This is a genomic window from Pseudomonas sp. UBA4617, assembly GCF_002386445.1.
In the GTDB taxonomy this organism is placed as follows: Bacteria; Pseudomonadota; Gammaproteobacteria; order Pseudomonadales; family Pseudomonadaceae; genus Aquipseudomonas.
On the sequence record NZ_DGIR01000039.1, the window covers coordinates 53,190 to 109,172 of the forward strand.

Below are 55,983 nucleotides of genomic sequence, written 5' to 3' on the forward strand. Positions count from 1 at the left end.
GTTGCAACCGCTGGACAAGGTGCGTATCGAGGTGTCAGGTAAGCATCCGGATGCACAAACGCACACAGTGACTCAGGGCGGGGAACAGCGTTTCAAGATTGACCATGCCGTGATCAAGGCAAATGAGAATGACAGCATAGGGGTAATGTATGTCGTGCTGCCAGGCGGCAATCCGCCTGAGAAGCGCTCGGGTACTGTCGAATACGATGTGCAAATGGCGCCGAGTATCGTCAGTGTGCAGGACAGTCTGGGTGATGTAGCGAACAACGGCTTCACGTTCGACTCCAGTGTGACGGTCACTGGCAAGGCGAGTATCGGGCAGCGGGTTGAACTGTTCGACGGTACCACGCCAAAGGTCCAGGCACCGGTTGACAGCAGCGGCATTTGGACCGCTGTGGTGTCTGCCCTGGCGGTCGGCCAACACTTGGTCAAGGCTGTGGCCTTGTACGGCAGCAAGCTGGAGTCGGGGGGGCATGGCTTTGAAGTGCGTCAAGGTGCCACGCCGGTCATCAGCCGTGTGGTCGATAGCAAGGGCCAGCCGATTGGCAATGGTGGCCGCACCTATGAGACCGGGCTCACACTCGATGGTACTGCTCAAACCGGGCTGCAAGTGCAGATCCTGGACAATGGCACGCCCAGGACCACGGTAGCCGCGCCGGGAGGTAACTGGCAGGCACCGCTTTCGGCACTTGCCACCGGCCGTCACGCCTTCACGGCGAAAGGCCTCTACGGTAACCAGCCGGTGTCCGGCGAGTGGATCGTCACAGTCGAGAACAGGCCGCCGTTGGTGATCGATACCAGCACCATGGTGCTCGACGGCAGAGTGTTCGTGCGCGGGGATGATGGCCAGGGGCCCAGTACGCCACCCGCCAACGCAGCGCGGCAGCGCGTGGCCAGTGGCGGTGTACCACCCTATAGCTACAGCTCGAGCAACACTGGCGTGGCGAGCGTCGATGCCAGCGGTACCGTAAGGTCGCGTGCCAATGGCAGTGCTGTCATCACCGTGCGCGACCAGGCGCAGCAAGCGGTGAGTTACAACGTGACAGTACAGAATGTCGTTCGCATGTACCTCATGGGCTCTTCCCAGTACATTGTCGGGTGGGATCAGCGCATTTTCATGAGCGACTTGCGGGAAGTGTTCAATCAGTACAGGGCAGGCGGTGGGCTTGGCCAGCTTGGCTGGCCGGGCGGGACGTACTGGTCCCGGGATCAGCGCCAGTACGGGCTGCGTCAGCAAGCTCAGCACAAGGACATGGACGGCGGCGGAGAGGGATGGTCCGCACAGATCGGGCCTTCGTTCCCAGGGATCAGGTTAGGGTAAAGGCATGCCTTGATGTGAAGTAACGGCATTGCAGGCTTGGCCTGCAATGCCGTTTTGCTTCAGGTATGAATATCTGCCGTCTGTTTTTACCTGGCATTTCTGCCAGTAGCGTCGGTTTATGGCGCGACGTTCAATGTTGCGTACTTCATCCTCACTCGGAAAGGAGCTGCGCAATGTTGGACACTGATCAAAGGGCAGGCAAAACCACTGCTCTGGCTTCGGGCGCAGGGCCCTTGCTGCTCGACGAACTCTCCATTCCCGGCGCCACCGGCCCGGTGCCCAGCGGTGAGTGGGGAATCAACCTTGCCGCTGCTCATGAAAACTTCCCCAGGCAAGGCCTGCAGTTATATGTCCCGGCATGGCCGCAAATGGGCCGCGGTGACAGGGTCCGGGCCATGGCCGGCAGTGACGAAGTCGACAGCGTGACCATTACCGAGGAACTGGTGGACCAGCGCCAGACGCTCTTCGTTCCGCCAGGCCACTTGCAGACTGGCGCTGCTGAACTCAGCTATCGGGTCAAGCGCCTGGGCCAGGTAGAGGAGCCCTCGGCGGTAACCAAGATCTACGTCAAGCTCGAGCGCCCCGGTGGCCAGGACCAGGATGGCTCCAACCCCGGCCATTCCGAACTCAAATTCACCCTGCCGGACGACGTCGGCAACGATGGGGTGGACGCGGAGCGCGCCAGGCAGGGGGTGGAAGTGACCATCCTGCCGTATCCGTTCATGGCCGAGCACGACAAGATCCGCCTGAGCTGGGGCGGAGTGTTCGTTGAGCACCTCGTGAAACTGGAAGAGGTGGGCAATGCCATCCCGATCCTGGTTGAGGAAGCGGTCATTCTGTGGTTGACAACCGCTCCGAGGATTGGAGCGCCGAGCAGCGGGTGGTTGTCGACACCGGTAACGCGCGCCTTGCCCCCGCTATCGTGAAAGAAGCCAAGAACAACGTTCTCGATCTGGAGCTTCTGGGAGAGGCCAATGCAACGTTGCAGGTGGTGGCGTTTGCTGAGCCGTTCGCGGTGGACGACAGCATCGTTGCCAACCTGTTCGGTGAGACCGAGGATGGGCGTCCCGTGAACATCTCCTATCCGCCCCAGGTCGTCGAGAGCGTGCCGGGGGTGGTCGAAATCCCGATTGCCAATGCAGATGTGCGCCAACTGGCCAAGACCCGGGCGAAATTCAGCTATGAGCTGGTCAAGTCGGAGGCGGCGCGCCAGAGCATGGGTGCGCTGGCTTATCAGCAGCAGCGGGCCGAAGGTGCCTACAAGTCCAGAGGGCAGTTCGTCTCTATTGCGGGTGAAGCGGTGCGCCTCCCTGCGCCGAAGGCAGTGGATGCCCAGCAGGGAATGCTGGACCCGACACTGCCAGAAACCACCATCGACGTGCCCTGGGACGACAGCATGCAGGCGGGCGATGTGATTACCTTGGTCTGGGAGGGCGAAAAGCCGGACCTTACGCCCTATTTCCCGGAAATCCCCCCCCACGACATCAGCAACGGCGAGGCAGGCCGCAAGGAGCCGATTCCGTTTACGGTCGATGGCAAGCACCTGAAGGCGATCGAGGGCGGCAAGCTGGTGCTGCACTACACCCTGGAGCGGGACGGTCAGTCGCCGCGCAGGTCGGAGCGCACGATCACCTTCAGCGTCGGCGAGCCACGGGCCGAGCTGGCCAGGCCAAGTGTGAACCATGCAGAGGAACAGGGGGATGGCAGCTGGGTGCTCGATCCCGAAAAGGTACCGGTCGGTGGTACCAGGCTGGTGGTGCAGCGCTATGCGCGCATCGCCATAGGCGATGTTCTGTACTTCAGTTGGAAGGGCAAGGATGAGGGTGCTTCGCTGGAGGATTCGATCAATATTACCGCTTCCAACATTGGTCGCGAGCAGTTCGAGCTGACCGTCAGCAAGGCACTGGTCATCGCCAATAATAGTCACGATGTAGTGGCGTCTTATTGGGTCGAGCGGGCGGATGGGGGCGGGGTGAGTACTTCCGAGCCGTTGAATTTATGGGTGGGCGCGCCTGTGCCGCTCATCACCTCGGTGGAGGATGCCGTAGATGGGCCGATTGCGGATCAAGGGAGCACCTATGAGACGACGGTGACCCTGTCGGGGCGCGCTACGCCAAATGAAGAGGTACAGATTATTGATGGAACCGTTGAGCGCAAGCCCGTACCGGTCGATGGCAAAGGGGCCTGGACAACCGACCTGGACGACTTGGTCATCGGTAGTCATGCCATCAAGGCCAAGGCTTTGTATGGTAACCATGGCGAGTCTGAGGTATGGACGTTCAGCGTGCTTGAACACAGGGTCCCGACCATCGAAACGGTAACAGACGTCTACGGGAAGGTGGAAAATGGCGGCACCACATTTGCCACTGAAATCACGATAGCAGGGACGGCGACGCCGAATCGGCAGGTGACGCTGAATGATAACGGTGAGCCCGCTGATAGCCCGCAAACCAACACGGCAGGAAAGTGGAGCACTACGCTCAAGGACCTCGATGCTGGCAGGCATGAACTGAAAGCCGTTGCGCAGTATGGGGATGGCCCTGACTCCACGCCCTTTACCTTTACCGTGGAGACAGCGACCAAGCCCGTCATTACAGGTGTGACCGACAGCAACGGTACGCCGGTTGAAAACGGTGGGGAGAGCTACCTTGCCGACCTGACGCTCGAGGGCACGGCGCATGCGGACCAGCAGGTGCAACTGCTGGTTGACAGCAAACCAGGCGATACCGTGACGGCAACGGCGGGGCGGTGGACATTGCCAGTGAGGGGGTTGAGCAAGGCGTCGCATGAGCTGGTGGTGAAGGGCCTGTATGGTGGGCAGCCGCAATCCGAGCCCTGGCGAGTGAATATCGTGGAGGTGCCGGCGCTGGAGATAGACACTTCGACGATGCAGCTCAGCACTGAGCGCGGGATGTTTGTCTATTACAACGGTACCGAGCTGTTCCGACCAGGCGAAGCGCCCAGCGGCTCTTATGCAACTCGCCAGGCTACCGGAGGTGTGCCACCGCTGACGTATCGCTCCAGCGCGCCGGACATTGCCCGAGTTGACCAGAACAGTGGTTTGGTCGAATCCTTTGGTAATGGTCGTGCGACCATTACCGTGGAAGATGCGTTGCGCCAGACGGCTGCTTATGAGGTAGTCGTCAGCAATGTCATTCAGTTTGTGCTGCTGCCGGAGGGGACCTTTACGGAAGGGCAGGAGTTGAGGTTTGACTCCAACTTTTTCTGGAAAGTACTTACATTCGGCGGGGATAGACTTGAATCACTCGGCCTGCGCAAACGCTACTGGAGCGGATCGGTGGGGAAGCTTCCAGGCAAGGCGATTGCGATTGACTTCAGTGTGGTCCCCGAAATACTTGATCACTTGCCTGTCGCTACCCGGTTGCCGGCGCTCGGTCCACGCTGACTAGCTGTATCAACCTGCATGAATGCGGTGGCATCCTCACCGTATTCGTGCAGGTTCCTGACCGGTTTCGCTCAATCGTAGATCACCCGCTTCTTCCAGGTCTCTTCGTCATCGGTCTTGAGCCCCTGGGTCAGTTCGTTCTGCTCGTTCTCCGCCGGCTCCATCTTTTCCAGCACCTGGGCATTGGCCCGGGCCAGCAGTTTCTCCAGGTAGGTCAGCTGCTCTTCATAGGCCTTCGGCTCCGGCTGCTTGCGCAGGTACTGCACGCCGCGCTCGAAGGCCAGGCGGGCCTGACCCGGCTGGCCGTTCTGCAGCGCCTGCTGACCCAGGTTGTTGAAGAACTCGATATGCAGCAGTACCAGAATATGGCGAATCTCCCTGACCCAGTGCTTGGCCTCGGGGGTGGGCAGGAAGCCCTCCTGGGCGGCGCGGGTCACCTGGCTGTGCAGTGCCTCCAGCAGAAAGCGCACGTCCTTGGCCTTGACCTCGGTCTGGATCGGGCCGGGCGGGTTGCTTACCGGGATCTTGGCGCCCAGGGCAATCAGCCCCTCAAGTTCGGCAATGCGTGCCTTGAGTTCGGCGTTGTGCTTGTCCAGCGCCAGCTGGCGCTGGTTGAGGTTGAGCTCCAGGCGAGTCAACAGCAGCTTCAGCGCCGGGGTCATGAACTGGCCGGGGAAGGTCTCGGTGATTTCGCCACAGCGGCGCAGGCGGTCGGCCAGCTCGATCTTCAGCCGGGCGCGCTCGAGCTTGTTGTTCTCGACCACATTGTTGAGGTAGCCGATCACGATCAGCAACGCGATACCCGCCACGATGAGCAGGGTGATCAGAAGTGGGGTCACCGTTAATGCCTCGTTGAAGATGAATCACACCCTTGAGTGTAGTAAGTTCGCCTGGGGACGAACAGCCACCGTGTACCTGTGCCAACCTCTTTACAGGCAGGCCTCCCTTATATCGGCCGCGGCTTCCGGATCTGCACCCCGCGTCCGGAAGTCGTTGATTTAAATAAATTTCTACAAAGGGGTTGACGCCCCTACGAAGCATCCATAGAATGCGCGCCACTTGCAGCGTAAAGCACACAGCGAAACGCGGCAGGCAGTGAAAGCAGGCAGCGATGCCAGCAGCGTGTCCCCTTCGTCTAGTGGCCTAGGACACCGCCCTTTCACGGCGGTAACAGGGGTTCGAGTCCCCTAGGGGACGCCAAATTGCGGGAATAGCTCAGTTGGTAGAGCACGACCTTGCCAAGGTCGGGGTCGCGAGTTCGAGTCTCGTTTCCCGCTCCAGTTTATCCGGCAGCGCCTTGCGGCGAGGCAGGAAAAGAAAATCCAGGCTGAATCGTGAGGTTCATGTTCTGGTGCACTGAAAAGTGTTGTGTGTCCCCTTCGTCTAGTGGCCTAGGACACCGCCCTTTCACGGCGGTAACAGGGGTTCGAGTCCCCTAGGGGACGCCAAATGCGGGAATAGCTCAGTTGGTAGAGCACGACCTTGCCAAGGTCGGGGTCGCGAGTTCGAGTCTCGTTTCCCGCTCCAGTTTAAATACTGTGGCGTTCGTACGGTGCAGTGGTGGTGGAGGTCGTAAAGGCGCTCACGCCGATAAGCGGTAAAGCTTAAAATTGCGGGAATAGCTCAGTTGGTAGAGCACGACCTTGCCAAGGTCGGGGTCGCGAGTTCGAGTCTCGTTTCCCGCTCCAATTCAGAAAACGCCACCTCTTTTGAGGTGGCGTTTTTTTGTCTCTCGAAAAATGCTGCGGCTAAACAGGCCGCGCATGTTTCATCGCAGCCTGTGCGTTGCGGTCAGTGTGTGCTGGCGGGGCCTTGTTGGGCGCCCAGCAGCTGCTTTTCCAGGTTCCAGTCGAACGGCTCGCCGGCCTGCTCGGCTTCGTAGCGGCGTTCTTCCAGTTGCTGGTACAGCTCCAGTTCTTCGTCAGGCATGAAGTGCAGGCAGTCACCGGCAAAGAACCACAGCAGGTCGCGGGGTACCAGGTGGGCGATCTGCGGGTAGCGCTGGATCACCTGGCAGATCAGGTCTTGGCCCAGGTACTGGCTTTGCAGCGGGTCTTGCGGCAGCAGGGTCAGCAGTTCGTCGAAGCGCTCGAGGAACAGGGCGTGGCTTTCCTCCGGTACCTGATCCGCTTCACCCAGGGCGACCAGGATGGTGCGCAGGTGGTTCAGCAGTTGCAGGTGGTATTCCAGATGGGGGTTGGCCATGGTGGCGGTCCTCGGTGTGGTCGAAACGGGCGCGGAGTATACGCGGGATGGGGAAGGGGCCGCAAAGCAGCCCTTCCCGGCAGTGCAGATCAGCGAACCTTGCCCGGTTCCGCCAGCAACTGGGCCTTGTCGAAGGCATCGACATCGATCACTGCGCGGCGTGCCTGTTCCGCTGCGTGCAGGCGTTGCCCTTCGCCTGGCTGCAGCACAGCGCTGTCGACCGCTGCGTCGATGGCCGACTGGCCGGGTGCGGGTTGCACTCGGCCTTCCTTGATTGCCTGATGCAGCGCCTTGTACAGCGGGGCGGTCTCGTCCAGCAGGTCGCTGGCGCGTTGCAGCGCCGCCACCGGGTCGCCGTCGGCCTGTGGTCTGAAGCAACCGGCAAGCAACTCCTCCAGTGCCGGGTCGCCTTTGTTGCGGCCGATCAATGCTGCAACCTCGGCATCCAGCTCGTCGCTCGGCCCGGTATGGCGGCGACCGAAGGGGAACACCAGTACCCGCAATGCACAACCGACAAAGCGGTTTGGGAGGTTGTCGAGCAGGCGGTCCAGGGCCTTTTCCGCCTGGCCCAGGCTTTCTTCCATGGCCCAGCGCAGCAGCGGCTGCATGTGCTCCGGCGAGCCCAGGTCGTGGTAACGTTTGAGCGCGGCGCTGGACAGGTACAGGTAGCTGAGTACATCCCCCAGCCGCGCGCTCAGGCGCTCACGGCGCTTGAGTGCACCGCCCAGCAGCATCATCGACAAGTCCGCCAGCAGTGCAAAAGCTGCAGCCTGGCGGTTCAAGGCGCGGAAGTAGCCTTGGCTCAGGGTGTCCCCAGGCACGCTTTCCAGGCGGCCCAGCCCCAGGTTGAGTACCAGCGTGCTGGCCGCATTGCCGGCAGCGAACATGATGTGTTGCATCAGCAGGTCGTCGAACTCGCGCAATGCCTGGCCGCGGTCCTCACGCCCGGCCAGGGCCATTTCCCTGAGCACGAACGGGTGGCAGCGGATGGCACCCTGGCCAAAGATCATCAGGTTACGCGAAAGGATATTGGCACCCTCTACCGTGATGAAGATCGGCGCACCTTGCCAGTTGCGACCCAGGTAGTTGTTGGGGCCCATGATGATGCCCTTGCCGCCGTGCACGTCCATGGCGTGCTGGATGCATTCGCGACCGCGCTCGGTCAGGTGATACTTGAGGATCGCCGACAGCACCGAGGGCTTCTCGCCCAGGTCGACCGCCTTGGCGGTCAGCAGGCGCGCGCTGTCCATCAGCCAGGCGTTGCCACCGATGCGCGCCAGCGATTCCTGAATGCCCTCGAAGGCCGCCAGCGGCACATTGAATTGTTCGCGGATGTTGGCGTACTGGCCGGTGACCAGGCTGGTGTACTTGGCCGCGCCGGTGCCCACCGCGGGCAGGGAGATGGAGCGGCCGACCGACAGGCAGTTCATCAGCATCATCCAGCCCTTGCCGAGCATGGCCTGGCCGCCGATGAGGAAGCTCAGCGGCACGAACACATCCTTGCCGCTGTTGGGGCCGTTCATGAATGCGGCGCCCAGTGGCAGGTGACGCTTGCCGATGTCCACGCCGGGCGTGTCGGTCGGGATCAGCGCCAGGCTGATGCCAAGTTCTTCCTGTTCACCGAGCAGGTGGTCCGGGTCGTAGGCCTTGAAGGCCAGGCCCAGCAGGGTAGCGACCGGGCCGAGGGTGATGTAGCGCTTTTCCCAGTTCAGGCGCAGGCCGAGCACTTCCTCACCCTGCCATTGGCCCTTGCACACCACGCCGCTGTCGGGCATGGCGCCAGCGTCAGAGCCGGCCAGCGGGCCGGTCAGGGCGAAGCAGGGGATTTCCTCGCCGCGGGCCAGGCGCGGCAGATAGTGGTTGCGTTGCTCGTCGGTACCGTAGTGCAGCAGCAATTCGGCCGGGCCGAGAGAGTTGGGCACCATCACCGTGGACGCCAGGTCACCGCTGCGGGTCGCCAGTTTCATCGCCACCTGTGAGTGGACGTAGGCCGAGAAACCTCTGCCGCCATATTCCTTGGGGATGATCAGGGCGAAGAAGCCATGCTGCTTGATATGCGCCCAGGCTTCGGGCGGCAGGTCCATGTCCTGACCAATCTGCCAGTCGCTGACCATGGCGCACAGTTGTTCCGTCGGGCCGTCGATGAAGGCCTGTTCTTCTTCGGTCAGCTGTGGTGCCGGGTAGGCAAGCAGGGTGTGCCAGTCGGGGCGGCCGCTGAACAGCTCGCCGTCCCACCACACGGTGCCGGCGTCGATCGCCTCGCGCTCGGTCTGCGACATGGGCGGCAGGGTGTGCTGGAACCAGTCGAACACCGGGCCGGTGAAGACCTTGCGGCGCCATTCTGGCAGCGCCACCAGGGCAATTTTCAACGCCAGCACTATCCACAGCAGGGTCAGCAGCCAGCCGGGGGCACTGCTGAAAATGCCCATCAGCAGCACGTAGGCGGCCATGCTGCCAAGAATCTGCAAGGGCGCCAGGCGCCGGTGCGTAAGGTATGCCGCGCCGACCACCAGTACCACCAACCACAACAGCAACATAATCGGTCCTCCTTGGAACCAGGGGCTTGAGCCGTCCCGGTTAGCTTAGACGCAACGCTGTGGACGACAGGGTCAGAACAGTGACAAGGGTGGGACGTCGGGAGTTTCAGTGCGCCTTGTGCGATGCCGTTGATTGGGTCGGTACAGGCGACGAAAGTCTGGAGTAGACTGTGCCACCTCCGCATTTCATAAGGACGTTGCCATGCTGAAGATCTGGGGCCGCAAGAATTCGAGCAATGTGCGCAAGGCGCTGTGGATCGCCCACGAGCTGGGCCTGGCATTCGAATCAATCGACGCCGGTGGCGCTTTCGGCGTGGTCAATGAGCCGCATTACCGGGCGCGCAACCCCAACGGCCTGGTGCCAATGCTCGAAGACGGTGACCTGACCCTGTGGGAATCCAATGCCATCGTCCGCTACCTGTGCGCCGAGTACGGCGCGGAGCAGGGCTGGTATCTCCAGGACCCACGCCAGCGCGCCCTGGCCGACAAGTGGATGGACTGGGCCACCTCGTCCTTCGCCGGCCCGTTCCGCCCGTTGTTCTGGGGCCTGCTGCGCACCCCCGAAGACCAGCGTGACTGGGTGGCGATCAATGCCGCGCACAAGCAATGCGCCACGTTGCTGGCCATCGCCGACGAAACCCTGGCCAGGCAGCCGTACCTGTCCGGCGAGCGCATCGGCATGGGCGACATCCCACTGGGCAGCTTCATCTATGCCTGGTTCGAAATGCCCATCGAACGCCCGGCCATGCGCCACCTGCAAGCCTGGTACGAGCGCCTCAAGGAACGCCCGGCCTACCAGGCGGCGGTGATGACAGCGCTGACCTGATCGAACACCACGCATGCCTCGATAGTCATTATCAATAGATGTGACTGTACTTGTGCGGCCGGGCCAAGCACCATTGGCCGCACTCACTGCGCCAGTGACTTTGCCTGGCGTGTCCTGCACCTTTTTTCTGGTAAGTGACCCGCTATGAGTTCTGCCCTGTCGATCCGACAGTTGACCAAGACCTACGGCAACGGCTTCCAGGCCCTCAAGGGCATCGATCTGGATGTTGCCGAAGGCGACTTCTTCGCCTTGCTCGGCCCCAACGGCGCCGGCAAATCCACCACCATCGGCATCCTCTCGACCCTGGTCAACAAGACCAGCGGCACGGTCAACGTATTCGGCCATGACCTCGACCGCGAACCGGCCGCGCTCAAGCGCTGCCTGGGCGTGGTGCCGCAAGAGTTCAACTTCAACCAGTTCGAGAAGACCTTCGACATCGTCGTGACCCAGGCCGGGTACTACGGCATCCCGCCCAAGCTGGCCAAGGAGCGCGCCGAACAGTACCTGACTCAGCTGGGCCTGTGGGACAAGCGCGACGTGCAGTCGCGTTCGCTGTCCGGCGGCATGAAGCGCCGGCTGATGATCGCCCGTGCACTGATCCACGAACCGCGCCTGCTGATTCTCGACGAGCCCACCGCCGGCGTGGATATCGAACTGCGCCGCTCGATGTGGAGCTTCCTCACCGAGCTGAACCAGAAAGGCATCACCATCATCCTCACCACCCACTACCTGGAAGAGGCCGAGCAGCTGTGCCGCAACATCGGCATCATCGACCACGGCACCATCGTCGAGAACACCAGCATGCGCCAGCTGTTGGGCAAGCTGCATGTCGAAACCTTCGTCCTCGACCTCAAGCACGACCTGGCCACGGCGCCAGCGCTGCAGGGTTACCCGTGCCGCCTGCTGACCCCGCATACCCTGGAAGTGCAAGTGGACAAGGACATCGGCATCACCGCCTTGTTCGGCCAGCTGGCGCTGCAGAACATCGAGGTCCAGAGCCTGCGTAACAAGACCAACCGACTCGAGGAGCTGTTCGTGTCCCTGGTGGAAAAAAACCTGTCGAAGGTGGCGGTATGAGTGTCGAGCTGCGCACCAACTGGGTCGCCCTGAATACCATCGTCTACCGCGAAGTGCGGCGCTTCCTGCGCATCTGGCCGCAGACCCTGCTGCCGCCAGCGATCACCATGGTCCTGTACTTCGTCATCTTCGGTAACCTGATCGGTCGGCAGATCGGCGACATGGGGGGCTTCAGCTACATGGAGTACATCGTGCCGGGGCTGATCATGATGTCGGTGATCACCAACTCCTACGGCAACGTGGTGTCGAGCTTCTTCGGCAGCAAGTTCCAGCGCTCGATCGAAGAGCTGATGGTATCGCCGGTATCGCCGCACACCATCCTCATCGGTTATGTGCTGGGTGGGGTGCTGCGGGGCCTGGCGGTAGGGGTGATCGTGACCTTCCTGTCGCTGTTCTTCACTCACCTGCAGGTACACCACCTGGGCGTGACCGTGGTCGTGGTACTGCTGACCGCTACCATCTTCTCGCTGCTGGGCTTCGTCAACGCGGTGTTCGCACGCAACTTCGACGACATCTCGATCATCCCCACCTTCGTGCTGACGCCGCTGACCTACCTGGGCGGGGTGTTCTATTCGATCAACCTGCTGCCGCCGTTCTGGCAGACCGTGTCGCTGGCCAACCCGGTGCTGCACATGGTCAACTCGTTCCGCTACGGCATCCTAGGGGTGTCGGATATCAGCATTGGCACGGCGATTACCTTCATGCTGGTCGCCACTGCGCTGCTCTACCTGCTGTGCGTTCGCCTGCTGGTCAGCGGCCGCGGCATGCGTGCGTGAACAGCGGAGTTTGCGCCGGCGCCATTGCCGGCCAATCCACCAGCGCCAGTACAGCAGGGTGGTGAAGTAGCCGGCGATGCCGAGCACCACCCCGCACACCACCGACCCCAGCAGGAATGGCTGCCACAGGGTGGCCAACTGGTCGGTGATCCAGTCGAAGGTCAGCGCGTCGGGCAGCGTACGTGGCGGAACCTGCATCAGCCAGGCGCCGGTCATGTAGGTGACGAAGAACACCGGTGGCATGGTCAGGGGGTTGGTCAGCCAGACCAGGCTCACCGCGATCGGCAGGTTGCCACGTACCGGAATCGCCAGCGCGGCCGCCAGTAGCATCTGCATGGGAATGGGGATAAGGGCGGCGAACAGGCCGACCCCCATGGCGCGGGCTACCGAGTGCCGGTTCAGGTGCCAGAGGTTCGGGTCGTGCAGCAGCTTGCCAAAAAAGCGTAAGGACTTGTGTTCGCGAATGCTGGTCGGATCCGGCATGTAGCGTTTGAAAAGTCGGCGCGGCATGTAGGCTCCCGGAGCGTTGATCCGGTCAGTATGCCCTGATTCCCGATCAGCCTCTTTTAGAGTTTGTGACAATTGTTGAGCAAGCGCTGTCGGCAAATGAGCTATGCCTCAGAAGGTGATTGCGCTTCTGGAGCCCTACCTCATGCGCACAGGGATGTTTGCGCTCGCGCTCGGGCTGTTGTGCCTGGGCTTTCTACCCATGTTGCCGTCGGTCGGGTGGCTGGTGCTGCTCGCGCTTGGCGGTGGCGTCTGCCTGTTCACCCGCCTGTGGCCGCTGGGCTGTTTCCTGCTGGGCCTGTGCTGGGCCTGTGGCTCCGCCCAGGCGGCCCTGGCTGATCGCCTGGCAGCCGGCCTGGATGGCCGTACCTTGTGGCTGGAGGGCCGCGTGGTCGGGCTGCCGACGCGCACGGCGCAAGGGGTGCGCTTCGAGCTGCAAGGTGCCCGCTCGCGACGGGCCGAACTGCCGCAGCGCCTGCAATTGAGCTGGTTCGACGGGCCAGCGCTGCGCGCGGGCGAGCAATGGCGGCTGGCGGTGACCTTGCAGCGCCCGGCCGGGCTGCTCAACCCACATGGGCCGGACCTGGAGGCCCGGTTGCTGGCGCGGCGGGTCGGGGCCAGCGGTACGGTCAAGGCCGGGCAACGGCTGGCACCGGTTGACGGTGGCTGGCGTGACACCCTGCGCCAGCGCCTGCTGGCGGTCGAGGCTCACGGCCGCCAGGCAGCGCTGGCAGCCTTGGTGCTCGGCGACGGCTCCGGCCTGCCCCGGCAGGACTGGCAGACATTGCAGGCCACCGGCACGGTGCACCTGCTGGTGATTTCCGGCCAGCACATCGGCCTGGTTGCCGGCTTGCTGTATGGCCTTGTCGCCGGGCTGGCGCGCTGCGGACTGTGGCCGGCCCGGCTGCCCTGGCTGCCTTGGGCGTGTGGCCTGGCCATGGCCGCGGCACTGGCTTACGGCTGGCTCGCCGGTGCCGGCGTACCGGTGCAGCGTGCCTGCCTGATGCTGGCCGTGGTGCTGCTCTGGCGTTTGCGCTTTCGCCACCTTGGCGCCACCTTGCCGTTGCTGCTGGCGCTGGTGGCCGTGCTGCTGGTTGAACCGTTGGCCGCGCTGTTGCCCGGTTTCTGGCTGTCGTTTGCGGCTGTGGCCACGCTGGTCTATTGCTTCAGCGCGCGGCTGGGCGGCTGGCGCCCCTGGCAGGCCTGGACGCGCGCCCAATGGGTGATTGCCATTGGTTTGCTCCCGGTGCTGCTGGCCACCGGCTTGCCGGTGAGCCTGAGTGCGCCGCTGGCCAATCTTGTGGCAGTGCCGTGGGTCAGCCTGGCAGTGTTGCCGCTGGCGTTGCTGGGAACGTTGCTGCTGCCGCTGGGTGGGGTAGGGGAGCAACTGTTGTGGCTGGCGGGCGGCTTGCTCGACGGGCTGTTCCGGCTGCTGACGCTGGCGGCGCAGCAGCGCCCTGCGTGGCAGCCGCCAGCTCCGCCGCTGTGGGCCTGGCTGCTGGTCTGCCTGGGCACGTGGCTGTTGCTGTTGCCCCGAGGTGTGCCGCTGCGTGGCCTGGGTGGGGTCATGCTGCTGGCACTGTGGGTGCCGAGGGCGACAGTACCGCTCGGGCAGGTCGAAATCTGGCAACTGGATGTCGGCCAGGGCCTGGCGGTGCTGTTGCGCACCCGGCATCACAACCTGCTGTACGACGCCGGTCCGGCCAGGGGCGAAACCGACCTGGGCGAACGGGTGGTGCTGCCTACCCTGCGTAAGCTCGGGGTGGGTAGCCTTGACCTGATGTTGATCAGTCACGCCCATGCCGACCATGCTGGCGGCGCAGCGGCGATACAACGTGGCATGCCGGTGCGGCGGACGATCGGTGGCGAAGCGCTTGAAAATGTTCCGTTGCAGCCTTGTAGCAGCGGCGAACAATGGGCCTGGGATGGCGTGCGTTTCTCGCTGTGGCGCTGGGCTGACGGGAAAAGCAGCAACGACCGATCCTGCGTGTTGCTGGTCGAGGCGCAGGGCGAGCGCCTGCTGCTGGCGGGTGACATGGAGGCCGCTGCCGAGCAGGCCTGGTTGGCGGCCACCGACACCCCCCGTATCGATTGGCTGCAGGCGCCGCACCATGGCAGCCGGAGTTCCTCCACCGAGGCCTTCATCCGGGCCACGGCACCGCGCGGGGTGCTGGTTTCGCGAGGACGTAACAACAGCTTCGGGCACCCGCATGCGCAGGTGGTCGAGCGTTATCGGCGGCATGGGGTGATGATGCATGACACGGCCGAGCATGGCGCGTTGCGGTTGGTATTGGGAAGGCAGGGGAAGGTTGAGAGCGTAAGAGAGCAGCGGCGGTTTTGGCGGGTTCCGGCACAGTGAGGTGCAGGGGTTTGCAGGTGCTTGCCTTTACATTTTCAGCGCTTGTCCGAGCCGATACCGAACCCCAGGCATACCCTTTTTGCCCTCCAACAATTCCCTGACCTTCGGCAGATGAGCCTCCGGCGCGCCTATGGTAGAGTGGCGGCCTTTTTCCGAGGGGGCGTTTACTGTGTGGGAATTGGTCAAGTCCGGTGGTTGGATGATGCTGCCGATCATTCTGAGTTCCATCGCCGCCATGGCTATCGTCGTCGAGCGCCTGTGGACCTTGCGTGCCAGCCGCGTCACCCCGCCGCACCTGCTGGGCCAGGTCTGGATGTGGATCAAGGACAAGCAACTGACCAGTGACAAGCTCAAGGCCCTGCGCGCCGATTCGCCGTTGGGCGAAATCCTCGCCGCCGGCCTGGCCAACTCGCGCCACGGCCGCGAAATCATGAAGGAATGCATCGAGGAGGCCGCCTCGCGCGTCATCCACGAGCTGGAACGCTACATCAGTACCCTTGGCACGATTGCCGCCATGGCCCCGCTGCTGGGCCTGCTAGGCACCGTGCTGGGCATGATCGACATCTTCAGCGCCTTTATCGGCTCGCAGATGACCGCCAACGCGGCAGTGCTGGCAGGCGGTATCTCCAAGGCCCTGGTCACCACCGCGGCTGGCCTGATGGTCGGTATCCCGGCGGTGTTCTTCCACCGCTTCCTGCTGCGCCGCATCGATGAGCTGGTGGTGGGCATGGAACAGGAAGCGATCAAGCTGGTGGAAGTGCTGCAGGGCGACCGTGAAGTGGAAGTGGCCGGAGGCAAGGCGTGAAGTTCCGGCGCAATCGCCAGCGGGAGAACGTCGACATCAACCTGGCGTCGCTGATCGACGTGGTGTTCGTGCTGCTGCTGTTCTTCGTGGTCACCACCACCTTCACCCGCGAGACCCAGCTGCGCGTGGAGCTGCCCGAGGCCACCAGCGCCGAGCCGACCCCTGCCGAGCAGGGCAAGCTGGTGGAAATCACCATCAGCGCCGACGGCGTGTATTCGGTGAACAACCACCTGTTGCCCAAGAGCGACCTGGCCACCCTGAGCGAAGCGATCGAGCGTGAATCAGGCGGCGACAACAAGCTGCCGCTGGCCATCAGCGCCGATGGCAAGACCCCGCACCAGGCTGTAGTCACCGCGATGGATGCCGCCGGCAAGCTCGGCTTCAGCCAGTTGCGCATGACCACGGTCGAGGCGGCCCAAGGCACGCCCTGATGGCTTTCACCGACCGCTTGCTCGCGGCCTGGTACGCCGGGCACCCGGCCCTGGCGCTGCTGCGCCCGCTGGAGGCGCTGTACCGTTGCGTGGTGATCCGCAAGCGGGCGCGTTTCGTACGTGGCAAAAGCGCCAGCTACCGGGCCCCGGTGCCAGTCATCGTGGTGGGTAACATCACTGTGGGCGGTACCGGCAAGACACCGATGATCCTCTGGCTGATCGAGCACTGCCGCCGACAGGGACTCAAGGTCGGCGTGGTCAGCCGTGGCTATGGCGCCAAGCCGCCGCAGCTGCCATGGCGCGTGCAGGCCGACCAGCCCGCCGAACACGCCGGCGACGAACCGCTGCTGATCGTGCAGCGCAGCGGCGTGCCGCTGATGATCGACCCCGACCGCTCCCGGGCGGTGCAGGCCTTGCTGGCCAGCGAGCCCCTCGACCTGATCCTGTGTGACGACGGCATGCAGCACTATCGCCTGGCCCGCGACCTCGAACTGGTGTTGATCGACGCCGCCCGTGGCCTGGGCAATGGCCGCTGCCTGCCGGCGGGGCCGTTGCGCGAGCCGGCCGAGCGCCTGCGTGACGCAGATGCGGTGCTGTTCAACGGCAGCAGCGAAGACCGCGCCGATGGCTTTGGCTTCTGCCTGCAACCCTCCGCCCTGGTCAACTTGCGCAGTGGCGAACGCCGCGGGCTTGACCATTTCCCCGCGGGCCAGCGCCTGCATGCGGTGGCCGGCATCGGCAACCCGCAACGTTTCTTCAATACCCTGCTGGGGCTAAACTGGCAGCCGGTGCCGCATCCCTTTGCCGACCATGCGCGGTTCAGTGTCGAAAGCCTCGCCTTCGCCCCGCCGCTGCCACTGGTCATGACCGAGAAGGACGCGGTGAAATGCCGGGCCTTCGCCGCCGACGACTGGTGGTACCTGGCCGTCGAGGCACAGCCTACGGCGGCTTTCGGCACCTGGTTCGACAACCAGTTGCAACGCTTGCTGCGCAAGCCCTGAGCCCGTTTTCAATGTTCGGCCACCTGGCCTGAAGGAAACCTCCAATGGACACCAAACTGCTCGATATCCTGGCCTGCCCGATCACCAAGGGCCCGCTCAAGCTCAGCGCCGACAAGACCGAGCTGATCAGCAAGGGTGCCGGCCTGGCCTACCCGATCCGCGACGGCATTCCGGTCATGCTGGAAAGCGAGGCACGCACCCTGACCGACGACGAGCGTCTGGACAAATGAGCCTGAACTTCACCGTGGTGATTCCTGCCCGCCTGCGCTCCACGCGCCTGCCAGGCAAGCCGTTGCTGCCAATCGCCGGCAAGCCGATGGTCCAGCATGTGTGGGAACAGGCGCGCAAGAGCAGCGCCGGCCGCGTGGTCATTGCCACTGACGATGCCAGCATCGTCGAGGCCTGCCGGGCCTTTGGCGCCGAGGTGCTGCTGACCCGAGCCGACCACGAGTCGGGCACCGACCGCCTGGCCGAAGTGGCCGCGCACCTGGGCTTGCCGGCCGATGCCATCGTGGTGAACGTGCAGGGCGACGAGCCACTGATTCCGCCAGTGATCATCGACCAGGTGGCAGCCAACCTGGCCGCCCATCCGCAGGCCGGCATCGCTACCTTGGCCGAGCCGATCCATGAGCCGGAAACCGTGTTCAACCCCAATGCAGTCAAGGTGGTCAGTGACAAGCATGGCCTGGCCCTGACCTTCAGTCGCGCGCCGCTGCCCTGGGCGCGCGACGCGTTCGCCAGCGACCGTAACCAGCTGCCGACGGGCGTGCCTTACCGCCGCCACATCGGCATGTACGCCTACCGTGTCGGCTTCCTGCAGGACTTCGTCAGCTGGGGGCCGTGCTGGCTCGAGCAGGCTGAATCGCTGGAACAGCTGCGCGCCCTGTGGCACGGCGTACGCATTCACGTCGAGGACGCCATCGAGGCGCCTGCCGTAGGCGTGGATACCCCGCAAGACCTGGAGCGCGTACGGCGCTTGCTGGAGGCCTGATGCGCGTTCTGTTCGTCTGCCTGGGCAACATTTGCCGTTCGCCCACGGCCGAAGCCGTGCTGCGCCATCAATTGCAGGCTGCCGGGCTCGCCGACAAGGTACAGGTGGCTTCCGCCGGCACCGGTGACTGGCATGTCGGCAAGGCGCCTGACAGCCGTACCTGCAAGGCGGCGCTCGCGCGCGGCTATGACCTGTCGCAGCAGCGCGCCCAGCAGGTCAAGGCCGCGCATTTTGCCGAGTATGACCTGATCCTCGCCATGGACGAGAGCAACCTCAGCCATCTGCGCGCCCTGCGCCCGCACACGGCAACAGGCGAGCTTGACCTGTTCCTGCGCCGCTATGGCGCAGCGCTGGATGAAGTGCCAGACCCGTACTATGGCGGCGCCGAAGGCTTCGAGCAGGTGCTCGACCTGGTCGAGGCGGCGTGCCAGGCGCTGGTGCTGGAAATCAAGGGGCGGCTATGACACTGCAGTGGCAGGAGCAGGTATCGCTCAAGCCTTACAACACCTTCGGCATCGATGTGAAAGCGCGCTATTTCAGCCCGGCACATGACGACCAGGAAGTGCGTCAGGCATTGAGCCAGGCGCAGCAGCACGGCTTGCCGCTGCTGGTGATTGGCGGTGGCAGCAATCTGTTGCTGACCAAAGATATCGACGCCTGGGTATTGCACATGGCCAGTCGTGGCCGGCGTGTGCTCAGTGACGATGGCGAACGGGTCGTGGTCGAGGCCGAGGCTGGTGAGCCCTGGCATCCGTTCGTGCAATGGACCCTGGCGCAGGGCTATTGCGGGCTGGAGAACCTCAGCCTGATCCCTGGCACGGTTGGCGCCGCGCCGATGCAGAACGTCGGCGCCTACGGGGTGGAAATCAAGGATGTGTTTGTCGGCCTGACCGCCCTGGACCGCGAGACCGGCGCGCTGCGTGACTTCGGCCTGGCGGAATGTGCGTTCGGGTATCGCGACAGCCTGTTCAAGCGCAACCCTGGGCGCTGGTTGATCCTGCGCGTGCGTTTTGCCTTGAGCCGCACCTTGCACGCCCGCCTGGACTACGGCCCGGTGCGTCAGCGCCTGGCCGAGCAGGGCGTGACCGAGCCAACCGCACTGGCGATCAGCGAGGCGATCTGCAGCATTCGCCGCGAGAAGTTGCCAGACCCGGCAGAGCTGGGCAATGCCGGTAGCTTCTTCAAGAACCCAGTGGTAGCGGCGGCCCAGGTCGAGCGTATTCGGGCACAGTACCCGAGCGTGGTGGCTTATCCCCAGGCCGACGGGCAGGTGAAGCTGGCAGCCGGCTGGTTGATCGAGCAGGCCGGCTGGAAGGGCTATCGTGAGGGCGATGCCGGGGTGCATCGACTGCAGTCGCTGGTGCTGGTCAACCATGGCCAGGCGAGCGGGGCGCAGATGCACGGGCTGGCGCGGCGGATCCAGGCCGATATCCTGGAGCGCTTCGGCGTCGAACTGGAGATGGAGCCCAACCTCTACTGACCGGCCTGGCCTGTCAGGTTCACTGTATCCCCGTGTAGAAACGGCCTTGTGTCGCGAAGGGCCGCTCCTGCAAGGCGGCGTGCAGGCGCTGACATGCAACAGAAGCCCAAGAAAAAGCCCCGCCAGTTCGCACTGGCGGGGCTTTTTCATTCAGCCTTGGCTATCAACCGTGATGAGGCTTTTGCTCATCGGTGGATTCCAGGGCTGGTTCTCCGGCCGCTGCAGCAGCTTCCTGTGCAGCCTTGGCTGCCGCCTCGGCCTCACGCTTGCGGCGACGCACTTCACGTGGATCGTTCGGCGCACGGCCGTTGGCCAGCATGACAGTGGCAGGCTCTGCCGCGACAGGGGCTGCGACCGGTGCAGGCTCGACGATCATCGGGGCAGGCTCGGCGACTGTTACTTCTGGCTGGGCTTCGACAACCGGCGCAGGCTGCTCGGCAACCGGGGCGGCTTCGACCACGACCGGTGCCTGTTCGATTTCACCGGCCTCGACGGCAGGCGCTTCGGTAACCACAGGCTCGGCAGCAGGCGCGGTTTCGACCACTGGCTGCGGGGTGACCTCGACCACTGGTTCGGCGCTCGCTTCGACTGCAGCCACAGGCTCGTTGAACGGTTGCTCGACCACAGGTGCCACGGCGACTTCTTCCGCTTTGGCTGCTGCTTCGGCCTGTTGTACAGGCTGGGCAGCTTCGCTGTTGTCGGTTTCTGCGGCGGCGACTTCAGCGGTAGCCTGCTCGGCCTGTTGGTTGGCCTGGGCTTCGGCTTCGGCGCTGATGTTGCTGCTGGCAACAGCGGCGGTCACGGCCAGGCCGGCGGCCAGCTCGGCACCCAGCTCGGTGGCCTGATGCTGTTGTGGCTGCTCTTCGTGGCTTTCTTCTTCGCTGCCTTCGATCAGCTCGCCATTGACGTTGCGCTGACGCTCACGACGGTTGCTGCGACGACGCTGGCCACGGGAGCGGCGGCGTGGGCGCTCGCCATCGGTGCCTTCCTGGTCGTCCTGCAGCAGCTCCTCGTTCGGCAGTTGCTCTTCGGCCAGCTCGGCAGCCTGCACGGCCGCTTCTTCGGCTGCGCGTGGCTGGCGCTCTTCACGTGGTGGGCGTGGGGCGCGTTCTTCCCGTGGTGCACGTTCTTCACGCGGAGCCCGCTCTTCGCGAGGGGTGCGTTCTTCACGTGGAGCGCGCTCTTCGCGAGGGGCGCGTTCTTCACGCGGAGCGCGCTCTTCGCGAAGGGCGCGTTCTTCACGCGGGGCACGCTCTTCACGTGGTGCACGTTCTTCACGCGGAGTACGCTCTTCGCGGGCTACACGTTCTTCACGCGGCTGGCGATCCTCGCGCTCGACAGGGGTGGCGTCCAGCGGCTCACGCAGTTCACGCACGCGCTCTTCGCCACGGTTGCCGCGGCGGTCTTCGCGTGGTTGGCGTGGGGCGCGCTCTTCACGCGGAGCACGCTCTTCGCGTGGGGCGCGTTCTTCACGTGGTGCACGCTCTTCGCGCGGTGCACGTTCCTCGCGTGGCTGGCGCTCTTCACGTGGTGCACGCTCGGCACGCTCTTCGCGTGGCTTGCGTTCCTCGTCGCGGCGGCCGTTGCGGTTGCGGCTCTGCTGGCGGCCGTTGCGGCGTTCTTCGTTGCGCGAGCTGCGCTCGGTAGCCGGTTTCTCTGCGGCTGGTGCGACCGGCGCGGCGGCAGGCTCTTCCTTGCCGGCGAACAGGCTGACCAGCGATTTCACCAGGCCCTTGAACAGGCTCGGCTCCGGCGCGCTCGGCGCAGGTGTGGCCGGTGCGGCTGCCTGCGGCTCTTCAACGGCGGTCGGAACCGGCGCATTGGCGCGTGCCGGGGCGGTCTTCACCGCGGCTTCCTGGCGCACCAGGGTGCGGGTCGCGGTGGGCTGCGGCGCCTCTTCGGCTTCGGCAGCGGCGATTTCGTAGCTGGACTGGTTGCTCAGCACTTCCGGGTTGTCGTCGCGCAGGCGCTGGACTTCGAAGTGCGGGGTTTCCAGGTGGTCGTTCGGCAGGATGATGATGCGCGCACGGGTGCGCAATTCGATCTTGGTGATCGAGTTGCGTTTCTCGTTGAGCAGGAACGCGGCGACCGGGATCGGCACCTGGGCGCGCACTTCGGCGGTGCGGTCTTTCAGGGCTTCTTCTTCGATCAGGCGCAGGATGGCCAGCGACAGCGACTCGACGTCGCGGATGATGCCGGTGCCAGAGCAGCGCGGGCAGACGATGCCGCTGCTTTCGCCCAGCGACGGACGCAGGCGCTGGCGCGACATTTCCAGCAGGCCGAAGCGCGAGATGCGGCCAACCTGCACGCGGGCGCGGTCGGCCTCCAGGCATTCGCGGACGCGTTCTTCCACGGCACGCTGGTTCTTCGCCGGGGTCATGTCGATGAAGTCGATGACGATCAGGCCGCCGATGTCACGCAGGCGCAGCTGGCGGGCGATTTCCTCTGCCGCCTCCAGGTTGGTCTGCAGGGCGGTTTCTTCGATGTCGCTGCCTTTGGTCGCACGCGCCGAGTTGATGTCGATCGACACCAGGGCTTCGGTGGGGTCGATCACGATCGAACCGCCGGATGGCAGGTCGACCACGCGCTGGAAGGCGGTCTCGATCTGGCTTTCGATCTGGAAGCGGTTGAACAGCGGCACGCTGTCTTCGTACAGCTTGACCTTGCTGGCGTACTGCGGCATCACCTGACGGATGAAGGTCAGCGCTTCTTCCTGGGCGTCGATGCTGTCGATCAGCACTTCGCCGATGTCCTGGCGCAGGTAGTCGCGGATGGCGCGGATGATGACGTTGCTTTCCTGGTAGATCAGGAACGGCGCGGCGCGGTCCTGGGACGCTTCCTTGATGGCGGTCCACAACTGCAGCAGGTAATCGAGGTCCCACTGCATTTCTTCGCTGCTGCGGCCAAGGCCGGCGGTGCGCACGATCAGGCCCATGTCACCCGGTACGGTCAGGCCGTTCAGGGCTTCGCGCAGTTCGTTGCGTTCCTCGCCTTCGATGCGGCGGGAGATGCCACCGGCGCGCGGGTTATTCGGCATCAGCACGAGGTAGCGGCCGGCCAGGCTGATGAAGGTGGTGAGGGCGGCGCCTTTGTTGCCGCGCTCTTCCTTCTCGACCTGGACGATGACTTCCTGGCCTTCGCTCAGCACTTCCTTGATATTGACCCGCCCTTCGGGGGCCTTCTTGAAGTATTCGCGGGAGATTTCTTTCAGCGGCAGGAAGCCGTGACGTTCGGAGCCGAAGTCGACGAAAGCGGCTTCGAGGCTGGGTTCGATGCGGGTGATCTTGCCTTTGTAGATGTTGGCCTTTTTCTGCTCACGCGCGCCGGACTCGATGTCCAGGTCGTAGAGACGTTGGCCGTCCACCAGGGCTACACGCAACTCTTCGGGTTGAGTTGCGTTAATCAGCATTCTTTTCATGTTGTACCGTCGGTTTCCGGGCTGCCGGAAACGGCGTTCGGCACACACGACGTCTCATGGTCGGTGCCAAGGTGCGCAAAGGGTGGCCGGGCCACCCCCGTGTCGAGCAACGTTCGGCACCAGCCGGTTGCCCAGCCTGCCGTTGTCGCGACGACGCGTCCTGTTTGCTGCGGTGCCAACAAGGCCCCGGTGGCTTCGAATTGGAATCCGAATCAACCAAGCGGGCCTTGTGCACTCAGTCAGGAGGAGGAATCAACCGTCAGCCGTGGACGCCCGGAGGCATCTGTTCAGGACCTTATCCGCTCGCCAGCCGTCAGTGGCTGGTGGCCGGACGCGGTGCTACACGGTCCGAGGGCTGTGCATCTCCACCCTGCACGTATCCCTGATAATTCGGGTGCTGCCGCGCGCTGAATCCGCAACGGGTTGCATTTTTCGCCAGCGCAGGTTCTGCGCTGGCGCCATTCATGTCCAAGGCAGGTATTTCCGAAGCATTCGCCGGGCGTTACGTGGAAGCGACGGGCGGGCAGAGGTGCAGCGAAAAGAATCGGGTAAGCAGGTGAAACACCGCACTTGTCGTTTTTTTTCGGTCTTCTCTACACGGCGCTGGTGGCGATTCCAGGCAATTCGGTAAACTGGCGAAAACCCCGTAGGACGGCCTCGCGTCCTGGAGAATTGCGTTGGTCAGGGACCGGCTCGGAGCCTGGTGCCACTGGCCTGCCGCTTTTGGCGGCGTTCGCGACTATAGCAGCAATGATTAAGTGCTTCAATTCCATAAAAAATTGTTATGATCCCGCCATGACGACCAATACCCCTCCGACTTCCGGCGTTCAGCTGATCGAAGTCGCGCCGGAACTTGCCGGCCAACGCATCGACAATTTCCTTATCACGGCCCTCAAGGGCGTGCCCAAGACGCTGGTCTACCGCATCCTGCGCAAGGGTGAAGTGCGGGTCAACAAGGGGCGGGTCAAGCCGGAGTACAAGATCCAGGCTGGCGACATCGTGCGGGTACCGCCCGTCCGCCTGCCTGAGCGTGACGAGCCGGCGCCGGTGGCCCAGGGGCTGCTGCAGCGTCTGGAAGCCGCCATCGTCTACGAAGACAAGGCGCTGATCGTGATGAACAAGCCAGCCGGCATCGCCGTGCATGGCGGCAGTGGCCTGAGCTTTGGCGTGATCGAGGCACTGCGCCAGCTGCGTCCGGAGGCCAAGGAGCTGGAGCTGGTGCATCGCCTGGACCGCGACACCTCCGGCCTGCTGATGATCGCCAAGAAACGCAGCATGCTGCGCCACCTGCATGCCGCATTGCGCGGCGACGGCGTCGACAAGCGCTACATGGCGCTGGTGCGCGGCCACTGGCCTACTTCGAAGAAGCAGGTCAGCGCGCCGTTGCTCAAGAGCAACCTGCGCTCCGGCGAACGCATGGTCGAAGTGAATGACGAGGGCAAGGAGGCGTTGACCCTGTTCCGCGTGCTGCGCCGCTTCGGTGAGTTCGCCACCATTGTCGAGGCGCGACCGATCACCGGCCGTACCCACCAGATTCGCGTGCACACCCTGCATGCCGGGCACATGATCGCCGGCGACAGCAAGTACGGCGACGAAGACTTCAGTCGCGAAATTCGCGAGCTGGGTGGCAAGCGCCTGTTCCTGCATGCCTATGCGCTTACCGTGCCGCTGCCGGACGGTGGCGAACTGAAGCTCGAGGCGCCGGTGGATGAGGTGTGGGCGAAAACCGTTGAGCGTCTGAGTGCATCCTGACCTATGAAAAAGGGCTATGAGCTACTGATCTTCGACTGGGATGGCACGCTGGCCGATTCCATCGGGCGCATCGTCGAGGCCATGAACGCCGCCGCCGAGCGTGCCGGCGAGGCGCAAAGCAGCGATGATGCGATCAAGGGCATCATCGGCCTGGCCCTGGGCGAGGCGATCCACACCCTGTACCCGCACCTGGCGCCTGCGCAAGTCGAAAGCTTCCGTCAGCACTACGCCGATATCTACATGGCCCTGGATCAGCAGCCTTCGCCTCTGTTCGATGGCGTGATCGAGTCGCTGGATGCCTTCCGTGCCGGGGGTTACCGCCTGGCGGTGGCCACCGGCAAGGCGCGCCGCGGGCTGGACCGGGTGCTCAGGGCCAATGGGCTGGAGCAGTTCTTCGACATTACCCGCGCTGCCGACGAGACCCGTGGCAAGCCGCACCCGCGCATGCTCGAGGAAATCCTTGGTCATTGCGGTGTCGAACCAGAGCGCGCGCTGATGGTTGGCGATTCGGCGTTCGACCTGCAGATGGCCAGCAATGCCGGCATGCATTCGGCGGCCGTGGGCTATGGTGCCATGTCGCTGCAGGCGCTGGCCGAGTTCGGGCCGCAGGTATGCCTCGATCATTTTTCCCAGTTGCGCGAGTGGCTGGGTGGTTCCGCAATCCCTTTTCCAAGGTAGGTAAGCATGGCTGACGAATGGAAGGCCCCTGAGGCCGAACCCGAGGAGCGCGAAGCGCGCAAAAGCTGGCAGTTACTGGAAAAGACCCTGTTGGCGAACGTTCAGGAGCATCGCCGGGCGCGTCGTTGGGGGATCTTCTTCAAGCTGCTGACCTTCGTCTACCTGTTCGGCATCCTGGCGTTGTTCACGCCGCTGATGGATATGGACAAGGCAGCGTCGCGTAGTGTCAACCACACCGCGCTGGTCGAGGTGCGCGGGATGATTGCCGATCAGGAGCCCGCCAGCGCCGACAATATCGTCAAAAGCCTGCGCGAGGCGTTCAGGAACAGCAAGACCAAGGCCGTTGTGATGCGCATCAACAGCCCGGGTGGCAGCCCGGTGCAGGCGGGCTATGTGTATGACGAAATCCGCCGCCTGCGCGGCGAGTACCCGGCCATCAAGCTGTACGCGGTCATTGCAGACCTGGGCGCTTCCGGTGCCTACTACATCGCCAGTGCGGCGGACGAGATCTACGCCGACAAGGCCAGCCTGGTGGGGTCCATCGGCGTGACGGCGGCGGGCTACGGTTTTGTCGGCACCATGGAGAAGCTGGGTGTCGAGCGGCGTGCCTACACCTCGGGCGAGCACAAGGCTTTCCTTGACCCGTTCTCGCCGGAAAAGCCCGACGAGACCCGGTTCTGGCAGGGGGTGCTGGAAACCACCCACAAGCAATTCATCGCCATGGTCAAGCAGGGGCGTGGCGAACGCCTGAAGGACAAGGAACACCCGGAACTGTTCAGTGGCCTGGTCTGGTCGGGTGAGCAGGCCAAGGAGCTGGGGCTGGTCGATGGGCTCGGCAGTGCCAGCTACGTGGCGCGCGAGATCGTCGGCGAGAAAGAGTTGGTGGATTTCACTGTGCAGGAATCGCCGCTCGACCGCTTCTCCAAGCGCGTAGGGGCCAGCGTGGCCGAGCACCTGGCGATGTGGATGGGGTTCCAGGGCCCGCAGTTGCGCTGAGCCGAGATTATCGGGGCCGCAGCGCGGCCCCAGAGTCTCAAGGGGTAACCACGCCTTCCCTGGACAGCATGTCCACCAGCCGAATCAACGGCAGCCCGATCAGGCTGGTCGCATCGCACCCATGCGTACTCTGAAACAGGCTCACCCCCAGTCCCTCCGCCTTGAAGCTGCCAGCGCAATCCAGCGGCTGTTCTGCCGCCACATAGCGCTCCACCTGCTCGCGGCTCAGTTCTCGTAATGTCACGGTAAACGGCACGCAGTCCACCTGGCATGCTCCCGTGGCGCTGTTCAGCAATGCCAGCCCGGTCAGAAAGCTCACTTGCTGCCCGCTGCACTCCAGCAGCTGTTCGCAGGCGCGCGCGAAGGTATGCGGCTTGCCCAGGACCTGTTCGCCCAGCACCGCAACCTGGTCCGAACCAATGATCAGGTGCGCGGGGTGGCTGCCCGCCAGCGCCTCGGCCTTTTGCCTGGCCAGCCGGCGCACCAGCTCCGCCGCCGGTTCGCCATCCAGGCGCTGTTCGTCTATGTCAGGGCTTGCCCAGGTGAAAGGCAGGCGCAGGCGTGCGAGCAGTTCACGGCGATAGGCAGAGCTGGAAGCCAGTAGCAGGGGAAGCATGGTAGACTCCTGAATCGGTTGAACCAAATTCTATCACGCACGATGCCGCCGAATTTCCTTTGACAGGGACGGGGGGCATCCCTAGAATGCTGCGCCTATGTTGAATGACCCGATTCCACCTCACGTTGACCCGCGCAAATTGGCTGATCGTGGCGTAACCCTCAACGGTTCGCTGCAACTCGCTGATTTGGAAAGACTCTGCGACCCGCTTTCCGACAATGTCGGTACGGTGCAGGCGAAGTTCGATTTTGAACGAGATGAACAGCACGTGGTGGTTATCCACAGCGAGCTGGACGTCGAGGTCAAGATGGTTTGCCAGCGTTGTCTTGAGCTGGTCACCCTGCCGATCCACAGCGAATGTACGTACGCCGTGGTGAAGGAGGGTGCGAATACCCAGTCGTTGCCGAAAGGCTATGACGTGCTGGAACTGGGCGAAGATCCATTGGATCTGCAGGCACTGATCGAGGAAGAGCTTCTGCTCGCCTTGCCGATCGTGCCTGCTCACCATCCGGAAGAATGCCAGCAGCCGGCGGGCGCAGACGAGCCCGAATCGAGCAAGGACGAGGTATCGCGGTCCAACCCGTTCAGTGTTTTGGCGCAGTTAAAGCGTGACCCAAACGTTTAGGAGTTAATCAATTATGGCTGTTCAGCAGAACAAAAAATCCCGCTCTGCCCGTGACATGCGCCGTTCGCACGACGCCCTGTCGGAAAACGCGCTGTCGGTAGAGAAAACCACCGGTGAAGTACACCTGCGCCACCACGTTTCGCCAGAAGGCGTATACCGTGGTCGCAAAGTGATCGACAAGGGCGCTGACGAGTAATCCTTGTCCGCTCAGATCATCGCGATCGACGCAATGGGCGGGGACTTCGGTCCCCGCAGCATTGTCCAGGCTAGCATTGCCTGCCTTTCGGCTACCCCTTCGCTGCACCTGACCCTCGTCGGTCAACCCTCCCTCCTTGAAGATCTTGTCAGCGGCCTTGCAGCTGCGGATCGCGCGCGCCTGCAGATTGTGGCCGCCAGCGAGGTGGTCGGCATGGACGAGCGGCCCTCCCAGGCGTTGCGCGGCAAGCCCGACTCGTCGATGCGCATCGCTCTCGAACTGGTGCGCGACGGCAAGGCCCAGGCCTGCGTCAGTGCTGGCAACACCGGGGCGCTGATGGCGCTGTCGCGGTTCGTGCTCAAGACCCTGCCGGGGATCGATCGGCCCGCCATGGTGGCGGCGATCCCGACCCAGTCTGGCTATTGCCAGCTGCTCGACCTGGGCGCCAACGTCGACTGCAGCGCCGAAAACCTCTATCAGTTCGCCGTGATGGGTTCGGTGGCCGCGCAGGCTTTGGGTGTGCTCAGGCCGCGTGTGGCGCTGCTGAACATCGGTACCGAAGACATCAAGGGCAACCAGCAGGTCAAGTTGGCGGCCAGCCTGCTGCAGAACGCTCGCGGGCTCAACTACGTGGGTTTCGTCGAAGGCGATGGGTTGTATCGCGGCGAAGCCGATGTGGTGGTCTGCGACGGGTTCGTTGGCAACATCCTGCTCAAGTCCAGCGAGGGCTTGGCAACGATGATCGGTGCGCGCATCGAGCAGTTGTTCAAGGGGGGGCTGTTGTCGCGGGCAGCCGGCGCCATGGCCTTGCCGCTGCTCAAGCGCCTGCAGGCCGATCTGGCGCCGGCGCGGCACAATGGGGCGAGCTTCCTCGGCTTGCAGGGCATCGTCATCAAGAGCCATGGCTCGGCGGGCGTGCAGGGTTTCCAGAGTGCCATCCAGCGGGCGTTGATCGAGATCCAGGAAAACTTGCCGCAGCGCTTGCACGGGCGGCTGGAGGACTTGTTGCCTTGACCTGTGCCCGGCCCCTGCATCGGTAGACCCGCGCAGGGGCCGGGCACAGGCTGATAAAGACCTTAGGCATATCGCCGATGAAGTGCTTAAATGTGACCGCTTGGTCCGCATCTCCATCCAAGCTTTCAGATTCCGCGCCTGGCCCAGGGCCTGGCGCACCCTATCCGACGACAAGATCATAAGGGCTTGTTCAATGTCTGCATCTCTCGCATTCGTCTTTCCCGGTCAAGGTTCCCAGTCGCTGGGCATGCTCGCCGAGCTCGGCGCCGAGAAGCCAGTGATCATCGAAACCTTCAAGGAAGCTTCCGAGGCACTCGGTTACGACCTGTGGAAGCTGGTCCAGGAAGGCCCGGAAGAACAACTCAACCAGACCGACAAGACCCAGCCGGCCATTCTCACCGCGTCCATTGCGCTGTGGCGCCTGTGGCTGGAAGAAGGCGGCGCACGGCCAGCTTTCGTTTCCGGTCACAGCCTGGGTGAATACAGTGCCCTGGTCGCGGCAGGCAGCATCAGCCTGAAGGACGCCGTGCGCCTGGTCGAGCGCCGTGGTCAGCTGATGCAGGAAGCCGTGCCGGCCGGCCATGGTGCCATGGCCGCCATTCTTGGCCTGGACGACGCCGTGGTCGTTGAAATCTGTGCCGAAGCGGCCGAAGACCAGGTGGTCAGTGCGGTCAACTTCAACTCGCCAGGCCAGGTGGTCATCGCCGGCAACAAGGCCGCGGTAGACCGCGCCATGGAGCTGTGCAAGGCCAAGGGTGCCAAGCGCGCCCTGCCGCTAGCGGTCAGCGTACCGTCGCATTGCGCGCTGATGAAGCCGGCAGCCGAGCGCTTTGCCGAGGCGGTCAACGCCATCGAGTGGAAGGCTCCGCAGATTCCGGTGGTGCAGAACGTCACCGCTGCCGTCGCCGCTGACCTGAACGCCCTCAAGCAAGACCTGCTGGCGCAGCTGTACCAGCCGGTGCGCTGGGTCGAATGCGTGCAGACCCTGGCGGCGAACGGTGCCGTCAATCTGGTCGAGTGCGGCCCAGGCAAGGTTCTTGCCGGCCTGAACAAGCGTTGCGCCGATGGTGTGACCACCTACAACCTCAATACCCCTGACGCCGTCGCCGCCACCCGCGCGGCGCTGGCCTGATTTGGAGAAGCTTGCATGAGCCTGCAAGGTAAAGTTGCACTGGTCACCGGCGCCAGCCGTGGTATTGGCCAGGCCATCGCCCTCGAGCTGGGCCGCCAGGGCGCGACCGTGGTCGGTACCGCCACTTCGGCTTCCGGCGCCGAGCGCATCGCGGCCACCCTGAAAGAGCACGGCATCACCGGTACCGGCATGGAGCTGAACGTGACCAGCGCCGAATCGGTCGAGGCCGTGCTGGCTGCCATCGGCGAGCAGTTCGGTGCTCCCGCCATCCTGGTCAACAACGCCGGCATCACCCGTGACAACCTCATGCTGCGCATGAAGGACGACGAGTGGTTCGACGTGATCGATACCAACCTGAACAGCCTCTACCGTCTGTCCAAGGGCGTGCTGCGTGGCATGACCAAGGCGCGTTGGGGTCGTATCATCAGTATCGGCTCTGTGGTCGGTGCCATGGGTAACGCCGGTCAGGCCAACTACGCGGCCGCCAAGGCGGGCCTTGAAGGTTTCAGCCGCGCCCTGGCGCGTGAAGTGGGCTCGCGTGGCATCACCGTCAACTCGGTGACCCCGGGCTTCATCGATACCGACATGACCCGCGAATTGCCGGAAGCGCAGCGTGAAGCCCTGCAGACCCAGATCCCGCTGGGCCGCCTGGGCCAGGCCGACGAAATCGCCAAGGTGGTTTCGTTCCTGGCATCCGACGGCGCAGCCTACGTAACCGGCGCTACCGTGCCGGTCAACGGCGGGATGTACATGTAACACTGCAACTCAATGTGACGGATTTCGTAAAAAATGAGTCATACTGCGAGCCTAAAATCCGTTATAAAGCTGCAACCGAATTTTGGGCAGCGGGTAGGGCGACTAGTCGGAAAATGCGTTTAGCTTGAAAAGCGAACGTCTTTCTATAAAATTAGCCACCGGCCAGCTGCCTGACATATATCCATTAGGAGTGAAAACTAGGTATGAGCACCATCGAAGAACGCGTCAAGAAAATCGTCGCCGAGCAACTGGGCGTCAAGGAAGAGGAAGTGACTGAGTCCAAGTCCTTCGTCGATGACCTGGGTGCCGATTCGCTTGACACCGTTGAGCTGGTGATGGCTCTGGAAGAGGAATTCGAGACCGAAATCCCTGACGAAGAAGCCGAGAAGATCACTACCGTTCAAGCTGCTATCGACTACGTCAAAACCCGCCAGGCCTAAGACGCTGTAGTCGACGCTTCTTGTCGGGGAAAACCGCACTGCCTTTGCCGGCGTGCGGTTTTTTCTTTGCGAGCGCCCTGCGCACGGCAGGCAGGCATCGTTCATCGCGCCAAGAGCCTGTTGCCATTTCATTCCTGCGCTTGAATGCAATGGCAAGAGACTCTGTTATTAGAAAAGGAGAGTACTGTGTCGCGTAGACGCGTCGTGGTCACCGGTATGGGTATGCTGTCGCCACTGGGTACCGATGTACCGAGCACCTGGCAGGGCATTCTGGCTGGCCGCAGTGGCATCGGGCCGATCGAACACACGGACCTGTCTGCCTACTCCACCCGTTTTGGCGGCTCGGTGAAAGGCTTCGAGGTCGAGCAGTACCTGTCGGCCAAAGAGGCCCGCAAGCTCGACCTGTTCATCCAGTACGGCCTCGCGGCCGGTTTCCAGGCGGTGCGCAATGCCGGGCTGGAAGTCACCGACGCCAACCGCGAGCGGATTGGCGTGGCCATGGGCTCGGGTATCGGTGGCCTGACCAACATCGAGGAAACCAGCCGCACCCTGCACGATTCGGGGCCGCGACGTATTTCGCCGTTCTTCGTGCCAGGCTCGATCATCAACATGATCTCCGGCTTCCTGTCGATTCACCTGGGCCTGCAGGGGCCGAACTATGCCATCGCCACGGCCTGCACCACCGGCACCCACTGCATCGGCATGGCTGCGCGCAACATCGCCTATGGTGAAGCTGACGTGATGATTGCCGGTGGTGCCGAAATGGCTGCCTGTGGCCTGGGCATGGGCGGTTTCGGCGCCTCGCGTGCGCTGTCCACCCGCAACGACGAGCCAAGCCGGGCCAGCCGCCCGTGGGACAAGGTTCGTGACGGTTTCGTACTGTCCGACGGTGCCGGTGCCCTGGTGCTTGAAGAACTGGAGCACGCCAAGGCGCGCGGCGCGACCATCTATGCCGAGCTGGTCGGTTTCGGCATGAGCGGCGATGCCTACCACATGACGTCGCCACCCGACACCGGCGAAGGCGCTGCCCGCTGCATGGCCAACGCCCTGCGTGATGCTGGCATCCAGCCGGAAGAGGTCAGCTACATCAATGCCCACGGCACCTCGACGCCGGCAGGCGACGTGGCCGAAGTGGCGGCGATCAAGCGCGTGTTCGGTGAGCATGCCTACAAGCTGGCAGTCAGCTCGACCAAGTCGATGACCGGCCACCTGCTGGGCGCTGCCGGTGCCGTGGAGGCGATCTTCAGCGTCCTGGCAATCAACAGCCAGATGGCGCCGCCCACCATCAACCTGGACGAGCCGGACGAGGGTTGCGACCTCGACTTCGTGCCCCACCAGGCGCGCAGCATGCCGATCGACGTGGTGCTGTCCAACTCGTTCGGTTTTGGCGGTACCAACGGTTCGCTGGTATTCCGCCGGTTCGCCGGCTGATGCACAGCTGGATCGACGGCCAGCCCGCAGCAGCAGTCAACCTGCAGAACCGCGGCCTGGCCTACGGCGATGGCCTGTTCGAGACCATCGCCGTGCACGGTGGCCGGCCCAGCCTGCTGGACGGCCACCTCGCACGCCTGGCGCTGGGTTGCCAGCGTCTGGCGATCCATGCCGACCTGGCACTGGTGCGCGACGAACTCCTGCGCTATGCCAGCCAGCTCGGTGATGGCGTTGCCAAGCTGATCATTACCCGTGGCGACAGCCAGCGCGGCTATGCCCCGCTTGCCGATGCCGCGCCGCGGCGTATCCTGCAGGGCAGCCCGTTGCCCAGCTATCCTGTCGAACATGCCGAGCAAGGTGTGCGTCTGTTCCTGTGCCAGACGCGGCTTGGGGAACAACCGCTGCTGGCCGGCCTCAAACACCTCAACCGCCTTGAGCAGGTGCTGGCCCGTGCCGAATGGCAGGACAGCGAACATGCCGAAGGCCTGATGCGTGATGGGCAAGGCCGGGTGATCGAAGGGGTCTACAGTAATCTGTTCCTGGTACGCGATGGCGCGCTGTTCACGGCCGACCTCAGCCGCTGCGGCGTCGCTGGCGTGATGCGGGCCGCGTTGCTGGAACAGGCAGCGCTGCTGGGCATACCGCGGCAGGTGTGCGACCTGCCGTTCGACGTGCTGGAACAGGCAGATGAAGTATTTGTCTGCAACAGCGTCTACGGTGTCTGGCCCGTGCGCGGTGTGGCCGCGCTAAACTGGTCGCCGGGCCCGCTCACTCGTAAACTGCAGGCCGTTGCCCGTACGTTACTGGAAACCTGAATTCGTGAGACGCAAATTCCTGCTGCTGCTGGAAATGAGCCTGATCCTCGCCGGCCTGGCCGTAGGCTGGTCGGCCTGGAAGGTCAACTCGGTGCTGGAGCAGCCCTTGCACGTGACGCAGGAGCGCCTGCTCGACGTGCCCAATGGTACCAACCCCAACCGCATGTTCTACCGCATGCAAAGCGAAGGGTTGCTGGACGACGCCGTCTGGTTGCGCCTGTACTGGCGCTTCAACATGGCAGGCACGCCCTTGCACACCGGCGAGTACCGCCTGACCCCCGGCATGACCGTCAGGCAGCTGCTCGATGCCTGGCGGCGAGCCGACGTGGTCCAGTACAACCTGACCCTGGTCGAAGGCTGGACCTTCCGTCAGGTGCGTACCGCCGTGGCCAGGCATGAAAAGATCAAGCACACCCTGGACGGCCTGTCGGATGCCGAAGTCATGGACCGGCTCGGCCATACCGGCGTGTTTCCCGAAGGGCGCTTCTTCCCCGACACCTACCGCTTCGTGCGCGGCATGAGTGACGTCGAGCTGCTGCAGCAGGCGTACATGCGCCTGGATGAAGTGCTGGCCAAGGAGTGGGCGGAGCGTGCTACCGATCTGCCGTACCGCGACCCGTACCAGGCCCTGATCATGGCCTCGCTGGTGGAGAAGGAGACTGGTATTCCCCAGGAGCGCGGGCAGATTGCCGGCGTCTTCGTGCGGCGCCTGCGCCTGGGCATGATGCTGCAGACCGACCCGACGGTGATCTATGGCATGGGTGAACGCTACAACGGCAGGATTACCCGCGCCGACCTGCGCGAGCCGACCCCGTACAATACCTACACCATGACCGGCCTGCCGCCGACGCCGATCGCCATGGTCGGCCGCGAGGCGATTCATGCGGCGCTCAACCCGTCCGCTGGCACCAGCCTGTACTTCGTTGCCCGTGGCGATGGCAGCCATGTATTCTCCGACGACCTCGACGACCACAACTCGGCGGTGCGCGAGTTCCAGCTCAAGCGCCGCACGGACTACCGTTCCAGCCCCGCGCCACAGTCCCAGCCAGGTGCCGACGAGGCCGCCGCCCCCGAAGCGCCGGCGGATGAGCCGGCGCAGCAGCCAACACCCGATCAGCCGCCCGCGCAGGATGCACCTGTTGGCGGCGCGCAAGCGGCCGAACGGCCAACGCCTGACGACCAGCCATGAGGGCTGCCGGCGCGCCTGGCTAACCGATCGTCGAGTAACGGTGTCAGCATCGGCTGTACCTGGCGCTGGCTCACCCTCATGCTGCCTCCAGCAACTGCGTGTGGGGCTGCGAGTCGGGCCGCTTCAACATAGCGGCCGGGATCGCCATGACCAATGCTCCACTGACGAACAGGCACAGGCCCAGCACATAGGTGCCGTTGTTGATGTCGCCGGTGAGGTTCTCCGCCACGGCTGTAATCATCGAGCCGGTGAAACCGGACAGGTTGCCGAACGCGTTGATCATGCCGATGCCAGCCGCAGCAGCGACACCTGAGAGTACGGTGCCCGGCAGCGTCCAGAAGATAGGCATCAGGCTGAGCACCCCCGATGCCGCGATGGTCAGGAACACGATTGAAAGCACGACGTCGTGTGCGAAAGCTGCGCTGAGGATCAGCCCGCAGCCACCGATGAACGCCGGGATCGCAGCATGCAGCCGACGTTCACCAGTGCGGTTGGAGTGGCGTGCGTTGAGGAACATGGCAATTACCGCCACGCCATAGGGAATGGCGGTCAGCAAGCCGATTTCCAGGCTGCTGGTCACTCCCGCGCTCTTGATGATCGACGGCATCCAGAAGGCCAGGCCGTAGAAGCCGGTGTTGAACGTCAGCAGGATGAATACGAGCAGCCAGACCCGTGGGCTGAAGAAGGCATCCTTCAGGCGCGAAACCTTGCCATGCTCATCCTGCTTAAGGTTGGCCTTGAGCAGTTCCTTTTCTTGCCGGGACAACCAGGTAGCCTTGTCGATGTTGTCGCACAGGCAGCAAAAAACGATTGCCGCCATGACCACCGAGGGTACGCCCTCGATCAGAAGCATCCACTGCCAGCCGGCCATACCGTGCCAACCGTCCATGCTGGTCATGAGCCAGCCCGACAAAATGCCACCTAGCGTCAGACTGACAGGCAGTGCCATCAGGAAACCAGACATCACTCGGCTTTGCCGATGGGTCGGGAACCAGTAGTTGAGGTAGAGAATCACGCCTGGGAAGAAGCCGGCCTCACAGATGCCGAGCAGAAAGCGCAACGCGTAGAACATTGTGCTGGGCTCGACATGGAAGAACGAGGCGAGTGGCTGGGTAAATGCGACAGCCATGGAGACGATGGCCCAGCTCAGCATGATGCGGGCGATCCAGAAACGTGCGCCGTATCGATGCAGTAGCAGATTGCTTGGGACTTCAAACAGAAAATAGCCCCAGAAGAAAACACTGGCGCCAAGGGCGTAGACGGTATTACTGAATTGCAGATCCTCCAGCATGCTCAGTTTCGCGAATCCGATATTCACCCGGTCGAGATAGGCGGCCATGTAACACAGCAACAGCACCGGCAGGATGCGGACGATGACTTTGCGATAGGTGCGATCCTCGAAAGCCTGATCGCGCACGGGGTCGACAACTTGATGATCCATAGCCAGCCTCTTGGCATGTCGTGCATGCCTGATTGTTGTTATTGAAAGAGCACCGGGCATGAGCACACCCGGTGGTATTGTGCCTGCGAGTAACAGTGTTCAGCGGATCGGTTCGCGGGTGGGCTGACCATCGACCAGTCTCAGCAGCCCCAGTGGGTTGGCGTCGCGCAATGCCTCGGGAAGCAGTGCGTCAGGGAAATTCTGGTAGCACACCGGACGCAGGAAGCGATCTATTGCCAGCGTGCCGACCGAGGTTCCGCGGCTATCCGAGGTAGCCGGATACGGGCCACCATGAACCATCGCCTCACATACCTCGACGCCAGTCGGGTAACCATTTACCAGCACCCGGCCAACCTTCTGTTCAAGCACCGTGACCAAAGACGCGGCTTGCGCCAGGTCGCCGGGCTCGCCAATCAGCGTGGCGGTCAGTTGGCCGCCAAGCGCGTGCAACGCTGCAACCAACTGGTCTTGATCAGCCAGTTCGACCACCACCGTGGCCGGGCCGAAGATTTCTTCCTGCAGCAACGGTTCACCGTCCAGCAGCAATTTCGCATCGGCCTGGAACAGCTGCGGCCAGGCCTGGTTTCCCTGCTGCTCGGCGCCGGCAAGGAGGCGGATGCCGGCCCGCGCCTTGAGGGTGGCGACACCGCGGGCGTAGCTGGCCAGGGTGTCGGTGTTGAGCATGGTTTGCGGCGCCTGTTCGGCCATGTGTGCGCTCAAGTGCTCAACGAACGCGCTGAAGTGCGCTGAGCGCACCCCCAGCACCAAGCCAGGATTGGTGCAGAACTGTCCGCACCCCAATACCACCGAAGCCGTCAGTTCACGAGCCACGGCCTCTGCGCGAATAGCCAGCGCCTGGGGCAGGACCAGCACCGGGTTGATACTGCTCATTTCGGCGAATACCGGAATAGGCCGAGGTCGCGCCGCTGCCATATCGCACAAGGCCCGTCCGCCCTTGAGCGAACCAGTGAAGCCAACGGCCTGAATATCCGGGTGCTTGACCAACACCTCGCCGACCCTGCCGCCAAACACCATGTTGAATACACCCGCAGGCATCGCGCAGCGTTCAGCGGCGCCGACGATGGCCTCGGCCACCCATTGTGCTGTGGCCATGTGGCCACTGTGGGCCTTGAATACCACTGGGCAACCGGCGGCCAACGCTGCGGCGGTGTCGCCACCGGCCGTCGAGAATGCCAGGGGGAAGTTGCTGGCGCCGAAGACCGCGACCGGCCCAAGGCCCATGCGGCATTGGCGGATGTCCAGGCGCGGCAGTGGCAGACGCTCGGGCTGTGCACGATCGATACGAGCGCCCGTGAAATCACCTCGGCGCAGTACCGTGGCGAACAGCCTCAGCTGGCCACTGGTTCGCGCCCGCTCGCCCTGGATACGCGCTGGCGGCAAGGCCGTTTCATGGCATACGGTTTCGATGAAGTCGTCGCCCAAGCCATCCAGCGCCTCGGCGATCGCGTCGAGGAACTCGGCGCGGCGCGCGGCGGGCAGTGCCCGGTAGACTGGATAGGCTGCAGCCGCTGCCCGGGCAGCGGCGTCCACCTCTTGTTCAGTGGCTTGATAAAACGCTTCGGGCAGGGCCTGCCCGGTGCGCGCATCGATGCTGTAAAGAGTCGCCTGGCCAGTAGCGCGGCGGCTCCCGCCGATGAACTGTTGGCCTGCATATGACGTCATGGATGATTCCTCGGCGTTACGGAAGAACATGGGGCGCTAATCTAGGCGGGTCAGCGATGCTTGCCCAATGGCTTTTAGGGATCATCCGATAACGCAGGGTTATCAATCCTCCGGAGCGCGACGTGCATGTGCCAGGAGAATCTCGGCAAACTCCAAGGCCGCGCCGCTCAAGGGCTCGCCTTTGCGCGAGAGAATGCCGTAGTCCTGGGGGCTCAGGTGCAGGGGCGTGTCAAGGTTGACCAGTACGCCACTGGCCAGGTGCGGCTCGACCATCGCCTGGGGCAGCATGCCGATCATCGGCCCACCCAGTAGCACCTTGAGGAAGGTCTGCATGGAAATGGTATCGATGGTATTGCGCGGCACCGCCACGCCCGCCTGGGCGAAGGCTCGCTCCATGCGTCCGCGGATGGGCGTGCCCTTGGGGTAGAGAATCCATGGCCACTCCAGCAGCTGTGGCAAGGTCACAGGCCCGGCCTTGCTCAACGGGTGCTGGTTGTTGACCACGAAGCAGAAGGGTTCCGGCGCCAGCGGCTGGAAGTCGAAGCGCTGGCCCTGCGACACGTCGGTGAAGCGGGCCACGGCCAGATGCAGTACCTTGTCCTCGAGCATGGCCATCAAGTGATCGCTGGTCTGCTCCACCACCTCGATCGACAGCAATGGCTTGCGCCGCTTGATTTCGATGATGGCATCCGGCAGCGCCACGGCGGTGGCGGCAAAAATGCCGCCCACTTTCAAATGGCCGTGCCCCCCCTGGCGCAGGCTGTCGATCTGATCGACGAAATTGCGCGCATCGTTGAGGGCGACCTGGGCATAGCGCAATACCTGCTCGCCCAACGCGGTTGGCGGCATGCTACGTGGCAGGCGGTCGAACAGGGCGAAACCGAGCAGGTTTTCGATTTCCTTCAGCATCTTGCTGATCGCGGGCTGGGTGAGGTTCATCTGCTGTGCCGCCAGGTGCATGTTGTGGGTGCGCCCAAGCGTGTCGATAAGCAACAGGTGGCGGAATTTGAGCCAGTTGCAAACGTGGGAGAAAGACAGGTCCGACATGTGAGCCACCTTTGTTGCAATAACTCTGAGTTATCGAATAGTGAAAAGATGCCATTGGAGTTTATCGCGTGGCTTGCCTAGCGTGCAGTTTTCCTGTTCCGAGAGATCTGATGCCATGCCGATGACCCTCACGCCCGCCAATACCCTGCCCGAGGATGGCCTGACCGGCACTCTGATCGGTCGCGCCTGGACCCCCGGCGAACCTGGGGGGCCTTCATTGATCACTTTGCGTGCCGACGGCGTGTTCGATCTCAGCGAACGTTTCGCCACCCTCAGCCAACTGCTGGAAAGCCAAGAGCCGGTGCAGGCCGTGCGCAGCACCCCAGGCCGCTTCCTTTGCAGCGTCGAGGCCCTGTTGGGCAATAGCGGCGAAGCATTCGACGCCAACCTGCCTTACCTGCTCGCACCGGCCGACCTGCAGGTGATCAAGGCAGCAGGCGTGACCTTCGCTGCCAGCATGATCGAGCGGGTGATCGAAGAGCAGGCCGGTGGCGATGCCAGCAAGGCCGAGGCCGTGCGCGCCACGGTGCGCTCGGTGATCGGCGATAACCTGCGGGCAGTACGCCCCGGTTCACCACAGGCCATGGCGCTCAAGTCACTGCTGATCGAACAGGGCATGTGGTCGCAGTATCTGGAAGTCGGCATCGGCCCGGATGCCGAGGTGTTCACCAAGGCCCCGGTGCTGGCGGCGGTGGGCAGTGGCAGCGCTATTGGCGTGCATCCCCATTCGGCCTGGAACAACCCCGAGCCCGAGGTGGTGCTGGCGGTGGACAGCCGCGGTCGCATCCACGGCGCAACCCTGGGCAATGACGTCAACCTGCGTGATTTCGAGGGGCGCAGCGCACTGCTGCTTAGCAAGGCCAAGGACAATAACGCCTCGTGCGCGGTGGGCCCGTTCATTCGCCTGTTCGACGAAACCTTCGACCTGGATGCGGTGCGCCGCTGCGTGGTCGACCTGGAAGTCGTGGGCAGTGACGGCTACCGCCTGGTCGGCAGCAGTTCGATGGACCAGATCAGCCGCGACCCAGAAGATCTGGTCCGGCAGACGCTCAATGAAAACCATCAATACCCCGACGGTTTCCTGCTGTTCCTTGGCACGCTTTTCGCCCCGACCGAGGACCGTGACCTGCCGGGTGCGGGTTTCACCCACAAGCCTGGCGACCAGGTGCGCATCGCCAGCCCCTTGCTGGGCCAGTTGCACAACCAGGTGACCACGAGTGACAAGGCCCGCCCCTGGACCTTCGGCCTCGGCGCGATGATGCGCAACCTGGCTGCCCGAGGGCTGCTGCAACACTCTGTCGGGGAAGCCTGCCCTTGATCACAGGGTTGGCAGCGGCGCCCAGTGGTGCACAGCTCTGCACATGCCAGCGTGTTGCAACGCTGACGGTTGCCAATAAATACAAGAGAGAACGACATGACCGATACCCCGAAACGCCCGTTGCGCAGCCAGCAATGGTTCGACGACCCGAGCCACGCCGACATGACCGCGCTGTACGTCGAGCGCTACATGAACTACGGCCTGACCCGTGACGCACTGCAATCGGGCCGGCCGATCATCGGCATCGCCCAGACCGGCAGTGACCTGACGCCCTGCAACCGCCACCACCTGGAACTGGCCCAACGGGTCAAGGCGGGGATTCGCGATGCCGGAGGCATCCCCATGGAATTTCCGGTGCACCCGATCGCCGAGCAGAGCCGCCGGCCTACCGCCGCGCTGGACCGCAACCTCGCCTACCTGGGCCTGGTGGAAATCCTCCACGGCTACCCGCTGGATGGCGTCGTGCTGACCACCGGCTGCGACAAGACCACCCCGGCTTGCCTGATGGCCGCTGCCACCACGGACATACCGGCCATCGTGCTGTCCGGCGGCCCGATGCTCGATGGCCACCACCAGGGCCAGCTGATCGGCTCGGGCACGGTGCTGTGGCATGCGCGCAACCTGATGGCCGCGGGCGCAATCGACTACGAAGGCTTCATGGAGATGACCACCGCCGCCTCACCGTCGGTAGGCCATTGCAACACCATGGGCACGGCACTGTCGATGAATGCCCTGGCCGAGGCCCTGGGCATGTCGCTGCCAGGCTGCGCAAGCATCCCCGCGCCCTACCGCGAACGCGGGCAGATGGCCTACGCCACCGGGCGGCGCATCTGCGAGCTGGTGATGCAGGACGTGCGGCCGTCGTCGATCATGACCCGCGAGGCATTCGAGAATGCCATCGCCGTGGCTTCGGCCCTGGGCGCTTCGAGCAACTGTCCACCGCACCTGATCGCTATCGCCCGGCACATGGGCATCGAGCTGTCGCTGGACGACTGGCAGCGCATCGGCGAGAACGTGCCGCTGCTGGTCAATTGCATGCCGGCAGGCAAATACCTGGGTGAAGGCTTCCACCGCGCGGGCGGCGTTCCGGCGGTGATGCATGAACTGCGCAAGGCCGGCCGTCTGCACGAGGCATGCGCGACGGTCAGCGGCAAGACCATCGGTGAGGTGGTTCGCGACACAGCCACCAGCAATCGCGAGGTCATCCTGCCGTTCGATGCGCCGCTCAAGCACAACGCCGGTTTCATCGTGCTCAGCGGCAATTTCTTCGACAGCGCGATCATGAAGATGTCAGTGGTGGGCGAAGCCTTCCGCAAGACCTACCTGGCCGAACCGGGCAAGGAAAACAGCTTCGAGGCCAGGGCCATTGTGTTCGAGGGGCCGGAGGACTACCACGCGCGCATCGACGACCCGGCACTGGACATCGACGAGCGTTGCATCCTGGTGATTCGTGGCGCCGGCACCGTGGGCTACCCGGGCAGCGCCGAGGTGGTGAACATGGCGCCGCCGGCGGCACTGATCAGGAAAGGCATCGATTCGCTGCCGTGCCTGGGCGATGGTCGCCAGAGCGGCACCTCGGCCAGCCCGTCGATCCTCAACATGTCGCCGGAAGCGGCGGTGGGCGGTGGCCTGGCATTGCTGCAAACCAACGATTGGCTGCGCGTGGACCTCAACCAGCGACGGGTCGACCTGCTGGTGGACGAAGAAGAGGTGGCACGCCGCCGTGCGGCGTGGAAGCCGAACATCCCGGCCTCGCAGACACCCTGGCAGGAACTCTATCGTCAACTCGTGGGGCAGCTGTCCACCGGTGGCTGCCTGGAACCGGCGACGCTGCACATGCGTGTGATTGCCCGTGAAGGGGGGATGCCGCGGCACTCCCATTGAGTGGCCCCCCGGGGCTTGGAACTGCCTCGTGACCGGCAACGCTGGCAGTTCCACCCTGCGGCAATTCACAGTCCATGTGCCGGCATGGCCTGGTCGCGATCGTTCTGTATTTCCTTATTGCCTTGCGAGCGATTTCTCACAAGCCGTTACGGGCTTGCTTTGCTGCCATGCGTGCTGGACAGCTGCCTGCAGGTCACCCAGAGAACCTGCGTTGGTGATCAGCAGGTCGCCGGGTGCCTGGGCAATGCCGTGCTCGGAAGAATGTGCGTTGACCCTCTGAAGGTTTGGCCGAACGATGTGCCAGATCAGGCCGTTGTGGCCGCGAAGAAATGCGGCTTCGTTTTCAAAGCGGATGTCTTTGAAGATCACGGTCGTAGCGTCAGCAGGGATCTTGCTGCGCGGTTTCAACTGTTCGAGAGGGCGTTTGGCGCGCCGGGCGTCATAGTCCGGGTACAAGGCGTATGCGTGGCCTTTGAGTAGCTCGATGGCTTCCGCGGGTGAAAGACCCCAGGTGGGGTCCTGGCTGGCCAGGAGCTTTGGGTCTGACAGCTGCTCATCAGTGAAATCGAAGATGGCTTGGGCGGCCAGGGTAAATGGGGTGTGGTTTGGCTTCGAAGGTGAAGCCTTGATCGCACCGCTCTGTGCGGCCGCAGGTGGATTGATTTCGCGTTCCGCTCGGATCAGCCAGTGGTCTGGGTTATGATTGCGCATCCATTCGGTACCAACCGTCTGGAAGAATTCTCTTGGGGAGCGAGCCCACAGATCGATGCGCTGCTCCTTGATGTCATCGCTCCATGTCTCGGCCTCGGTGAGACCAAACAGCGCCTGGCAACCAAGCTTGAGAGGATCGGCAAGTGCGTAGGCAGCAACCCCTGGGTAGCTCAGCAGCATTGAAGCTACGGTGTCCTTACCAGACCGAGCCAGGGCTGCAAGGCCGATGATTGTTCGCATGTCGTACTCCCCGTTTGCTGCCCGAACTCCTGTATTTACTGGGCTTCAAGGGCGTTTACGTTTTCGAGAAAGGATTGTAACCCACAGTGTTTACGTTTGGTGAAAACCGAAAACATGATGCCATCCATGCCTGTCAGGGCGGCGGGCGCGGTTTGCCTGTCGAGCGTATTGCCACCCATGGCTGAAGTCTTTCCCTGGCAGCAGGCCCTGTGGCAACAACTGGCCGGCCGCAGCCGGCACGCTCACGCCTACCTGCTGCACGGGCCGCAGGGCATCGGCAAGCGGGCGCTGGCCGAGCGCCTCATGGCGCGTCTGCTGTGCCAGCAACCCCAAGGCCTGGAGGCCTGTGGTGGGTGCAAGGCCTGCCTGCTGCTGAAGGCCGGCAGCCACCCGGACAATTTTGTCCTCGAACCCGAGGAAGCCGACAAGCCGATCAAGGTCGACCAAGTGCGCGACCTGGTGGCTTTCGTGGTGCAGACGGCACAGCAGGGCGGGCGCAAGGTGGTGCTGATCGAGCCGGTGGAAGCGATGAACGTCAACGCCTCCAACGCCCTGCTCAAGAGCCTCGAAGAGCCTTCCGGCGATACCGTGCTGCTGCTGGTTTCCCATCAGCCCAGTCGCTTGCTGCCTACCATCAAGAGCCGCTGCCAGCAGGTTGCCTGCCCGCAGCCCAGCCTGGCGCAGAGCCGGGCCTGGCTGGCGAGTGCGCTACCGGAGAGTGACGAGGCCGAGCGTGATGAATTGCTGACGCTGGCTGCCGGCTCACCGTTGATGGCAGTCAGCCTGCAGGCGCAAGGTGTGCGCGAGCAGCGGGCGCTGGTGACTGACGGGGTGAAGAAACTGCTCAAGCAGCAGCAATCGCCCAGCCAGCTGGCCGAAGCCTGGAACAACGTGCCGCTGCTGCTGCTGTTCGACTGGTTCTGCGATTGGGCGCAGCTGATCCTGCGCTACCAATTGACCCAGGACGAGGAGGGGCTAGGCTTGGCCGATATGCGCAAGGTAGTCCAGTACCTGGCGCAGAAGAGCCGTCAGGCCAAGGTGCTGGAGGTGCAGGCGTGGCTCCTGGAGCAACGCCAGAAGGTACTGGGCAAGGCCAACCTCAATCGCGCCCTGTTGCTTGAGTCGCTGCTGGCCCACTGGCTGCAATTGCCGGGCGCCCGCTGATTTTCATTTTTTCATGTGTGCCGTTATCTCATGCTCGTAGATTCTCATTGCCACCTTGACCGGCTTGACCTCAGCGCCCACCAGGGCTCTCTCGATGCTGCCTTGCAGGCGGCGCGGGAGCGCGGGGTCGGGCATTTCCTGTGTATCGGCGTCAGTGCCGAAAATGCCGGCGCGGTGAAGGCGCTGAGCGAGCGGTATGCTGATGTCGACTGCTCGGTGGGCGTGCACCCGCTGGATCTGGCCCCGGGTGAAACCCCGGCGCTGGAGTGGCTGCTGCGCGAGCTGGCCCACCCGCATGTGGTGGCGATTGGCGAAACCGGGCTGGATTACCACTACGAGCCGGAGGCTGCCGAGCTGCAGCAGGCTTCGTTCCGCCTGCACCTGGAGGCTTCGCGGCAGACCGGCAAGCCGGTGATCGTGCATACCCGCGCGGCGCGCGCCGATACCCTGGCGCTGCTGCGCGAAGCTGCTCTGCCGCAGGCGGGCGTGTTGCACTGCTTCACCGAAGACTGGGCGATGGCCAAGGCTGCGCTGGACCTGGGGTATTACATCTCACTCTCTGGCATCGTCACATTCCGTAATGCCGATGCCCTGCGTGAGGTGGCGCGGCAGGTGCCGGTCGATCGGCTGCTGGTGGAAACCGATTCGCCGTACCTGGCGCCGATCCCTCATCGTGGCAAGCCGAACCTGCCACAGTACGTGCGTGAGGTCGCGGAGTATGTGGCTTCGTTGCGGGGGGCCAGTTATGAGCAGCTGGCCGAACAGACCACGGCCAATTTCAAGCGGCTGTTCCCGCTGGCACGCGTGGCTTGATTCACAAAGGGCAGGGGCCAGTCGCCCCCGCCCTGATACCCCGCGCAAGCACACAAAAAAAACCCGGGTTCTGGGGGGGAATCCGGGTTAAGACCATTAGGAGTAAAACAAAGGTACGCGGTCCCTGAGCACCTTTATCGGCGCGCCACTTGGGGGGGATGCGCCGCGCCAACACTTGAAGTATTGGCCAGGTTTGGCGCAGTGCCAGTGTCTGTTGGTCGTTTTTTAAACAGATTTGGAATACGCCGGCGTTTCATTCCTCCCGCAGCGCATGGCTGTATGCATCATGAAACATAGACATGCGTGGATGATCCGTGCAATTTCCCGCAAGTTAGGCATAATAAACCGCTTCGATTGTCATCCAGTCCTTCCTATGCAGAAAGAACCTCGTAAGGTCCGTGAGTTTCGCCGTCGCGAACAGGAAATCCTCGATACCGCGCTCAAACTGTTCCTCGAACAGGGTGAAGACAGCGTCACCGTCGAGATGATCGCCGACGCCGTGGGCATCGGCAAAGGCACGATCTACAAGCACTTCAAGTCCAAGGCGGAAATCTACTTGCGCCTGATGCTCGACTACGAGCGCGACCTGAACGCGCTGTTGCACTCGGCCGACGTTGACCGCGACAAGGAAGCCCTGTCGCGCGCCTACTTCGAGTTCCGCATGCGCGATCCGCAGCGTTACCGGCTGTTCGACCGTCTGGAAGAAAAGGTGGTCAAGGGCAACCAGGTACCGGAAATGGTCGAGCAATTGCACAGCATCCGTGCTTCCAACTTCGACCGCCTGACCCAGCTGATCAAGGGCCGTATCAGCGAAGGCAAGCTCGAAGACGTGCCGCCGTATTTCCACTACTGTGCAGCCTGGGCGCTGGTGCATGGCGCCGTGGCGCTGTACCACTCGCCGTTCTGGAGCAACGTGCTGGAGGACCAGGAAGGCTTCTTCCAGTTCCTCATGGACATTGGCGTACGCATGGGCAACAAGCGCAAACGCGACCCGGAACCCTCGAACTGACGCATTTCGAGGCTTGCACCTGAAACCGGCATGAAGTGGGGGCTTGCAAAAACCTGATTTATAAGTCAGGTTTTGTCGGCCCCACCACCCATGCCGGAGTCATTCATGATCGTCGATCGTCAAGGCAGGCGATTTCGCAACCTGCGTGTCAGCCTGACGGCTGCCTGCAATTATGCCTGCACCTACTGCGTCCCTGACGGCAAGCGCCTGGTGGCGGCGCAGGACGAGTTGCCGGCAGCTTCTCTGGCCCGTGGTGTCGCCTACCTTATCGAGGCAGCTGGCATCGAGCGGTTGCGTATCACTGGCGGTGAGCCACTGGTCAGCCCGCGTCTGGGGGACTTTCTGACGGCTGTGGCCAGACTCGACCTCAACGATATCTCGCTGACCACCAATGGCCAGCTGCTGACGCGCAAATTGCCACAGCTGCAGGCGGCGGGTATTCGCCGGCTCAATATTTCCCTTGATACGCTGGACCCTCGGGCCTTTCGCCGCATTGCCCGCGGGGGTGACCTGGCCAGTGTGCTGGCGGGCATGGAGCAGGCTGGCGCGCTTGGCATGCAGGTCAAGGTGAACATGGTACCGATGCGCGGGCACAACCTCGACCAGGTGCTGCCGCTGCTGGACTACTGCCTGGCGCGCGGTTTCGAACTGCGTTTCATCGAGCTCATGCGCATGGGGCACCTGGCCCGTGACCACAACGCCTTTGTGCAGCAATTCGTCGGCCTTGATCAGTTGCTGGCCTTGATCGCTGAAAAGCATGCCTTTGCCCAGGTGGACGCGCCGCTGGACGCCACCGCCTTGCGTTATCAAATCTCGGGCAAAGGCCATTTCGGTGTAATTGCCAACGAGAGCCTACCGTTCTGCCGCAGCTGCTCACGGCTGCGCCTTTCGTCTACGGGCTGGTTGCATGGCTGCCTGTCGTCGGGGAATCGCCACTTCGTTGGCGATTTGCTGGAAAAGCCGCGCCACCAGGCGCTCCCAGCCCTGCAGCGCCTGCTGGTCAAGGCCCTGGCAGACAAGCAGGATGTAGCCTTTTCCGGTGACGTGATGGTGATGAAGGTGATCGGCGGCTGAAGCTGGCGCAAAAGCTGCATCCGCCGGCTATCCGCCGGTTTTTCGTCGCCGGCAACTGGAGGAAAGATGCGTAGCCTGGTTTTGCTGCTGGCGCTGATGGCGCTGGGCGGTTGTATGAATGTCAGCGATATGGGCGAGGGCGTCCGCTATCACTTGAGCGATGCCGGTTTGCTGGACCACAGCGATACCCGTCGCACCCTGTCGATTCGCCTGCAGCCCGATTCGTTCATCTTCATCGGCCAGGGCGCGTTCGTGCCGCCGGGCAAGGGGCCGGTGCCACGGCAGAACGCAGTGGCCGAGCAGGCGTTCAAGAGTTTCGTCGAATACTTCCCGCTGGTACGCCGTGCCCAGGGCCCACTGGGCCTGGAGGAGGCCATCGCCCAGGCACGCTCGGTGGGGGCCGATTATGTGCTGTACACCCGCTTTGCCCGTACCGACGACCGAATCGGGAACGGCGACGAATGGTACGACGAACAGGCGATCGACCGCCTGGGCTGGGACACCGGCGTGGTGCAGATGATGCTGATCGAGACCAACACCCGTTACCTGATCGACACTGCGCGTATCAAGAGCCGTGGCGGTTTGTTGACGCTGCACGATAATACCCCGGAAGATTTGCTTGCGGCGCCGATGCGCGAGTACGCTCGTAGCCTTCTGGGCATGAGTGAATGAGGCAGGCGCGATGAGCGATTCCGGCAAGGCCAATGATCTTCTTGCGCAGCTTCCCAAGGTCAAGGGCCTGCCGCCAGTGCATCTGTGGAACCCGGATTTCTGCGGTGACATCGATATGCGCATCGCCCGCGATGGCACCTGGTATTACCTGGGCACCCCCATCGGGCGCAAGCCGATGGTGCGGCTGTTTTCCACCATCATCCGCCGCGATGGCGATGCCTATTTCCTGGTGACCCCGGTGGAAAAAGTGGGCATCCGCGTGGACGATGCGCCGTTCGTGGCGGTGGCGCTGGACGTTCAGGGGGAAGGGGAGCAGCAGGTGCTGCGCTTCACCAGCAATGTCGAGGATCAGGTGGAGGCCGGGCCTGCCAATCCGCTGCGCGTGGTGATCGACCCGAAGACCCAGGAGCCGTCGCCGTATGTGTTGATGCGCAGCAACCTCGAAGCCCTGATCCATCGCAACGTGTTCTACCAACTGGTGGAACTGGCAGTACCGCGGGAGATCGATGGCGAGGAGTGGCTGGGTGTGTGGAGCCACGGTGTGTTTTACCCGATCGGGCGCTGCTGACGGCGATGCAACGAAAAAGCCCCCGGTGCTTGCGCATCCGGGGGCTTTTCAGTGTTTGGCTCCGCGACCTGGACTCGAACCAGGGACCCAATGATTAACAGTCATTTGCTCTACCGACTGAGCTATCGCGGAATCTGCGCGTATCTTACTGATTGCCAGGGGGAAGTCAAGCCACCCCCTGCCAAATCAAGCAGTTACAGCACTTCGACGATGGCTTTGGTGACCACGTGGATGTTGCTCTGGTTCAGTGCGGCTACTGCAATGCGGCCGGTGTCCAGGGCATAGATGCCGAAGTCGTTCTTCAGGCGGGCAACTTGCTCCACGGTCAGGCCCGAATAGGAGAACATGCCGACCTGACGGCCAACGAAGCTGAAGTCGCGCTTGGCACCGTACTGGGCCAGCAGCTCGACCATCTGCTTGCGCATGCCATGGATGCGCTCGCGCATTTCGGCCAGTTCGGTTTCCCACATCTGGCGCAGTTCGGCACTGTTCAGCACGGTGGCGACGATGGTTGCGCCATGGGTCGGCGGGTTGGAGTAGGTGGTGCGGATCACGCGCTTGACCTGCGACAGCACACGGGTGCTTTCGTCCTTGGACGCGGTGACGATCGACAGCGCACCGACGCGCTCGCCATACAGCGAGAACGACTTGGAGAACGAGCTGGACACGAAGAACTCCAGGCCAGACTCGGCGAACAGGCGTACGGCAAAGGCGTCTTCGGCGATGCCGTCACCGAAGCCCTGGTAGGCCATGTCGAGGAATGGCACGTGGCCCTTGGCCTTGACCACTTCCAGCACGTTTTTCCAGTCGTCCAGGTTCAGGTCGACACCCGTTGGGTTGTGGCAGCAGGCGTGCAATACCACGATCGAGCCGGAGGGCAGCTTGTTCAGGTCTTCCAGCATGCCGGCGCGGTTGACATCGTTGGTCGGCGCGTCGTAATAGCGGTAGTTCTGCACCGGGAAGCCGGCCGATTCGAACAGGGCGCGGTGGTTTTCCCAGCTCGGGTCGCTGATGGCGACCACGGCGTTCGGCGAGATACGCTTGAGGAAGTCGGCGCCGATCTTCAGCGCGCCGGTACCGCCCACGGCCTGCACGGTGACCACGCGGCCAGCGGCCAGCAGCGGCGACTCGGCGCCGAACAGCAGCTTCTGTACAGCCTGGTCGTAGGAGGCGATGCCGTCGATCGGCAGGTAGCCGCGCGAGGCGTGCTGGGCAGCACGCTGGGTCTCGGCTTCGATCACGGCACGCAGCAGCGGAATGCGGCCTTCCTCATTGCAGTAAACGCCCACGCCCAGGTTGACCTTGTCGGTACGTGGGTCGGCGTTGAATGCTTCGTTGAGGCCCAGAATAGGGTCGCGGGGTGCCAGCTCGACAGCGGAAAACAGGCTCATTGTTACCTTGGCTCTGATTGGAGTGTGATAGGACGTACACGCTCCAGCCGAATGCACTGAAGCGGTGCACAAACGGGGTGTCAGTATAGTGATACCGGCCGGTCACCGCGACACTATGGCGCAGCTTTTCCAGCCATTTGCGCAAATATTTTACAACCATTGGTCTAAATGCCAGGTCCACCGTAACAAGCATTCACGGCCATGCCGTCAAAGCACCCCCGGCGTCCGCATTTAGGTATAGACTACTGGCTAAATTTACAGTTGCCGCAACACCGCGAGGTCCGTCATGTCCGAGTTCCAGCTCGTCACCCGTTTCCAGCCGGCCGGCGACCAGCCCGAGGCCATTCGCCAGATGGTCGAAGGCATCGAGGCGGGGTTGTCGCACCAGACGTTGCTCGGGGTGACCGGCTCGGGCAAGACTTTCAGCATTGCCAACGTCATCCAGCAGGTGCAGCGCCCGACCCTGGTGCTGGCGCCGAACAAGACCCTGGCCGCGCAGCTGTATGGCGAGTTCAAGGCGTTCTTCCCCAACAACGCGGTGGAGTACTTCGTTTCCTACTACGACTACTACCAACCCGAAGCCTATGTGCCGTCGTCCGATACCTTCATCGAGAAGGACGCGTCGATCAACGACCATATCGAGCAGATGCGCCTGTCGGCAACCAAGGCGCTGCTGGAGCGGCGCGATGCGATCATCGTCACCACGGTCTCGTGCATCTACGGCCTGGGCAGCCCGGAGACCTACCTGAAGATGGTCCTGCACGTCGACCGCGGCGACAAGCTCGACCAGCGTGCGCTGCTGCGACGCCTGGCCGACCTGCAATACACCCGCAACGAGATGGACTTCGCCCGCGCCACCTTCCGCGTGCGTGGCGATGTGGTCGACATATTCCCGGCCGAATCGGACCTCGAGGCGATCCGCATCGAACTGTTCGATGACGAGGTGGAGAACATCGCCGCCTTCGACCCGCTGACTGGCGAGGTCTTCCGCAAGCTGCCGCGTTTCACCTTCTACCCCAAGAGTCACTACGTAACCCCGCGGGAAACCCTGCTGGATGCGGTCGAAGGCATAAAGGAAGAGCTCAGGGACCGTCTGGAATACCTGCACAAGGCCAACAAGCTGGTGGAGGCGCAGCGCCTCGAGCAACGGACCCGCTTCGACCTGGAGATGATCCTGGAGCTGGGCTACTGCAACGGCATCGAAAACTACTCGCGCTACCTCTCCGGGCGCCCGGCCGGTGCGCCGCCGCCGACCCTTTACGACTACCTGCCGCCTGATGCTCTGCTGGTCATTGACGAGTCCCACGTCAGCGTTCCGCAGGTAGGCGCCATGTACAAGGGCGACCGCTCGCGCAAGGAAACCCTGGTCGAATACGGTTTCCGCCTGCCCTCGGCGCTGGACAACCGGCCCATGCGTTTTGACGAGTGGGAGGCGGTCAGCCCGCAGACCATTTTCGTGTCCGCCACGCCGGGCCCATACGAGGCCGAGCACGCCGGGCGCGTGGTCGAGCAGGTGGTGCGCCCGACCGGCCTGGTCGACCCCCAGGTGGAAGTGCGGCCGGCGCTGACCCAGGTCGACGACCTGCTGTCGGAAATCCGCAAGCGTGTGGCACAAGGCGAGCGGGTGCTGGCCACCACGCTCACCAAGCGCATGGCCGAAGACCTCACCGACTACCTGGCCGACCACGACGTGCGGGTGCGTTACCTGCACTCGGACATCGACACCGTCGAGCGGGTGGAGATCATCCGTGACCTGCGCCTGGGGACCTTCGACGTGCTGGTTGGCATCAACCTGTTGCGCGAGGGCCTGGACATGCCCGAGGTGTCGCTGGTGGCAATCCTTGATGCCGACAAGGAAGGCTTCCTGCGCTCCGAGCGCTCGCTGATCCAGACCATCGGCCGCGCGGCGCGCAACCTCAATGGCCGGGCCATTCTGTACGCCGACCAGATTACCGGTTCGATGCAGCGGGCCATCGACGAAACCGAACGCCGTCGCGAGAAGCAGATCGCCTTCAACCAGGCCCATGGCATCGTGCCCAAGGGCGTGGTCAAGGACATCACCGACATCATGGAAGGTGCCACCGTGCCTGGCGCGCGCAGCAAGAAGCGCAAGGGCATGGCCAAGGCAGCGGAGGAGAGTGCCCGTTACGAGGCCGAGCTGCGCACGCCAGGCGAGATCACCAAGCGCATCAAGCAGCTGGAAGAGAAGATGATGCAGTTCGCCCGCGACCTGGAATTCGAGGCGGCGGCGCAATTGCGCGACGAGATTGCCCAGCTGCGGGAGCGGTTGATTACCAGCTGAAGCCTGGCGGGGGTGCTCCAACAGGACCGCGCCGCATCTGTAGCAAGCCTAATGGGCTTCCCCGGCCTTCAGCCCCTCCGGCAGCTTGCGGGTCATCAGCACCGCCACCATGCTCACCGCCAAGCCGATGCCGACAAAGTGGAAGGCATCGTTGTAGGCCATGATCAACGCCTGCTGATGGGTAATCTCGCTCAATTTACCCAGCGCGGCGTTGTCATTTCCCAGTCGCTCTGCCAGTTGTGCCAGGCGCTCCGCCACCTGAGGGTTGCTTGGCACCAGTGCTTCCCTCAGGTAATCGAAGTACACCTTGGTCCGCGCATCCAGCAGCGTGGCCAGCAGCGCAATGCCGATCGCCCCGCCCAGGTTGCGCAGGATATTGAACAGGCTCGACGCCGACCCGGCATCCTGCGGCTGGATATACGCCGTAGCGATCAGGGAGATGGTCACCATGATCATCGGCTGGCCGATGGCGCGGATGATCTGGATATGGTTGAACTGCGGCCCGGCGAAATCCGGGTTGAGCACCCCCGAGCCGAAACTGGCGGCACCGAACAGGCAGAACCCCAAGGCGCACAACACCTTGGGCGACACCACTTTCATCAACTGCGGCACCAGCGGGATGAGGAACAGCTGCGGGATGCCCATCCACATGATCACCTCACCGATCTGCAAGGCGTTGTAGCCCTGTATCTGTGCCAGGTACAGCGGCAACAGGTAGATCGAGCCATACAGGCCCACGCCCATGCCCAGGCTGGCGATGCTCGCCAGGCCGAAGTTGCGGTTGCCGAGGATGCGCAGGTTGATCAGTGACTGTGGTCTGGAAAACTGCAGGATGATGAAAGTGATCAGGCTGACCAGGGCGATGCTGCCGAGGCCGACGATCAGTTGCGATTCCAGCCAGTCCTTGCGGTGGCCTTCTTCCAGAAACACCTGCAGGCAGCCCAGCCCCAGCCCCAGGGTGACGATACCGGCGTAGTCGGTACTTTTCAGCAGCTCCCAATGTGCGTCCTTCTTCTCCAGCCCGTACAGCAGGCCGGCGATCATTACCAGACCGGGCGGGATATTGATGTAGAAGATGTATTCCCAGCCCCAGTTTTCAGTCAGCCAGCCACCCAGGGTGGGGCCGATCGAGGGGGCGAAGGTGGCGGTCATGGCAAACATGGCCATGCCCTTGGCACGGTGGTGCTCGGGCAGCTTGATCAGGGTCAGGGTGAAGGCCAGCGGGATCAATGCTCCGCCGGTAAAGCCCTGCAGGGCGCGGAACAGGATCATGCTTTCCAGGTTCCAGGCCATCGAACACAGCAGCGACGACAGCAGGAAGCCGCCGGATACCCACACCGCCAGGCGCCGCGCCGACAGTAGTTGCACCAGCCAGGCGGTGAGCGGAATCATGATGATCTCCGCCACCAGGTACGAGGTGGAAATCCACGAGCCTTCCTCCAGCGTCGCCGACAATGCGCCTTGGATGTCCTTCAGCGACGAGTTGGTGATCTGGATGTCCAGCACCGCCATGAAGGCGCCGAGCATCACGCTCATTACCGCGATCCAGTCGCGCCGGGTCGGCTCCGCAGTGGGCCTGAGCAACACGTCACCGGCCATTTCGGCCTTCGTCTTCGCTGCGCAGGTCGACGGTGGCGGTCACCGACATGCCCGGGCGGATGTGCCCGTGCAGCGGGTTGTCGGCGCGGAAGGTCAGCTTGACCGGAATGCGTTGCACCACCTTGGTGAAGTTGCCGGTGGCATTGTCGGGCGGCAACAGGCTGAACTGGGCGCCTGAGGCGGCGAACAGGCTGTCGACCCGGCCTTCGATCGGTGTGTCGGGATAGCTGTCGAACAACAGTTCGGCGCGTTGCCCGGGCTGCATGCGGCCGATCTGGGTTTCCTTGAAATTGGCCTGCACCCAGATGTCTTCGTCCGGCACGATCGACAGCAGGTAGGCACCGGCCTGCACCACCTGGCCGTCACGTGCATTGCGCTGGCCAATGGTGCCACTGATCGGCGCGCGTATTTCACAGCGGGTCAGGTTCAGTTCGGCCTGGGCCAGGTCGGCGCGGGCATTGGCGATTTGCGCATCGAGGCGCTTGAGTTCAGCGCTCAGCGCGTTGACCTGCTGGCGCTGGCTTTGCAGGTCGGCGCGGGCCTTGTCGACCTGCGAGCCGGCGACATGGCTGTCGGCCGACAACGTGGTGACCCGTTCCTCCGAGACGAAGCCCGGCTTGCGCAGCTTCTCGGCGCGGCTCAGGTCCAGGCGCGAGCGGTCGAAGGTGGCCTGGCTTGCCGCCACCTGGGCCAGGCCTGCGGCAATCAGGCTGGCCTGCTGGGTGAGGCGGCTTTCTGCCTGCAGCTGTTCGGCCTCGCGGGTGGCCAGGGCGGCGCGAGCACGTTGCACGGCAAGTTCGAAGTCGGCAGCCTCCAGGCGCACCAGCAGGTCACCCTTGTTCACGTGCTGGTTGTCCTCGACCGCGACGGCATCGATACGCGCGCCCAACTGGCTGGAGATGCGCGTGATCTCGCCCTGCACGTAGGCGTTGTCGGTGCTTTCGTAGAAGCGCCCCTTGAAGTACCAGTGGCCCAGGAAGGCGAGGGCAACGGTCGCCACCAGGATGAAGAAGGCCAGCAGGCGACGTTTGAGTTGGGCAGGCATGGGCACTATCGTTCGGGAAAATGTAAACAAATTTAACAGCGGCATGGTGGCTATCGACAAGTGTCGTTCGCGCCATTGCTGGAGCCCGGTGCCTGCCTCCTGCTAACATCCCGCCTTTGTTTCATCTTTCGTTCGAGACCTTCCATGACCACCGTACGCACGCGTATCGCGCCATCGCCCACCGGCGACCCCCATGTCGGCACTGCCTACATCGCCCTGTTCAACTACTGCTTTGCCAAGCAGCACGGCGGTGAGTTCATCCTGCGCATCGAAGACACCGACCAGCTGCGCTCCACGCGCGAGTCGGAACAGCAGATCTTCGATGCCCTGCGCTGGCTCGGCATCGAATGGAACGAAGGCCCGGACGTCGGCGGCCCGCACGGCCCGTACCGGCAGAGCGAGCGCGGCGAGATCTACGCGAAATATGCCAAGCAACTGGTTGACGCAGGCCATGCCTTCTATTGCTTCTGCACCGCCGAAGAGCTGGAGCAGATGCGTGCCGAACAGCAGGCTCGTGGCGAAACCCCGCGCTACGATGGCCGCGCGCTGTTGATGAGCGCCGAGGAAGTGCAGCGTCGCCTGGACGCTGGCGAGCCGCACGTGATCCGCATGAAGGTGCCGAGCGAAGGCGTGTGCGTGGTCCCGGACATGCTGCGTGGCGATGTAGAGATCCCTTGGGACCGCATGGACATGCAGGTGCTGATGAAGAACGACGGCCTGCCGACGTACTTCCTGGCCAACGTGGTCGACGACCATCTGATGGGCATCACCCACGTGCTGCGCGGCGAAGAGTGGCTGCCATCGGCGCCCAAGCTGATCAAGCTGTACGAATACTTCGGCTGGGAGCAGCCCAAGCTGTGCTACATGCCGCTGCTGCGTAACCCGGACAAGTCCAAGCTGTCCAAGCGCAAGAACCCGACTTCGGTGACCTTCTACGAGCGCATGGGCTTCATGCCCGAGGCGATGCTCAACTATCTGGGCCGCATGGGCTGGTCGATGCCGGACGAGCGCGAGAAGTTCTCGCTGGCGGAGATGGTCGAACACTTCGACCTGTCGCGTATTTCGCTGGGTGGCCCGATCTTCGACATCGAGAAGCTGTCCTGGCTGAACGGCCAGTGGCTGCGCGAGCTGCCAGTCGAAGAGTTCGCCGCGCGCCTGCAGAAGTGGGCGTTCAACAGCGACTACATGATGAAGATTGCCCCGCACGTGCAGGGCCGGGTGGAAACCTTCAGCCAGGTTGCC

The 55,983-nt window shown here is 63.3% G+C and carries 49 protein-coding genes and 6 tRNA genes (1 of these 55 cut by a window edge); 41 read left to right on the plus strand and 14 right to left on the minus strand.

The window, feature by feature from the left end:
* The 3 genes from B4L76_RS17620 to B4L76_RS17630 form a co-directional block, all read left to right on the plus strand.
* The coding region (locus B4L76_RS17620) for an Ig-like domain-containing protein (RefSeq protein WP_296234262.1) at nt 1-1,321 on the plus strand (1,321 nt) is incomplete at its 5' end.
* 173 nt (nt 1,322-1,494) lie between these two features.
* Nucleotides 1,495-2,247 (plus strand): hypothetical protein, encoded by a 753-nt coding sequence (locus tag B4L76_RS17625; RefSeq protein ID WP_296234264.1) that lies wholly within the window; start codon nt 1,495-1,497, stop codon nt 2,245-2,247.
* Nucleotides 2,160-4,727 (plus strand): hypothetical protein, encoded by a 2,568-nt coding sequence (locus tag B4L76_RS17630; protein ID WP_296234266.1) that lies wholly within the window; start codon nt 2,160-2,162, stop codon nt 4,725-4,727. The genes B4L76_RS17625 and B4L76_RS17630 overlap by 88 nt, the downstream gene beginning before the upstream one ends.
* A 71-nt stretch (nt 4,728-4,798) precedes the next feature.
* Here B4L76_RS17630 and B4L76_RS17635 read toward each other — a convergent pair whose 3' ends face one another.
* Nucleotides 4,799-5,566, minus strand: coding sequence for a hypothetical protein (locus B4L76_RS17635; protein WP_296234267.1), 768 nt, complete (start codon nt 5,564-5,566; stop codon nt 4,799-4,801).
* 285 nt (nt 5,567-5,851) lie between these two features.
* Here B4L76_RS17635 and B4L76_RS17640 point away from each other — a divergent pair.
* From B4L76_RS17640 to B4L76_RS17660, 5 genes are all read left to right on the plus strand, one after another.
* Nucleotides 5,852-5,927: transfer RNA gene (locus B4L76_RS17640), tRNA-Glu, on the plus strand.
* Nucleotides 5,928-5,931: 4 nt separating this feature from the next.
* Nucleotides 5,932-6,007: transfer RNA gene (locus tag B4L76_RS17645), tRNA-Gly, on the plus strand.
* 92 nt (nt 6,008-6,099) lie between these two features.
* Nucleotides 6,100-6,175: transfer RNA gene (locus tag B4L76_RS17650), tRNA-Glu, on the plus strand.
* A 3-nt stretch (nt 6,176-6,178) separates the two neighbouring features.
* Nucleotides 6,179-6,254, plus strand: a tRNA-Gly gene (locus B4L76_RS17655).
* An 85-nt stretch (nt 6,255-6,339) separates the two neighbouring features.
* Nucleotides 6,340-6,415 (plus strand) — tRNA-Gly (locus B4L76_RS17660).
* Nucleotides 6,416-6,518: 103 nt separating this feature from the next.
* Here B4L76_RS17660 and B4L76_RS17665 read toward each other — a convergent pair.
* Nucleotides 6,519-6,932 carry a PA2817 family protein gene (locus B4L76_RS17665; protein ID WP_186689082.1) on the minus strand — a complete coding sequence of 138 codons (414 nt, stop codon included), beginning with the start codon at nt 6,930-6,932 and terminating at the stop codon, nt 6,519-6,521.
* Nucleotides 6,933-7,021: 89 nt separating this feature from the next.
* Complete coding sequence (locus tag B4L76_RS17670) at nt 7,022-9,469, minus strand: acyl-CoA dehydrogenase (RefSeq protein ID WP_296234271.1); 2,448 nt, start codon at nt 9,467-9,469, stop codon at nt 7,022-7,024.
* Between the two features lie 202 nt (nt 9,470-9,671).
* Here B4L76_RS17670 and B4L76_RS17675 point away from each other — a divergent pair, with 202 nt between their 5' ends.
* The 3 genes from B4L76_RS17675 (at nt 9,672) to B4L76_RS17685 (ending at nt 12,148) form a co-directional block, all read left to right on the plus strand.
* A complete protein-coding gene (locus B4L76_RS17675; protein WP_296234274.1) occupies nt 9,672-10,295 on the plus strand; it encodes a glutathione S-transferase in 624 nt (207 codons plus the stop codon).
* Nucleotides 10,296-10,439: 144 nt separating this feature from the next.
* Nucleotides 10,440-11,372, plus strand: coding sequence for an ABC transporter ATP-binding protein (locus B4L76_RS17680; RefSeq protein WP_170028897.1), 933 nt, complete (start codon nt 10,440-10,442; stop codon nt 11,370-11,372).
* Nucleotides 11,369-12,148: an ABC transporter permease gene (locus B4L76_RS17685; protein ID WP_296234275.1), complete on the plus strand. Its 780-nt coding sequence runs from the start codon at nt 11,369-11,371 to the stop codon at nt 12,146-12,148. The genes B4L76_RS17680 and B4L76_RS17685 overlap by 4 nt, the downstream gene beginning before the upstream one ends.
* Here the strand turns inward: B4L76_RS17685 and B4L76_RS17690 are convergent.
* Nucleotides 12,032-12,658, minus strand: a complete 627-nt coding sequence (locus B4L76_RS17690) for a DUF2062 domain-containing protein (RefSeq protein ID WP_296234276.1) — start codon at nt 12,656-12,658, stop codon at nt 12,032-12,034. The two genes, B4L76_RS17685 and B4L76_RS17690, sit on opposite strands and share 117 nt — an antisense overlap.
* Before the next feature lie 142 nt (nt 12,659-12,800).
* Between B4L76_RS17690 and B4L76_RS17695 the strand changes: the two genes are divergently transcribed.
* The 8 genes from B4L76_RS17695 (at nt 12,801) to murB (ending at nt 19,722) form a co-directional block, all read left to right on the plus strand.
* Nucleotides 12,801-15,014, plus strand: a complete 2,214-nt coding sequence (locus B4L76_RS17695) for a DNA internalization-related competence protein ComEC/Rec2 (protein ID WP_296234277.1) — start codon at nt 12,801-12,803, stop codon at nt 15,012-15,014.
* 169 nt (nt 15,015-15,183) lie between these two features.
* On the plus strand, nt 15,184-15,819 hold the full coding sequence (locus tag B4L76_RS17700; RefSeq protein ID WP_170028901.1) for a MotA/TolQ/ExbB proton channel family protein: 636 nt from the start codon (nt 15,184-15,186) through the stop codon (nt 15,817-15,819).
* Nucleotides 15,816-16,250: an ExbD/TolR family protein gene (locus tag B4L76_RS17705; RefSeq protein ID WP_296234280.1), complete on the plus strand. Its 435-nt coding sequence runs from the start codon at nt 15,816-15,818 to the stop codon at nt 16,248-16,250. Before B4L76_RS17700 ends, B4L76_RS17705 begins: the two co-directional genes overlap by 4 nt.
* Nucleotides 16,250-17,251, plus strand: coding sequence for a tetraacyldisaccharide 4'-kinase (gene lpxK, locus B4L76_RS17710; RefSeq protein ID WP_296234281.1), 1,002 nt, complete (start codon nt 16,250-16,252; stop codon nt 17,249-17,251). Before B4L76_RS17705 ends, lpxK begins: the two co-directional genes overlap by 1 nt.
* Nucleotides 17,252-17,295: 44 nt before the next feature.
* Nucleotides 17,296-17,481 (plus strand): Trm112 family protein, encoded by a 186-nt coding sequence (locus B4L76_RS17715; RefSeq protein ID WP_003247142.1) that lies wholly within the window; start codon nt 17,296-17,298, stop codon nt 17,479-17,481.
* Complete coding sequence (gene kdsB, locus B4L76_RS17720) at nt 17,478-18,242, plus strand: 3-deoxy-manno-octulosonate cytidylyltransferase (RefSeq protein WP_296234301.1); 765 nt, start codon at nt 17,478-17,480, stop codon at nt 18,240-18,242. The genes B4L76_RS17715 and kdsB overlap by 4 nt, the downstream gene beginning before the upstream one ends.
* Nucleotides 18,242-18,706: a low molecular weight protein-tyrosine-phosphatase gene (locus B4L76_RS17725; RefSeq protein ID WP_296234302.1), complete on the plus strand. Its 465-nt coding sequence runs from the start codon at nt 18,242-18,244 to the stop codon at nt 18,704-18,706. Before kdsB ends, B4L76_RS17725 begins: the two co-directional genes overlap by 1 nt.
* The gene (gene murB / locus B4L76_RS17730) at nt 18,703-19,722 is read left to right on the plus strand and encodes a UDP-N-acetylmuramate dehydrogenase (protein ID WP_296234303.1); all 1,020 of its coding nucleotides are present in this window, start codon (nt 18,703-18,705) and stop codon (nt 19,720-19,722) included. The genes B4L76_RS17725 and murB overlap by 4 nt, the downstream gene beginning before the upstream one ends.
* Before the next feature lie 163 nt (nt 19,723-19,885).
* Here the strand turns inward: murB and rne are convergent, their stop codons facing one another.
* On the minus strand, nt 19,886-23,140 hold the full coding sequence (gene rne, locus B4L76_RS17735) for a ribonuclease E (protein WP_296234304.1): 3,255 nt from the start codon (nt 23,138-23,140) through the stop codon (nt 19,886-19,888).
* A gap of 795 nt (nt 23,141-23,935) precedes the next feature.
* Between rne and rluC the strand changes: the two genes are divergently transcribed.
* The 3 genes from rluC to B4L76_RS17750 are packed head-to-tail and all read left to right on the plus strand — an operon-like array spanning nt 23,936 to nt 26,566.
* The gene (gene rluC, locus B4L76_RS17740) at nt 23,936-24,892 is read left to right on the plus strand and encodes a 23S rRNA pseudouridine(955/2504/2580) synthase RluC (RefSeq protein ID WP_296234305.1); all 957 of its coding nucleotides are present in this window, start codon (nt 23,936-23,938) and stop codon (nt 24,890-24,892) included.
* A gap of 3 nt (nt 24,893-24,895) precedes the next feature.
* A complete protein-coding gene (locus B4L76_RS17745) occupies nt 24,896-25,570 on the plus strand; it encodes an HAD family hydrolase (protein ID WP_296234306.1) in 675 nt (224 codons plus the stop codon).
* Nucleotides 25,571-25,576: 6 nt separating this feature from the next.
* Complete coding sequence (locus B4L76_RS17750) at nt 25,577-26,566, plus strand: S49 family peptidase (protein WP_296234308.1); 990 nt, start codon at nt 25,577-25,579, stop codon at nt 26,564-26,566.
* Between the two features lie 37 nt (nt 26,567-26,603).
* Here the strand turns inward: B4L76_RS17750 and B4L76_RS17755 are convergent, their stop codons facing one another.
* Complete coding sequence (locus B4L76_RS17755; protein ID WP_296234309.1) at nt 26,604-27,182, minus strand: Maf family protein; 579 nt, start codon at nt 27,180-27,182, stop codon at nt 26,604-26,606.
* 97 nt (nt 27,183-27,279) lie between these two features.
* Here B4L76_RS17755 and B4L76_RS17760 point away from each other — a divergent pair, with 97 nt between their 5' ends.
* The 9 genes from B4L76_RS17760 (at nt 27,280) to mltG (ending at nt 34,780) form a co-directional block, all read left to right on the plus strand.
* Nucleotides 27,280-27,807, plus strand: coding sequence for a YceD family protein (locus B4L76_RS17760; protein ID WP_012313431.1), 528 nt, complete (start codon nt 27,280-27,282; stop codon nt 27,805-27,807).
* Nucleotides 27,808-27,820: 13 nt separating this feature from the next.
* On the plus strand, nt 27,821-28,003 hold the full coding sequence (gene rpmF, locus B4L76_RS17765; RefSeq protein WP_010223221.1) for a 50S ribosomal protein L32: 183 nt from the start codon (nt 27,821-27,823) through the stop codon (nt 28,001-28,003).
* Between the two features lie 3 nt (nt 28,004-28,006).
* Nucleotides 28,007-29,017 carry a phosphate acyltransferase PlsX gene (plsX, locus tag B4L76_RS17770; protein WP_414707218.1) on the plus strand — a complete coding sequence of 337 codons (1,011 nt, stop codon included), beginning with the start codon at nt 28,007-28,009 and terminating at the stop codon, nt 29,015-29,017.
* A gap of 193 nt (nt 29,018-29,210) precedes the next feature.
* Nucleotides 29,211-30,149 carry an ACP S-malonyltransferase gene (gene fabD, locus B4L76_RS17775; protein ID WP_296234313.1) on the plus strand — a complete coding sequence of 313 codons (939 nt, stop codon included), beginning with the start codon at nt 29,211-29,213 and terminating at the stop codon, nt 30,147-30,149.
* A gap of 15 nt (nt 30,150-30,164) precedes the next feature.
* Complete coding sequence (fabG, locus tag B4L76_RS17780) at nt 30,165-30,905, plus strand: 3-oxoacyl-ACP reductase FabG (RefSeq protein WP_108480102.1); 741 nt, start codon at nt 30,165-30,167, stop codon at nt 30,903-30,905.
* A 203-nt stretch (nt 30,906-31,108) separates the two neighbouring features.
* On the plus strand, nt 31,109-31,345 hold the full coding sequence (acpP, locus tag B4L76_RS17785) for an acyl carrier protein (RefSeq protein ID WP_296234315.1): 237 nt from the start codon (nt 31,109-31,111) through the stop codon (nt 31,343-31,345).
* Nucleotides 31,346-31,531: 186 nt separating this feature from the next.
* A complete protein-coding gene (gene fabF / locus B4L76_RS17790; RefSeq protein WP_296234316.1) occupies nt 31,532-32,776 on the plus strand; it encodes a beta-ketoacyl-ACP synthase II in 1,245 nt (414 codons plus the stop codon).
* A complete protein-coding gene (pabC, locus tag B4L76_RS17795) occupies nt 32,776-33,591 on the plus strand; it encodes an aminodeoxychorismate lyase (RefSeq protein ID WP_296234317.1) in 816 nt (271 codons plus the stop codon). The genes fabF and pabC overlap by 1 nt, the downstream gene beginning before the upstream one ends.
* A 4-nt stretch (nt 33,592-33,595) precedes the next feature.
* On the plus strand, nt 33,596-34,780 hold the full coding sequence (gene mltG / locus B4L76_RS17800; protein WP_296234318.1) for an endolytic transglycosylase MltG: 1,185 nt from the start codon (nt 33,596-33,598) through the stop codon (nt 34,778-34,780).
* 76 nt (nt 34,781-34,856) lie between these two features.
* Here the strand turns inward: mltG and B4L76_RS17805 are convergent, their stop codons facing one another.
* The 3 genes from B4L76_RS17805 to B4L76_RS17815 form a co-directional block, all read right to left on the minus strand.
* A complete protein-coding gene (locus B4L76_RS17805) occupies nt 34,857-36,221 on the minus strand; it encodes an MFS transporter (protein ID WP_296234561.1) in 1,365 nt (454 codons plus the stop codon).
* 99 nt (nt 36,222-36,320) lie between these two features.
* Nucleotides 36,321-37,904 (minus strand): aldehyde dehydrogenase (NADP(+)), encoded by a 1,584-nt coding sequence (locus B4L76_RS17810; RefSeq protein WP_296234319.1) that lies wholly within the window; start codon nt 37,902-37,904, stop codon nt 36,321-36,323.
* Nucleotides 37,905-38,006: 102 nt separating this feature from the next.
* Nucleotides 38,007-38,951, minus strand: coding sequence for a LysR family transcriptional regulator (locus tag B4L76_RS17815; RefSeq protein WP_296234321.1), 945 nt, complete (start codon nt 38,949-38,951; stop codon nt 38,007-38,009).
* Between the two features lie 115 nt (nt 38,952-39,066).
* Between B4L76_RS17815 and B4L76_RS17820 the strand changes: the two genes are divergently transcribed.
* On the plus strand, nt 39,067-40,269 hold the full coding sequence (locus B4L76_RS17820; protein WP_296234323.1) for a fumarylacetoacetate hydrolase family protein: 1,203 nt from the start codon (nt 39,067-39,069) through the stop codon (nt 40,267-40,269).
* A gap of 96 nt (nt 40,270-40,365) precedes the next feature.
* On the plus strand, nt 40,366-42,153 hold the full coding sequence (locus B4L76_RS17825) for an IlvD/Edd family dehydratase (RefSeq protein ID WP_296234324.1): 1,788 nt from the start codon (nt 40,366-40,368) through the stop codon (nt 42,151-42,153).
* Between the two features lie 114 nt (nt 42,154-42,267).
* On the opposite strand, the gene B4L76_RS17830 is transcribed toward B4L76_RS17825, so the two are convergent.
* A complete protein-coding gene (locus B4L76_RS17830; protein WP_296234326.1) occupies nt 42,268-43,104 on the minus strand; it encodes a deoxynucleotide monophosphate kinase in 837 nt (278 codons plus the stop codon).
* Between the two features lie 177 nt (nt 43,105-43,281).
* On the opposite strand from B4L76_RS17830, the gene B4L76_RS17835 reads away from it, so the two are divergent.
* The 6 genes from B4L76_RS17835 (at nt 43,282) to B4L76_RS17860 (ending at nt 48,404) form a co-directional block, all read left to right on the plus strand.
* Nucleotides 43,282-44,268: a DNA polymerase III subunit delta' gene (locus B4L76_RS17835; RefSeq protein ID WP_296234329.1), complete on the plus strand. Its 987-nt coding sequence runs from the start codon at nt 43,282-43,284 to the stop codon at nt 44,266-44,268.
* A 30-nt stretch (nt 44,269-44,298) separates the two neighbouring features.
* Nucleotides 44,299-45,081: a TatD family hydrolase gene (locus B4L76_RS17840; RefSeq protein WP_289129650.1), complete on the plus strand. Its 783-nt coding sequence runs from the start codon at nt 44,299-44,301 to the stop codon at nt 45,079-45,081.
* Between the two features lie 373 nt (nt 45,082-45,454).
* The gene (locus tag B4L76_RS17845; RefSeq protein ID WP_003260720.1) at nt 45,455-46,090 is read left to right on the plus strand and encodes a TetR/AcrR family transcriptional regulator; all 636 of its coding nucleotides are present in this window, start codon (nt 45,455-45,457) and stop codon (nt 46,088-46,090) included.
* 105 nt (nt 46,091-46,195) lie between these two features.
* A complete protein-coding gene (locus tag B4L76_RS17850; protein WP_296234332.1) occupies nt 46,196-47,164 on the plus strand; it encodes a GTP 3',8-cyclase MoaA in 969 nt (322 codons plus the stop codon).
* A gap of 66 nt (nt 47,165-47,230) precedes the next feature.
* Nucleotides 47,231-47,836 (plus strand): DUF4823 domain-containing protein, encoded by a 606-nt coding sequence (locus tag B4L76_RS17855; protein ID WP_296234333.1) that lies wholly within the window; start codon nt 47,231-47,233, stop codon nt 47,834-47,836.
* Between the two features lie 10 nt (nt 47,837-47,846).
* Complete coding sequence (locus B4L76_RS17860; protein WP_296234335.1) at nt 47,847-48,404, plus strand: DUF1285 domain-containing protein; 558 nt, start codon at nt 47,847-47,849, stop codon at nt 48,402-48,404.
* Nucleotides 48,405-48,460: 56 nt separating this feature from the next.
* Here the strand turns inward: B4L76_RS17860 and B4L76_RS17865 are convergent.
* Nucleotides 48,461-48,536 (minus strand) — tRNA-Asn (locus B4L76_RS17865).
* Nucleotides 48,537-48,598: 62 nt separating this feature from the next.
* Nucleotides 48,599-49,795, minus strand: a complete 1,197-nt coding sequence (locus B4L76_RS17870) for an amino acid aminotransferase (RefSeq protein ID WP_225776885.1) — start codon at nt 49,793-49,795, stop codon at nt 48,599-48,601.
* A gap of 286 nt (nt 49,796-50,081) precedes the next feature.
* Between B4L76_RS17870 and uvrB the strand changes: the two genes are divergently transcribed.
* Entirely contained in the window at nt 50,082-52,097 is a 2,016-nt protein-coding gene (uvrB, locus tag B4L76_RS17875) for an excinuclease ABC subunit UvrB (RefSeq protein WP_296234338.1), read from the plus strand.
* A 48-nt stretch (nt 52,098-52,145) separates the two neighbouring features.
* Here the strand turns inward: uvrB and B4L76_RS17880 are convergent, their stop codons facing one another.
* Together B4L76_RS17880 and B4L76_RS17885 are read right to left on the minus strand one after the other, a co-directional pair.
* Nucleotides 52,146-53,696: an MDR family MFS transporter gene (locus B4L76_RS17880; RefSeq protein ID WP_296234340.1), complete on the minus strand. Its 1,551-nt coding sequence runs from the start codon at nt 53,694-53,696 to the stop codon at nt 52,146-52,148.
* Nucleotides 53,686-54,741 (minus strand): HlyD family secretion protein, encoded by a 1,056-nt coding sequence (locus B4L76_RS17885; protein ID WP_296234341.1) that lies wholly within the window; start codon nt 54,739-54,741, stop codon nt 53,686-53,688. The genes B4L76_RS17880 and B4L76_RS17885 overlap by 11 nt, the downstream gene beginning before the upstream one ends.
* Nucleotides 54,742-54,885: 144 nt before the next feature.
* Between B4L76_RS17885 and gltX the strand changes: the two genes are divergently transcribed.
* Nucleotides 54,886-55,983, plus strand: partial view of a glutamate--tRNA ligase gene (gene gltX, locus B4L76_RS17890; RefSeq protein WP_296234343.1) — the 5' portion only. 384 nt of this gene lie beyond the right edge of the window; 1,098 of the gene's 1,482 nt are visible here — the first part of the coding sequence; it begins with the start codon at nt 54,886-54,888; its stop codon lies beyond the right edge, outside the window.

What these genes read in the sequence shown, in the direction of transcription:
- B4L76_RS17625 (WP_296234264.1), top strand. Translation starts at nt 1,495, where the DNA reads ATGTTGGACACTGATCAAAGGGCAGGCAAAACCACTGCTCTGGCTTCG.
- B4L76_RS17665 (WP_186689082.1), bottom strand. Translation starts at nt 6,932, where the DNA reads ATGGCCAACCCCCATCTGGAATACCACCTGCAACTGCTGAACCACCTG.
- B4L76_RS17670 (WP_296234271.1), bottom strand. Translation starts at nt 9,469, where the DNA reads ATGTTGCTGTTGTGGTTGGTGGTACTGGTGGTCGGCGCGGCATACCTT.
- B4L76_RS17675 (WP_296234274.1), top strand. Translation starts at nt 9,672, where the DNA reads ATGCTGAAGATCTGGGGCCGCAAGAATTCGAGCAATGTGCGCAAGGCG.
- B4L76_RS17680 (WP_170028897.1), top strand. Translation starts at nt 10,440, where the DNA reads ATGAGTTCTGCCCTGTCGATCCGACAGTTGACCAAGACCTACGGCAAC.
- B4L76_RS17685 (WP_296234275.1), top strand. Translation starts at nt 11,369, where the DNA reads ATGAGTGTCGAGCTGCGCACCAACTGGGTCGCCCTGAATACCATCGTC.
- B4L76_RS17690 (WP_296234276.1), bottom strand. Translation starts at nt 12,658, where the DNA reads ATGCCGCGCCGACTTTTCAAACGCTACATGCCGGATCCGACCAGCATT.
- B4L76_RS17695 (WP_296234277.1), top strand. Translation starts at nt 12,801, where the DNA reads ATGCGCACAGGGATGTTTGCGCTCGCGCTCGGGCTGTTGTGCCTGGGC.
- lpxK (WP_296234281.1), top strand. Translation starts at nt 16,250, where the DNA reads ATGGCTTTCACCGACCGCTTGCTCGCGGCCTGGTACGCCGGGCACCCG.
- B4L76_RS17715 (WP_003247142.1), top strand. Translation starts at nt 17,296, where the DNA reads ATGGACACCAAACTGCTCGATATCCTGGCCTGCCCGATCACCAAGGGC.
- kdsB (WP_296234301.1), top strand. Translation starts at nt 17,478, where the DNA reads ATGAGCCTGAACTTCACCGTGGTGATTCCTGCCCGCCTGCGCTCCACG.
- B4L76_RS17725 (WP_296234302.1), top strand. Translation starts at nt 18,242, where the DNA reads ATGCGCGTTCTGTTCGTCTGCCTGGGCAACATTTGCCGTTCGCCCACG.
- murB (WP_296234303.1), top strand. Translation starts at nt 18,703, where the DNA reads ATGACACTGCAGTGGCAGGAGCAGGTATCGCTCAAGCCTTACAACACC.
- rne (WP_296234304.1), bottom strand. Translation starts at nt 23,140, where the DNA reads ATGAAAAGAATGCTGATTAACGCAACTCAACCCGAAGAGTTGCGTGTA.
- rluC (WP_296234305.1), top strand. Translation starts at nt 23,936, where the DNA reads ATGACGACCAATACCCCTCCGACTTCCGGCGTTCAGCTGATCGAAGTC.
- B4L76_RS17745 (WP_296234306.1), top strand. Translation starts at nt 24,896, where the DNA reads ATGAAAAAGGGCTATGAGCTACTGATCTTCGACTGGGATGGCACGCTG.
- B4L76_RS17750 (WP_296234308.1), top strand. Translation starts at nt 25,577, where the DNA reads ATGGCTGACGAATGGAAGGCCCCTGAGGCCGAACCCGAGGAGCGCGAA.
- B4L76_RS17755 (WP_296234309.1), bottom strand. Translation starts at nt 27,182, where the DNA reads ATGCTTCCCCTGCTACTGGCTTCCAGCTCTGCCTATCGCCGTGAACTG.
- B4L76_RS17760 (WP_012313431.1), top strand. Translation starts at nt 27,280, where the DNA reads ATGTTGAATGACCCGATTCCACCTCACGTTGACCCGCGCAAATTGGCT.
- rpmF (WP_010223221.1), top strand. Translation starts at nt 27,821, where the DNA reads ATGGCTGTTCAGCAGAACAAAAAATCCCGCTCTGCCCGTGACATGCGC.
- fabD (WP_296234313.1), top strand. Translation starts at nt 29,211, where the DNA reads ATGTCTGCATCTCTCGCATTCGTCTTTCCCGGTCAAGGTTCCCAGTCG.
- fabG (WP_108480102.1), top strand. Translation starts at nt 30,165, where the DNA reads ATGAGCCTGCAAGGTAAAGTTGCACTGGTCACCGGCGCCAGCCGTGGT.
- acpP (WP_296234315.1), top strand. Translation starts at nt 31,109, where the DNA reads ATGAGCACCATCGAAGAACGCGTCAAGAAAATCGTCGCCGAGCAACTG.
- pabC (WP_296234317.1), top strand. Translation starts at nt 32,776, where the DNA reads ATGCACAGCTGGATCGACGGCCAGCCCGCAGCAGCAGTCAACCTGCAG.
- B4L76_RS17805 (WP_296234561.1), bottom strand. Translation starts at nt 36,221, where the DNA reads ATGGATCATCAAGTTGTCGACCCCGTGCGCGATCAGGCTTTCGAGGAT.
- B4L76_RS17810 (WP_296234319.1), bottom strand. Translation starts at nt 37,904, where the DNA reads ATGACGTCATATGCAGGCCAACAGTTCATCGGCGGGAGCCGCCGCGCT.
- B4L76_RS17815 (WP_296234321.1), bottom strand. Translation starts at nt 38,951, where the DNA reads ATGTCGGACCTGTCTTTCTCCCACGTTTGCAACTGGCTCAAATTCCGC.
- B4L76_RS17820 (WP_296234323.1), top strand. Translation starts at nt 39,067, where the DNA reads ATGCCGATGACCCTCACGCCCGCCAATACCCTGCCCGAGGATGGCCTG.
- B4L76_RS17825 (WP_296234324.1), top strand. Translation starts at nt 40,366, where the DNA reads ATGACCGATACCCCGAAACGCCCGTTGCGCAGCCAGCAATGGTTCGAC.
- B4L76_RS17830 (WP_296234326.1), bottom strand. Translation starts at nt 43,104, where the DNA reads ATGCGAACAATCATCGGCCTTGCAGCCCTGGCTCGGTCTGGTAAGGAC.
- B4L76_RS17835 (WP_296234329.1), top strand. Translation starts at nt 43,282, where the DNA reads ATGGCTGAAGTCTTTCCCTGGCAGCAGGCCCTGTGGCAACAACTGGCC.
- B4L76_RS17840 (WP_289129650.1), top strand. Translation starts at nt 44,299, where the DNA reads ATGCTCGTAGATTCTCATTGCCACCTTGACCGGCTTGACCTCAGCGCC.
- B4L76_RS17845 (WP_003260720.1), top strand. Translation starts at nt 45,455, where the DNA reads ATGCAGAAAGAACCTCGTAAGGTCCGTGAGTTTCGCCGTCGCGAACAG.
- B4L76_RS17850 (WP_296234332.1), top strand. Translation starts at nt 46,196, where the DNA reads ATGATCGTCGATCGTCAAGGCAGGCGATTTCGCAACCTGCGTGTCAGC.
- B4L76_RS17855 (WP_296234333.1), top strand. Translation starts at nt 47,231, where the DNA reads ATGCGTAGCCTGGTTTTGCTGCTGGCGCTGATGGCGCTGGGCGGTTGT.
- B4L76_RS17860 (WP_296234335.1), top strand. Translation starts at nt 47,847, where the DNA reads ATGAGCGATTCCGGCAAGGCCAATGATCTTCTTGCGCAGCTTCCCAAG.
- B4L76_RS17870 (WP_225776885.1), bottom strand. Translation starts at nt 49,795, where the DNA reads ATGAGCCTGTTTTCCGCTGTCGAGCTGGCACCCCGCGACCCTATTCTG.
- uvrB (WP_296234338.1), top strand. Translation starts at nt 50,082, where the DNA reads ATGTCCGAGTTCCAGCTCGTCACCCGTTTCCAGCCGGCCGGCGACCAG.
- B4L76_RS17880 (WP_296234340.1), bottom strand. Translation starts at nt 53,696, where the DNA reads ATGGCCGGTGACGTGTTGCTCAGGCCCACTGCGGAGCCGACCCGGCGC.
- B4L76_RS17885 (WP_296234341.1), bottom strand. Translation starts at nt 54,741, where the DNA reads ATGCCTGCCCAACTCAAACGTCGCCTGCTGGCCTTCTTCATCCTGGTG.